At 53.8% G+C, this 57,671-nt stretch carries 51 protein-coding genes and 1 tRNA gene (1 of these 52 only partly in view); 19 read left to right on the top strand and 33 right to left on the bottom strand.

Annotated elements, in window-relative coordinates; genetic code table 11:
- The 4 genes from C8R31_RS11845 to dinB form a co-directional block, all read left to right on the top strand.
- Positions 1-1,202 carry the 3' portion of a calcium-binding protein gene (locus tag C8R31_RS11845; RefSeq protein ID WP_107694278.1) on the top strand. It extends 67 nt beyond the left edge of the window, so only the last 1,202 of its 1,269 coding nucleotides appear in the window; the start codon falls outside the window, past its left edge; it ends in the stop codon at positions 1,200-1,202.
- 836 nt (positions 1,203-2,038) lie between these two features.
- Positions 2,039-2,380: a helix-turn-helix domain-containing protein gene (locus C8R31_RS11835; protein ID WP_258192688.1), complete on the top strand. Its 342-nt coding sequence runs from the start codon at positions 2,039-2,041 to the stop codon at positions 2,378-2,380.
- A gap of 277 nt (positions 2,381-2,657) precedes the next feature.
- Positions 2,658-5,159 carry an ABC transporter permease gene (locus tag C8R31_RS11830; protein WP_107694276.1) on the top strand — a complete coding sequence of 834 codons (2,502 nt, stop codon included), beginning with the start codon at positions 2,658-2,660 and terminating at the stop codon, positions 5,157-5,159.
- Between the two features lie 36 nt (positions 5,160-5,195).
- Positions 5,196-6,365 carry a DNA polymerase IV gene (gene dinB, locus C8R31_RS11825; RefSeq protein WP_107694275.1) on the top strand — a complete coding sequence of 390 codons (1,170 nt, stop codon included), beginning with the start codon at positions 5,196-5,198 and terminating at the stop codon, positions 6,363-6,365.
- Between the two features lie 87 nt (positions 6,366-6,452).
- Here the strand turns inward: dinB and C8R31_RS11820 are convergent, their stop codons facing one another.
- The 8 genes from C8R31_RS11820 to C8R31_RS11780 all read right to left on the bottom strand — a co-directional run bounded on the left by C8R31_RS11820 (position 6,453) and on the right by C8R31_RS11780 (position 16,249).
- Entirely contained in the window at positions 6,453-6,713 is a 261-nt protein-coding gene (locus C8R31_RS11820) for a hypothetical protein (RefSeq protein WP_258192687.1), read from the bottom strand.
- A gap of 195 nt (positions 6,714-6,908) precedes the next feature.
- On the bottom strand, positions 6,909-8,561 hold the full coding sequence (locus C8R31_RS11815) for a hypothetical protein (protein WP_107694274.1): 1,653 nt from the start codon (positions 8,559-8,561) through the stop codon (positions 6,909-6,911).
- 133 nt (positions 8,562-8,694) lie between these two features.
- On the bottom strand, positions 8,695-9,735 hold the full coding sequence (locus C8R31_RS11810; RefSeq protein ID WP_107694273.1) for a phytoene/squalene synthase family protein: 1,041 nt from the start codon (positions 9,733-9,735) through the stop codon (positions 8,695-8,697).
- Between the two features lie 397 nt (positions 9,736-10,132).
- The gene (locus C8R31_RS11805) at positions 10,133-11,389 is read right to left on the bottom strand and encodes a PQQ-dependent sugar dehydrogenase (protein ID WP_107694272.1); all 1,257 of its coding nucleotides are present in this window, start codon (positions 11,387-11,389) and stop codon (positions 10,133-10,135) included.
- A gap of 419 nt (positions 11,390-11,808) precedes the next feature.
- Positions 11,809-14,217, bottom strand: a complete 2,409-nt coding sequence (locus tag C8R31_RS11795) for a penicillin acylase family protein (protein WP_107694270.1) — start codon at positions 14,215-14,217, stop codon at positions 11,809-11,811.
- A 90-nt stretch (positions 14,218-14,307) separates the two neighbouring features.
- Positions 14,308-14,814, bottom strand: coding sequence for a DUF1499 domain-containing protein (locus tag C8R31_RS11790; protein WP_107694269.1), 507 nt, complete (start codon positions 14,812-14,814; stop codon positions 14,308-14,310).
- Positions 14,815-14,985: 171 nt separating this feature from the next.
- Positions 14,986-15,294 (bottom strand): cytochrome c, encoded by a 309-nt coding sequence (locus C8R31_RS11785; protein WP_107694368.1) that lies wholly within the window; start codon positions 15,292-15,294, stop codon positions 14,986-14,988.
- A gap of 145 nt (positions 15,295-15,439) precedes the next feature.
- Entirely contained in the window at positions 15,440-16,249 is an 810-nt protein-coding gene (locus C8R31_RS11780) for a carotenoid biosynthesis protein (RefSeq protein ID WP_107694268.1), read from the bottom strand.
- Positions 16,250-16,533: 284 nt separating this feature from the next.
- On the opposite strand from C8R31_RS11780, the gene C8R31_RS11775 reads away from it, so the two are divergent.
- On the top strand, positions 16,534-19,617 hold the full coding sequence (locus tag C8R31_RS11775; RefSeq protein ID WP_107694267.1) for a transglycosylase domain-containing protein: 3,084 nt from the start codon (positions 16,534-16,536) through the stop codon (positions 19,615-19,617).
- A 524-nt stretch (positions 19,618-20,141) separates the two neighbouring features.
- Here the strand turns inward: C8R31_RS11775 and C8R31_RS11765 are convergent.
- The 10 genes from C8R31_RS11765 to C8R31_RS11715 all read right to left on the bottom strand — a co-directional run bounded on the left by C8R31_RS11765 (position 20,142) and on the right by C8R31_RS11715 (position 29,397).
- On the bottom strand, positions 20,142-20,345 hold the full coding sequence (locus tag C8R31_RS11765; protein ID WP_107694367.1) for a DUF2905 domain-containing protein: 204 nt from the start codon (positions 20,343-20,345) through the stop codon (positions 20,142-20,144).
- 560 nt (positions 20,346-20,905) lie between these two features.
- A complete protein-coding gene (locus C8R31_RS11755; RefSeq protein ID WP_107694265.1) occupies positions 20,906-21,577 on the bottom strand; it encodes an alpha/beta hydrolase in 672 nt (223 codons plus the stop codon).
- Positions 21,578-21,794: 217 nt separating this feature from the next.
- A complete protein-coding gene (locus C8R31_RS11750; protein ID WP_107694264.1) occupies positions 21,795-22,106 on the bottom strand; it encodes a ferredoxin in 312 nt (103 codons plus the stop codon).
- 61 nt (positions 22,107-22,167) lie between these two features.
- Entirely contained in the window at positions 22,168-23,247 is a 1,080-nt protein-coding gene (locus C8R31_RS11745; RefSeq protein WP_107694366.1) for a PotD/PotF family extracellular solute-binding protein, read from the bottom strand.
- A gap of 48 nt (positions 23,248-23,295) precedes the next feature.
- Complete coding sequence (locus tag C8R31_RS11740; protein WP_107694263.1) at positions 23,296-24,087, bottom strand: ABC transporter permease; 792 nt, start codon at positions 24,085-24,087, stop codon at positions 23,296-23,298.
- A 1-nt stretch (position 24,088) separates the two neighbouring features.
- Positions 24,089-25,000 carry an ABC transporter permease gene (locus C8R31_RS11735; protein WP_107694262.1) on the bottom strand — a complete coding sequence of 304 codons (912 nt, stop codon included), beginning with the start codon at positions 24,998-25,000 and terminating at the stop codon, positions 24,089-24,091.
- Positions 24,993-26,078, bottom strand: coding sequence for an ABC transporter ATP-binding protein (locus tag C8R31_RS11730; RefSeq protein ID WP_107694261.1), 1,086 nt, complete (start codon positions 26,076-26,078; stop codon positions 24,993-24,995). Before C8R31_RS11730 ends, C8R31_RS11735 begins: the two co-directional genes overlap by 8 nt.
- Positions 26,079-26,264: 186 nt before the next feature.
- On the bottom strand, positions 26,265-27,782 hold the full coding sequence (gene ubiB / locus C8R31_RS11725) for a ubiquinone biosynthesis regulatory protein kinase UbiB (protein WP_107694260.1): 1,518 nt from the start codon (positions 27,780-27,782) through the stop codon (positions 26,265-26,267).
- 137 nt (positions 27,783-27,919) lie between these two features.
- Positions 27,920-28,501: an SCP2 domain-containing protein gene (locus C8R31_RS11720; protein ID WP_107694259.1), complete on the bottom strand. Its 582-nt coding sequence runs from the start codon at positions 28,499-28,501 to the stop codon at positions 27,920-27,922.
- An 11-nt stretch (positions 28,502-28,512) separates the two neighbouring features.
- Positions 28,513-29,397, bottom strand: coding sequence for a Tim44 domain-containing protein (locus tag C8R31_RS11715; protein WP_107694258.1), 885 nt, complete (start codon positions 29,395-29,397; stop codon positions 28,513-28,515).
- A gap of 735 nt (positions 29,398-30,132) precedes the next feature.
- Here C8R31_RS11715 and C8R31_RS11710 point away from each other — a divergent pair.
- From C8R31_RS11710 to C8R31_RS11695, 4 genes are all read left to right on the top strand, one after another.
- A complete protein-coding gene (locus C8R31_RS11710) occupies positions 30,133-31,065 on the top strand; it encodes a universal stress protein (protein ID WP_107694257.1) in 933 nt (310 codons plus the stop codon).
- Complete coding sequence (locus tag C8R31_RS11705; protein WP_107694256.1) at positions 31,062-32,174, top strand: acetate/propionate family kinase; 1,113 nt, start codon at positions 31,062-31,064, stop codon at positions 32,172-32,174. Before C8R31_RS11710 ends, C8R31_RS11705 begins: the two co-directional genes overlap by 4 nt.
- 12 nt (positions 32,175-32,186) lie before the next feature.
- Complete coding sequence (locus C8R31_RS11700) at positions 32,187-34,604, top strand: phosphoketolase (protein ID WP_107694255.1); 2,418 nt, start codon at positions 32,187-32,189, stop codon at positions 34,602-34,604.
- Positions 34,605-34,760: 156 nt separating this feature from the next.
- Entirely contained in the window at positions 34,761-35,375 is a 615-nt protein-coding gene (locus tag C8R31_RS11695) for a hypothetical protein (RefSeq protein WP_107694254.1), read from the top strand.
- 182 nt (positions 35,376-35,557) lie between these two features.
- Here C8R31_RS11695 and C8R31_RS16585 read toward each other — a convergent pair whose 3' ends face one another.
- Complete coding sequence (locus C8R31_RS16585; RefSeq protein ID WP_258192685.1) at positions 35,558-35,866, bottom strand: kinase/pyrophosphorylase; 309 nt, start codon at positions 35,864-35,866, stop codon at positions 35,558-35,560.
- Positions 35,867-36,398: 532 nt separating this feature from the next.
- Here C8R31_RS16585 and ppsA point away from each other — a divergent pair.
- From ppsA to C8R31_RS16075, 7 genes are all read left to right on the top strand, one after another.
- Positions 36,399-38,810 carry a phosphoenolpyruvate synthase gene (ppsA, locus tag C8R31_RS11680; protein WP_107694252.1) on the top strand — a complete coding sequence of 804 codons (2,412 nt, stop codon included), beginning with the start codon at positions 36,399-36,401 and terminating at the stop codon, positions 38,808-38,810.
- A gap of 28 nt (positions 38,811-38,838) precedes the next feature.
- Complete coding sequence (locus tag C8R31_RS11675) at positions 38,839-39,453, top strand: undecaprenyl diphosphate synthase family protein (RefSeq protein ID WP_107694251.1); 615 nt, start codon at positions 38,839-38,841, stop codon at positions 39,451-39,453.
- A 194-nt stretch (positions 39,454-39,647) separates the two neighbouring features.
- A complete protein-coding gene (locus tag C8R31_RS11670; RefSeq protein WP_107694250.1) occupies positions 39,648-39,989 on the top strand; it encodes a hypothetical protein in 342 nt (113 codons plus the stop codon).
- 733 nt (positions 39,990-40,722) lie between these two features.
- The gene (locus tag C8R31_RS11665; RefSeq protein WP_107694249.1) at positions 40,723-41,121 is read left to right on the top strand and encodes a hypothetical protein; all 399 of its coding nucleotides are present in this window, start codon (positions 40,723-40,725) and stop codon (positions 41,119-41,121) included.
- A gap of 532 nt (positions 41,122-41,653) precedes the next feature.
- Positions 41,654-42,679: a methyltransferase gene (locus C8R31_RS11660; protein ID WP_107694248.1), complete on the top strand. Its 1,026-nt coding sequence runs from the start codon at positions 41,654-41,656 to the stop codon at positions 42,677-42,679.
- A gap of 30 nt (positions 42,680-42,709) precedes the next feature.
- On the top strand, positions 42,710-43,801 hold the full coding sequence (locus tag C8R31_RS11655) for an aminotransferase class V-fold PLP-dependent enzyme (RefSeq protein ID WP_181320574.1): 1,092 nt from the start codon (positions 42,710-42,712) through the stop codon (positions 43,799-43,801).
- The gene (locus C8R31_RS16075; protein ID WP_181320572.1) at positions 43,801-43,947 is read left to right on the top strand and encodes a hypothetical protein; all 147 of its coding nucleotides are present in this window, start codon (positions 43,801-43,803) and stop codon (positions 43,945-43,947) included. The genes C8R31_RS11655 and C8R31_RS16075 overlap by 1 nt, the downstream gene beginning before the upstream one ends.
- 862 nt (positions 43,948-44,809) lie before the next feature.
- On the opposite strand, the gene C8R31_RS15860 is transcribed toward C8R31_RS16075, so the two are convergent.
- From C8R31_RS15860 to petA, 9 genes are all read right to left on the bottom strand, one after another.
- The gene (locus tag C8R31_RS15860) at positions 44,810-45,211 is read right to left on the bottom strand and encodes a hypothetical protein (RefSeq protein ID WP_146164590.1); all 402 of its coding nucleotides are present in this window, start codon (positions 45,209-45,211) and stop codon (positions 44,810-44,812) included.
- A complete protein-coding gene (locus C8R31_RS11640) occupies positions 45,204-45,953 on the bottom strand; it encodes a hypothetical protein (RefSeq protein ID WP_107694244.1) in 750 nt (249 codons plus the stop codon). The genes C8R31_RS15860 and C8R31_RS11640 overlap by 8 nt, the downstream gene beginning before the upstream one ends.
- Before the next feature lie 137 nt (positions 45,954-46,090).
- The gene (locus C8R31_RS11635; RefSeq protein WP_107694243.1) at positions 46,091-46,663 is read right to left on the bottom strand and encodes a hypothetical protein; all 573 of its coding nucleotides are present in this window, start codon (positions 46,661-46,663) and stop codon (positions 46,091-46,093) included.
- Between the two features lie 301 nt (positions 46,664-46,964).
- Positions 46,965-47,040, bottom strand: a tRNA-Thr gene (locus tag C8R31_RS11630).
- A gap of 63 nt (positions 47,041-47,103) precedes the next feature.
- Positions 47,104-47,532 carry a ClpXP protease specificity-enhancing factor gene (locus tag C8R31_RS11625; protein WP_107694242.1) on the bottom strand — a complete coding sequence of 143 codons (429 nt, stop codon included), beginning with the start codon at positions 47,530-47,532 and terminating at the stop codon, positions 47,104-47,106.
- Entirely contained in the window at positions 47,529-48,128 is a 600-nt protein-coding gene (locus C8R31_RS11620; RefSeq protein WP_107694241.1) for a glutathione S-transferase N-terminal domain-containing protein, read from the bottom strand. Before C8R31_RS11620 ends, C8R31_RS11625 begins: the two co-directional genes overlap by 4 nt.
- Positions 48,129-48,182: 54 nt before the next feature.
- Positions 48,183-48,920 (bottom strand): cytochrome c1, encoded by a 738-nt coding sequence (locus tag C8R31_RS11615; RefSeq protein ID WP_107694240.1) that lies wholly within the window; start codon positions 48,918-48,920, stop codon positions 48,183-48,185.
- Positions 48,917-50,164, bottom strand: coding sequence for a cytochrome bc complex cytochrome b subunit (locus C8R31_RS11610; RefSeq protein ID WP_107694239.1), 1,248 nt, complete (start codon positions 50,162-50,164; stop codon positions 48,917-48,919). The genes C8R31_RS11615 and C8R31_RS11610 overlap by 4 nt, the downstream gene beginning before the upstream one ends.
- Positions 50,164-50,769 carry a ubiquinol-cytochrome c reductase iron-sulfur subunit gene (gene petA, locus C8R31_RS11605; RefSeq protein ID WP_107694238.1) on the bottom strand — a complete coding sequence of 202 codons (606 nt, stop codon included), beginning with the start codon at positions 50,767-50,769 and terminating at the stop codon, positions 50,164-50,166. The genes C8R31_RS11610 and petA overlap by 1 nt, the downstream gene beginning before the upstream one ends.
- Before the next feature lie 371 nt (positions 50,770-51,140).
- Here petA and C8R31_RS11595 point away from each other — a divergent pair, with 371 nt between their 5' ends.
- A complete protein-coding gene (locus C8R31_RS11595) occupies positions 51,141-51,329 on the top strand; it encodes a DNA gyrase inhibitor YacG (protein WP_107694236.1) in 189 nt (62 codons plus the stop codon).
- Between the two features lie 77 nt (positions 51,330-51,406).
- Here C8R31_RS11595 and C8R31_RS11590 read toward each other — a convergent pair whose 3' ends face one another.
- Complete coding sequence (locus C8R31_RS11590; RefSeq protein ID WP_107694235.1) at positions 51,407-52,360, bottom strand: Nudix family hydrolase; 954 nt, start codon at positions 52,358-52,360, stop codon at positions 51,407-51,409.
- Between the two features lie 226 nt (positions 52,361-52,586).
- Complete coding sequence (locus tag C8R31_RS11585) at positions 52,587-53,471, bottom strand: ATP-binding protein (protein ID WP_107694234.1); 885 nt, start codon at positions 53,469-53,471, stop codon at positions 52,587-52,589.
- 297 nt (positions 53,472-53,768) lie between these two features.
- Between C8R31_RS11585 and C8R31_RS11575 the strand changes: the two genes are divergently transcribed.
- Positions 53,769-54,290: an EF-hand domain-containing protein gene (locus C8R31_RS11575; protein ID WP_258192684.1), complete on the top strand. Its 522-nt coding sequence runs from the start codon at positions 53,769-53,771 to the stop codon at positions 54,288-54,290.
- 155 nt (positions 54,291-54,445) lie between these two features.
- Here the strand turns inward: C8R31_RS11575 and argJ are convergent, their stop codons facing one another.
- On the bottom strand, positions 54,446-55,678 hold the full coding sequence (gene argJ / locus C8R31_RS11570) for a bifunctional glutamate N-acetyltransferase/amino-acid acetyltransferase ArgJ (RefSeq protein WP_107694232.1): 1,233 nt from the start codon (positions 55,676-55,678) through the stop codon (positions 54,446-54,448).
- A gap of 299 nt (positions 55,679-55,977) precedes the next feature.
- Between argJ and C8R31_RS11565 the strand changes: the two genes are divergently transcribed.
- Positions 55,978-56,205 carry a sulfurtransferase TusA family protein gene (locus C8R31_RS11565; RefSeq protein WP_107694231.1) on the top strand — a complete coding sequence of 76 codons (228 nt, stop codon included), beginning with the start codon at positions 55,978-55,980 and terminating at the stop codon, positions 56,203-56,205.
- A gap of 130 nt (positions 56,206-56,335) precedes the next feature.
- Here the strand turns inward: C8R31_RS11565 and C8R31_RS11560 are convergent, their stop codons facing one another.
- Together C8R31_RS11560 and C8R31_RS11555 are read right to left on the bottom strand one after the other, a co-directional pair.
- A complete protein-coding gene (locus C8R31_RS11560; RefSeq protein ID WP_107694230.1) occupies positions 56,336-57,289 on the bottom strand; it encodes an ADP-ribosylglycohydrolase family protein in 954 nt (317 codons plus the stop codon).
- Positions 57,290-57,344: 55 nt separating this feature from the next.
- Positions 57,345-57,542, bottom strand: coding sequence for a Trm112 family protein (locus C8R31_RS11555; RefSeq protein WP_107694229.1), 198 nt, complete (start codon positions 57,540-57,542; stop codon positions 57,345-57,347).
- Positions 57,543-57,671 lie beyond the last annotated feature (129 nt).

The raw sequence follows: 57,671 nt of genomic DNA, 5'->3' as shown, positions 1-57,671 counted from the left end.
ACTATAAGGACGACAACAAGAATAAGAAGGACGATCACCGGAATGACGATCACCGGAAGGACGACAAGAACGCCAAGAAGGACGATGACGACAAGAAGAAGGATGATCATCGGAAGGACGATGACCACCGGAAGGACGATGACCACCGGAAGGATGACAAGAACGCCAAGAAGGACGATGACGACAAGAAGAAGGATGATCATCGGAAGGACGATGACCACCGGAAGGACGATGACCACCGGAAGGACGACAAGAACGCCAAGAAGGACGATGACGACAAGAAGAAGGATGATCATCGGAAGGACGATGACCACCGGAAGGACGATGACAGGAAGGACGACAAGCATGCCAAGAAGGACGATGACGACAAGAAGAAGGATGATCATCGGAAGGACGACGACGACAAGAAGGACGATGACAGGAAGGACGACAAGCACGCCAAGAAGGACGATGACGACAAGAAGAAGGATGATCATCGGAAGGACGACGACGACAAGAAGGACGATGACAAGAAGGATGACAAGCACGCCAAGAAGGATGACGACGACAAGAAGGACGATGATCGGAAGGATGACAAGAAAAATGATTACAGGGACCAGAACGGGAAGGATTATGGCGAACGGGAAGACCATGACAGCTACGCCGATCACAACTACAGTCACTATGGCAAATACATAGTTGGCACGAGAGGCGACGACAAGCTCGAGGGTGGGAACGGCAACGACTTTATCGATGGCCGCGGGGGTGATGACAAGCTGTTTGGCAAGGGCGGCAACGACACGATCTTTGGCGGCAGAGGCGATGACAAAATCGAGGGCGGCAGAGGCGATGACAAAATCGACGGCGGCAGAGGCGAAGACACCATCGTGTTCAGCGGTGTAACCAAGTGGTCCAACGGCTTCGACAAAATCGATGGCTTCAAGTCAGGAGAAGACACCCTGCAGTTCAGCCTGAAGGACGTCAATGACGCGATTGAAGGCCGCCGCAACGATTTGAAGAAAGGTGAGCTTGACGACGATAATTTCGCCAGCAATAAGTGGGGTAAAGCGGAGGATAAGGACGATTTCTTCGTTTACAACGAAAAAACAGGTGTTCTGTCGTTCGATGCCGACGGTAAGGGCGGACATGGCGCGACTGACCTGGCTAAACTGGTCGGTGCGCCGGAGCTCGACGCGAGCGATATTTTCCTGGCGGCGTATTAAGCTAGGTGCCCATGCGAACCGTACTGATTTTGTTTACGTGAGCATGGATTGGTAAATAGCCACTAATGCCCCGCAGAGTAAAATCTGCGGGCATTTTTTTTGGTCTCGGCGCTAGCCGTCGGGAACGGTACCAACGGCCTGTAAGATATCGGCATTCTCCTGGGACCGCACTATTACCTGATAACTGCGGAATCTACCGGTGCATTACTGCTTGACCCTGGCGGAGCCCAAATCCGCTCAGAGAGCGGCTTGATTCTTTCAACGTAACCCGTTGGCTTGCTCTTCAATACGCCGTGCTACTTGAGCGGAGACTTGATCGGGGGCCGACGCTATTGATCAGAAAACCATAGCATCGCATCTGGCGGGTCAGCTGATCGACCGGAAAATATTCCTTATCCCGAGGGTCGCGGGACAATATCAATACCGCCCATATCCGCGTGGAAAATCTCTTCTGCTCGAGCAACCGATGCCGGGCATAGGCAACCTGCTCTTGCGCACGATAAACAGGAGCGTCGTCCTGATAGCGTATTTAGTTTCCATCGTCCGCCGGAGATTCCTGTTTGAGATTCGGGGTTACCCCCGGGCACGTTCTAATTGGAAAGGTATCAATATGGCCGATTATTTCGGCGAACAGTCGCAATACGTTTGAGCTTTTATGGGCATACGCTCGCGAGAAAAAGCGTAGCCCACTAACGTTACCTTGCAAAATGCAAGTAATTAAACTACATTATAATTCTTTCTACAGAGCGTTCTCCATTACAAGCATGCCTGCGAAGCCCCCAACTTCAGACCCTACAGACTCACCTGGCACTCAACCGACGCAGGAAGAACCGTTCTTGCGGTCTGTTTGTCCCGTTACAAACGCGCTGGATATTTTTGGCGACAAGTGGACGCTGCTGATTATCCGGGACCTGATGCTGGGCAAATGCCGTTACCAGGATTTGATAGCCTCGCCGGAGCGTATTGCCTCAAACATACTTGCCGATCGGTTGAAGAAAATGGAGGGCGTCGGGCTGGTGGTCCGGCGAGCTTACCAACATAGGCCGGTGCGCTACGAATATTTCCTTACGGAGAAGGGCAAGGACCTGGGGCCGGTATTGGAAGTCATCGTTAAATGGGGGAAGAGGCATTATCCTGGCACAATGATTTTTCCCAAATTTGAGCGGGATGAGCCTTGACTCACGGGCGAGCCGGCGTTCCTGTCAGGCAGAACAGGCCCTATTTTCGCTTAATGCCATTTTTGAATTTTTATCTTATATCCGCCGCCAGGATTGCCGGGGCCGGATCAGCCGGCGTTTAGCTTGACGATGATGATTCAAACCACCGATATTCCGGGCCGCGAACGCAAATTTAGTAATACGGACCGATAAAGGTTGCAGCCCTGTTAAGCTGAATCCATTCGCTGCTTGTATCTCATATTCCCAGAGCCACCAACATAACGGCCGTCGCGACTACATGAACCTATTCAAACTTTCATTGCGGATGCTTCGCCGCGATTGGCGCGCAGGCGAATTGAGGGTACTGGCTTTTGCGCTCGTCATTGCAGTGGGGGGAATGACCACAGTTGGATTTTTTGCTGACCGCGTGCAGTTGGCCCTTTCTCGTCAGGGTAACCAGTTGCTGGGGGCCGATCTGATCATTTTCTCCGATCATGCGCTTCCCCCGCATTATGCCGCGGAGGCGAAACGTCGCGGGTTGAACATTTCCACCGCGCTCAAGTTTCCCAGCATGGTCGCGAAAGGGGACAATAGTCTCTTGACAGAAATCAAGGCCGTGACTGAGGGTTATCCATTGCGTGGCGATCTTCGCATCAGTGAGCATTTTGGCGATGCCTCGGCCCAGACTGCCCAGGCTGCCCACTCAATTCCCGCGTCCGGCTCGGCATGGGTAGACGAGAAACTAATGGTACGCCTTGAGTTGAAACGGGGCGAGATGATTGAAGTGGGGGCGGCGACCCTAACGGTTGCCGCCCTCATAACCCAGGAGCCTGACTATTCCATCGGCTTTATCAATCTCCGACCAAGGTTGCTGATCAATGCGGCCGATTTGCCGGCGACCGGCCTGGTGCAGCAAGGCAGCCGGATCAGCTACCGTCTGCTGGTTGCGGGGGAATCCGGCGCAGTGGAGCGTTTCCGCAGTTGGGCCCAATCGCGTTTGATGCTTGGTGAACGAATTGAAGGCATACGCGACGCCCGCCCCGAAATCAAAGCCGCATTGGAGCGGGCGGAAAAATTTCTAAGTCTCGCTGCTCTTGCAAGCGTCGTGCTGGCGGCAGCCGCGGCAGCGCTCGCCGTGCGCCGCTTCACCCAACGCCATCTGGATGGCTGTGCCGTAATGCGGTGTCTGGGTGCGAGTCAGTCAGCGATGTTGCGCCTGTACCTTTATCACTTCCTTACATTGGGGCTGATCGCGAGCGGCATTGGTTGCCTGCTCGGCTTCATCGCACAGCAGATGCTGACTTTCTGGCTTTCAGGCTGGGTGGAAGCGGAGTTGCCCTGGCCGAGCATATGGCCAGCCATACATGGCCTGCTGAGCGGGATGGTGTTATTGCTTGGTTTTGCACTGCCACCCTTGCTCAATTTGCGCAGCGTGCCTGCCTTGCGGGTCCTCCGGAGGGATATTGGCTTGCCGAACAGCTATAGCATAACGGGATATGTGCTGGGACTGGCTGCATTATCTGCGCTTTTTCTCTGGAAAGCGGGCGATATACGCTTGGGTGCATCGGTCATTGGCGGCTTCACTGCCGCCATAGCAGTATTTGGATTAATCGGGTTCGTATTGGTTAACGCCCTGACGCACATGCGTAGCCGGACAGGGGGTCCGTGGCGCTACGGCCTGGCAAGCATCCGGCGCCGAGCCACTGCCAGCGTAGTACAGGCAGTTGCATTGGGGTTGGGGCTAATGGCGCTGCTCGCGCTGACACTGATTCGGGACGACCTGCTGCAAAATTGGCGCACCAGCCTGCCGCCCGACGCGCCTAACCATTTTCTGGTCAATATTCAGAAAGACCAGCTACAGCCGCTGGCGGAATTTTTTATTCGTCATAAATTGGCGCAACCGCCGATTTTCCCGATGGTGCGGGGTCGCCTGACTGCTATCAACGACAAGCCAATTGCATCCGAGGATTTTGTGGATATACGCGCAAAACGCCTGGTGGAGCGGGAATTCAATTTGTCATGGGCCGACAAAATGCAGAGCGATAACCAGATCGTGAAAGGCCGGTGGTGGAAAGAAGGGGACAGCGGGAAAGCGATACTGTCGATGGAGGAGGATATCGCGAAAACGGTTGGGATCAATATAGGCGATGTGCTCACATACGATATCGCGGGCAGTACATTCTCCGCCGAAGTCACCAGCTTGCGTAAAGTGAATTGGGACTCGTTTCGCGTCAATTTTTTTGTAGTGACACCACCGGGCGTGCTGGAAAATTACCCGGCGAGCTACATTACCAGCTTCCACCTGCCGCCGGGGTCCCTGGATCTGACAAACCAACTGATCAAAGCCTTTCCGAATCTTCTCGTTATAGACGTGGCGTCTATTATCACCCAGGTCCAGAAGATGATCGAGCAGGTTACCCAGGCCGTGGAATTCGTGTTTCTGTTCACGTTGCTTGCTGGACTGGCGGTACTGTATGCGGCAATCGTGTCTACACAGGATGAGCGCATTCATGAGGCTGCCATTTTCCGTACCCTAGGGGCAAAGCGGGGACAACTTGCGCGCGCCTGGGCAGCCGAATTTGCTATTCTTGGCGGCTTGGCCGGGCTTTTCGCTGCGGCAGGCGCGACTGCCTTGGGCTATGTCGTCGGTGAATATGCGTTGAATCTGACTTACACCTTCAATCCGTGGATATGGCTGACCGGTTTGGCTGGCGGCGTGGTCGGCGTGACGGTGGCGGGGTTGATGGGGACCCGTTCGGCGCTTTCGACGCCACCGCTGCTGACATTGCGGAACATTTGATGAGCGATTTAGGCTCGCCCCGCTTTTCCTGACGAAATGGAATTAAAAGGGCCCCGTCGCATCGCTCATCTCGATATGGATGCGTTTTATGCGTCGGTCGAGTTGCTTCGCTACCCTGAGTTACGCGGACAGCCTGTGGCGATCGGTGGCCGAAGCGATGAAAGCCCGGTGCTTCTGGAGGACGGCACTCGCCGTTTTGTGCGGCTGCGAAATTACGCCGGCCGTGGCGTTGTGACTACTGCAACCTATGAAGCTCGCGTTTTCGGGGTTTCCTCCGGCATGGGCCTGATGAAAGCTGCGCAATTAGCGCCGGATGCAATTTTGCTTCCCGCCGATTTCCGCGCTTATCGTCATTATTCACATCTGTTTAAAGCTGCGGTTGCCAGTATCGCGCCCCACATCGAAGATCATGGCATTGATGAAATCTACATTGATCTGAGCGGTCTGCCCGAAGAGTCGGGGACGGTTGCCCTGCGTATCAAACAGGTGGTGCGGGAAAGCACGGCGCTTTCCTGCTCCATAGGCATTGCGCCCAACAAACTGCTAGCCAAAATCTGCTCGGACTTGAACAAGCCGGATGGCCTCACCATCCTGGACTTTACAGATATTCCTGAACGGATCTGGCCTTTGCCGGTCGCAAAAATTAACGGAATCGGCCCCAAGGCAAACCAGAAGCTGGCGGCCCTGGGCATTACTACGATTGCCGAACTGGCCGAGGCGGACCCCGGTTTTCTTCAGTCAAACTTTGGCCGCAGCTACGGTCGCTGGCTGCATGAGGTCTCGCACGGGATCGATGATCGCTCGGTAGTTACCAATGGGGAGCCCAGGTCGATCAGTCGTGAGACAACATTCGAGCGCGACCTTCACGCGCGGTATGATCGCCACATCCTGTCGGAAGTCTTTACCTCACTTTGCGGCGGGGTGGCGCACGACCTCCAGCGCAAAGGTTATGTCGGCCGAACCATCAGCATCAAGTTACGCTATGACGATTTTCACACCGTGACCAGGGACGTTACATTGCCTTTTCCAACAGCCGATGCTATCGCCATTCGGCGCGCGGCCGAGGACTGCCTCCGACGCGTGCCGCTCAAGCGAAGATTGCGTCTATTGGGCGTGCGCGCCAGCTCGCTATCGTCGGGCAGCGTTGCAGAAAGCGGGCCCCTTCCGCGGCAGGAACAACTTCCGCTGGCGTTGGGGAACCTCTGAACAAGTCCCCCCGAGGATGGGATGTGGTTTTGGGGGCGTCTGCCTTGTCATGCTCTTGGCGAAGGGATCCACTGTGATGTTGCCGAACTAAGCCTCAGGTGGCGGTTTGTTTTTTCGGAGCCAACGAAAAAAGAAGACATAAATGAACGCGGGGATAAACGGAAGAATCCAGGGTAACATCTGCGAAAGCAAGGCAGCATAGAAACTATTCATGTAGCGCGCGTTGGCCGAAGCGCATGCTTCGGCACCAGGAAGGCGGCAGGCCAACTCGATTTCCAGCGATACCTGAGCATGGGCGCGCCAAAGCCAATACGACATTGAGGCCGCAAAAACGATCAGCAGCAGCATAAACGGTGTTATCCAGCGTTCTTGTCGCGATGTGGGTTGCATTTTGCTATGGTCCGCAATTGTGGATACGCGAATCCCAGCTGGGCTCAGGGGAGGAAATCGCGTACCGAAATGATTATTCACCTTGTTCCAGCGCCTCGTCCGGGCGAATGATGTGCCCCGGCTCAAACGTTGTCAAGCGCACCCGTCCAGTTCTCAGGCGTTGCGGAAGCGCGTATATTTCAGGATCAGGATGACCAGCAGTGGCAGTGCAAACCCGATCGCGGTCACTAAAATCAATAACAGTCCCAGTTCGCTGTAATCTGCAGGAACGACGATCTGACCCGTTTCGGGGTCCTTTACCTCGCGAGTCACGACGAAGATCTGGTTCATGTACTTCGTTGCAAGCTGCGAAGCGGACAGGGCGAGGTTGGTGAACGACGCCATCACCGCAAAAAAAGTCGCTTTTAGATTGTCTGGTGCCGAGTTGGCGATCCAGGCAAGCATCGGAATCATCGCGATCTGCCCGAGAGGTGATTCCAGCGCGGTATCGATCACGGCAATAAACCGCGCATCCACGACGCCGCCGGTCAGGGCAGCGGTCCACTCATGCAGTCCGAAATACATGCCAATGGTCGGCAGCGATAGCAGTGTCCCTGCCACGGTTAAAAAACCTACGATGTACGCAATTGAGCGTTCGGCCATAAAGCGGCGGAAAACAAACATTCCGAAAAGCGTCAGAATCGCGCCTATTAGCGATAGGGTGGCAAGGAATTCCTGGTCGAAACCGAGACTATCGATCATCCACCATGTTGAGCCGGCGCCCGGCCCCGGTATGGCGCGGAACACAAATATGAGAACGGCGGTGCCAACAAGCACGTTCCGCGCTTCGGGTTGCAGTTCCCCCGTCAATCGCCACATCAGGAATAATACGATGGCCATGGAAATGGCGAAGATAATTTCCTCTCCACCCGAAATACGGCTGAGGCCGACGCTCAGCGATACTGCAGTAAAGGCCAGTCCGCCGCCCAAGATCCACCAGTTTACCGGTGGCGGTATGGTGTCTGCGCCGAGCATTGCTTCACTTTCTGCACGGCTGTGCCCTTGCGCCATAAACCGCGCCAAGTCCCGGCGCCTTAACCACGCGGCAAACACAACCCCGCACACTGAAACAAGCGGAATGATCAGGGCGAGTTCGTAGACATATAAATAGGCAGCCGCTTTCTCCGACTCGGGCAGCTCCCCCACGCCTCGCAATACGAAAACGTTAACGACGGAAACCAGTATCCCGCCCGTAATGATGGCGACTCGACCCAGGGTCTGCATGGTGACGTGCATGGACTTCCGAGTTTCCGGCGACAGCGGCTGGCCATGCTCATCCACTCGCGGCACTGCTTCCACCGTCATCGCATCGGCCACTACGTCCTGAAGTACGTAGCCAACGGGCGCTAGCATTGCAGCGGCTATGTACCATGCTTCAACTGTCGCAACTGCCCGCATGGCCTCCGGATGCCCGAGAAGGCCGATCATGATCAGCACGCTCAGTGTGATCAGACCCGCGCCCATGTACACGAGCAAGCTTTTCCAGCGCCACAGCAGGTCAACCAGATGACCTAGCGGCATCTTCAGCGCCCACGGCAGCATCATCCAGAACCCAAGTGCCGCCAGAAACTCGGCGGAAAGTCCCAGCCGCTCCTTGACGTAAAATGTCCCTACAATCGCCGTGAGACCGGAGATGCCGGCCGCGGCGTAAACCATCAGCGGGGGCAGGTACGACAACCGCATCTCCCGCCCGAGCGCGAGGATGTTGGCATCGAGCCAGCGGCCGACCGTCGAAACAAGACCGGTGGTAGGTGTTACGGTTGCCATGAAGTCGGGTTTCGCATTGCCGTGTTACCGATTGGGAGGCGTGTGGGATGAGTTTTTAGCCGCCGCTAGGACTCACCTTTACCTTGCTTCTACGGTGGCGATCCGTCGCTACAATACTGAGCCCGGCTGCGGGTCAGACAAGCTGATCTCTCACGTGATTCCAGTAAGAGGTTGCCACAAACGCGTTCGCGCAGGTTAAGGTCGTGATTGCCATCACCCGATATACAACGCTCCGGGGTACCTTGACATTCACCGCAGGGTTCAACAAATCCTCAGCTGCTGCGACTCGCTTCAAGGTCTCCCCGGCCAATATTATCGGCCAGATGCAGGCCAGCCGCTGGCGGATTTCAGAAACGGGGATGGCCATGGTATAGGTCCAGCCTTCATCCAGGTGTTCCATCGCCAGCGTGATAAGCTTACGCAGAACCGGCCTGAACCGAGGCAGATTAGCTTCGACCAGCAGATCCGCTGGTTTCAACCCTGCTTCCGTGAGCAGCGATTCCGGCACATAACAGCGCCCATTTCGCAGATCCCGGGCGATATCCTTGACGATATTGGTAAGTTGCAACCCTTTGCCGAACCTCACGCCGACGGCCGACATCTCATCGACATTCCACCGCTCCATTCCCGGGCGGTGCGCGCAGACCATCCTGGTCCAGAATTCGCCAACACATCCCGCGACATAGTAAGTGTACCGGTCCAACTCGTCCAGTGTGGAAAAAGCAGCGAGCTGTCCGCTTGATTCGGCGTGAAAGCGGGTCAAATCCATCTCCATGCCCTGCGGCAGCACCGTCATCAACCACTGAATTCGCTGGCGGTCGTCGCTGGGGAATCTTTCATACACTTTGAAACAATCTTCCAGCTGTTGCAGCAGAATGCTTTCCCCGGAATCCTTCTGATGAGGAACGAGAGCTGTTTGAATCTCTCGCACTGCCTCCCAGTCAATCGCGTCCGTTTTAAATTGATCCCGGAACTGATTCAGGTATTTCAGGCGTTGCGCACGGTCGATCAGGTCCGTGTCGGCAATGGTATCGGCTGCGCGCGCGAACAGATAGGACAAACCCATCTGATCACGCACGCCATCCGGCAGCACGTTGAGCGTGAGATAAAACGAACGGGAAACCTGCTTCAGAATCCCGTGCAGGAGTTCATGTGAGGCGGCGTACGTGCTCAAGGATAGGAATTCCGAACTGCTAACGTGCCGAACAATACAGGTTGCCGAAGCTGAAGGTCAAGAGCTGTCCATAGCTGGTAAGCGTCATCGCGGTATGGGGAGTAGCGAAAGAGGCTGCTGGGATGGCGTCCTTTTGACGAGGCGCCGTCACAACGGGCAATGCGCTCTGATTGCCCACGCCTCGATTGGCGCATTGGAATATGTCCTATTCTAACGGCTTACGATCGGGAAATATAGTTTCGGGGGTGAAACGGGAAAAGACGGGGCAAGCCGAGACTCTGCTTGAGGCGGGTGGATGGTCCCCCCACCAGAATTGGGGGGAAACATGAATATTACTGCTGGAGCCGCTTGCGTCGCGCCCGTTCGTGTCGAGCCGCCAGACAGCTATCTCTGAGAATCACAATGGCATCGCTGGCGCCGCGATTTTTTGCCGGCGCCGGACCCATGCGGAAACCAAGGCCATGCCCGCCAGCATCATGGCCCAGCCCTCCGGCTCCGGTATGGCGGAGATCATTCCTATCTTGCCGCCATCAAAGCTCACCAGATAGAGGTTGCCAAATCCATCCTCGCCAAAGGAAGTAATGGATCCGGAAATACCGGTCGGAGAGATGAGTTCGGCAGTGCGGTCGGTAAGTTCAGTAATGCCACCGCCTTCAGTGAAGCGGAAAGAAGTGACTTTGTCGGTTGCAAGGTCCGCAAAAAAATAGGTTCCCGCCAGTCCGTCAATCGTCTCGCCACGGTATACGTAACCGCCGATAACGCCCGCACTGCCTTCGTTGTTATATTCGAAGATAGGTGGCGTATGATTCGGCACCGGAGGGTCATCCGGGAAATTTACTAGAGTACCCTCGAACTTGCGCCAGCCATAGTTGGCTCCGGCTGCGCCGATATTGATCTCCTCGCGCTGATTCTGACCAACATCGGCGATATAGAAAGTACCGGTTTCCCGATCGAAGCTGTCGCGAAATGGGTTGCGTAAACCCGAGGCATAAATTTCAGGGTTGCCGGTCGTGATGTTGCCGCTTGGGATGCCATAGCCGTATTGGGTCGGGTCGGCAGGAAAACGATCAGCCGACACATCGACCCGTAAAATTTTGCCGAGATTCTCATTGAGATTTTGCGCCCGATTCTGAGGATCATTGGCAGACCCGCCATCCCCAGTCGCGATATAGAGGTTCGTAGCTTCTCCCGGGCGAAAACCGATCCATCCAGCCTTGTGATTGGCGAATTCAGGCTGCGCGACGGTCAGGATTGTCTGGGCCGTAGCCGTATCGGCGACGTTGGGTAGTGACGCGCTTGCCTGATAAGTCGCTACCACAGTATCAAGTGTGGTCTTATCTATGTAATCTACATAGAAGCGCCGATTGGTCTCAAAGCCGGGATCAAACGTCATGCCCACAAGGCCGCGCTCGCCAGTAGTGTCGACCTTGGCCGACAAATCAAGGAACGGAGTCGGCAGCACAGCTCCGTTTTGCAAGACTTTGACCAGGCCGCCCTGCTCCACGATGAATAGCCGCGAATCTCCGTTGGGCGCGGTCGCAAACAAGGGCCGATTAAATCCGCTGGCAACGACTTCAGTTTTAAGAGGGGGAATTGCTGCGGATACGAGGTTGGTAAAACCCGCGGCGAACAAGGTAAAAATTATTTTTTTCATGATTGTTCCTTGATTCGAATTTATGAGTACCTGCCTGTTACCTGAGGGTAGCGGCTGTGTCCATAGCGTTGGCGACTGCGGTCGCGTGCCCGCAATCTTCTCACGCTATCTTGGGCCATTTGTTATGGCGGAAGATATGGGGGAATACAGCTCAGGCGCGTCCATCTTCGTTTTATTACAAAACCCGATCGGGTTCTGTGCGGTGGCGAACTTAAAGCGAATGGTTCGGTCGCTCCATGTAGAGCCGGTTTTCCCCGGTAAATCGCCCATGAAAAAGGAGTTAGTGGGGGCGCCTGTGAAGGGCGGCATAACGGGTTTACGCGCTCTCTAGGTGAATTACGCACTCCGTTGGCAGGATAGAGCAGGCAGCAGAATTGACGTCATCCGTAAATCACTGCAGAGCGGCTGTGTAACCCGGGTCATCGCGCCTTTGCGGTCGGGCGGAGGTATAGCGTTTGCTCGGGGGGCCCTGGGAGAAATGGAGTCTGTTCGCCATTAACCCAGCTGGCGTGCCCACTGCCGTAATAGGGGGAGAGAGGATGTCCACTCTGGCCGCCCGGCATTGCAAAATAGCCCTGCTCTTCACGGCCCGGCGACACCGCGAAACGGTTGGAAGCGCCGAAGTCGGGTGATTGCACCCGTGGCATCTTGCTGTCCCCAGGCAATTCGACCCGTGGCATATCGAGCCAGTTAGCGATCGGCTCGGGCAGGGCGCGGCTGATGGGGTGGCGGATGTTTGCCGTATTGTGTTCTCCCCAAGGGCGTGCAGCGATGCCGCCAGGTTGCTGTTGCATCCGCTTCGCTACATTTTTGGCGCAGGCGCGCAGCAAGGCTTCCCAGTCAACATATGGTGACGGTAACAGATGCTGGGGACGGTGCTCGATCAACATCCATACGGGATGTTCGGCCTGATTCAAGATCGGCATAGCAAAGGTCTGATGTTTTTGCCGGACCGCTGCTTCAAAGCCCTCGAGCGCGCGGTGGATCGCCTCCTGACGGAAGGCGCGCACAAGGCGGTATGAAACAGAAGCCGTAGAGGCGTGTCCATCCCAGTCTCGCAGCGCTTGCTGCATCTCGGTGCGCCAAGGCGCTGCTTCAGCGCGGCTCAGGGTCTGGTCCAGAAGTTCTCGCCACCGGTTCAGGAATAGCGCGCGGTCGTCGAGCTGAAGTTCCAGCATAGCAGCCGGGGTGAAGTGCTCACGTTCATACAAACCGTCGCGTATTTGTTTCGCACGCGCGCCAAGATCATATCCGCCATCGCCAAGTCGTTCGAGCATAAGCCCTTCGACAGAGCGGGCATTGGCGCTCCACAGGCGCCGTGTTGAGGGGGCCAGAATGAGTGGATATTGCGCTGGAGTAAGCCAGCCCTGCCATCCTGTGTCCGGATGGCTCCAGTCCGCGGGAATTGTTGGATCGTATCCGCCCGCTCGCGCCGGGATGCGTCCCGCGATGGTCCACGCAATCTTCCCCTGCTTGTCCCCAACGATGAAATTCTGCGCCGGGATGCCCGCGTTGTGTGCAATTGAGACCGCTTCGTCGACAGTTTCGGCCTGCTCCAGATCGGTAAGCGCCATATTCACGGAACCCGGCCGATGGGCGGTCCATGCCTGTGCAAGTGGCGTCCCGTCGTGGTCGGTCGATAGAATGGGACCCCACTCGGTCTCGTAAATATCGAGCGTTTCATCCTGTGCTCCACGCACATGCAAAACTTCGTGGTGAACGGTAATAGCTTTCCATCCAGTTGCGCTTCTGTAGCGCAAGGCGTCGGTTGGATGGCGTGCGACACGAACCCAATCTATAAAATCACCGTAAGTATTGGTAAAGCTCCAGGCAATCTTGCGATTGGAGCCGACGGTGATTGCCGGCGTACCGGGAAGGCTGACACCGATGATGTCGTTCATGAGTCCGGGGTCGCGGGAATTGGGATAAATCAAGCGCGTGCGGAACCATATATTAGGTACACGCAACTTCAGATGCATATCGTTTGCGATGAGCGCAGCACCGCCGGCGAGTGGTCCGGCCACCGCAAAACTATTGCTGCCCGGCAGCTGATCAACGGACTCATCAAGAGGTGGTCCGTTTTTCGGGGATATGAGGGCAGGGTCGAGCTTGCGAAGATCGAGTTCGTCAGGAGACGGGGGTTCGGGCCACTCAAGCGCCGCCCCGATCAGCGGCGCATCCCATGAGCCACCGCTTGCTGTCAGGAAACGGTAGGCGCTTTCAGGCAGTGCCGCGCGCATGGCAGAGAAGGCAATTTCGCGCGAGTCATTGACATCATTCAAGGTAAAGTACATGGACTTCACGACCAGTATACTGTCTTCGCTGCGCCATTCGACCGGACGTGTGCGCGTCAGGAGATACGGAAAGGGACGGATGGCAAGTGCGCCCAGACCTTGATTTACCCCGTCACGATAGATGTCCAGCAGCTGTCGCTGTTCGTCCGGCAACGCGTCCAATATCGCCGCGGCGCGTGAGCGCATGCGATGTCTTCGCGCCTCCCGGTCCGACGGCAGCGCTGCTGGTCCAAATGTCTCGGCCAATTCGCCGGCTGCCCGGCGCCGCATCAGATCCATCTCGAAAAAGCGCTCCTGGGCGTGGACGTAGCCCAATCCCCAGATCATTCCGAACCGATCCTGCGCGCGTATCGTTACAGTGCCAAGGCTGTCGCGTTCCACAGTTACAGGTTCAGTCAGGGCGCTGACATTCACAGTGCCGCTGTATTCCGGCAGGCTGCCGTGCAGTAACAACCAGATGGAGCCGGTCGCCAACAGCGCCAGCATGAATACCGCGAGTACTAGCCTGTATCCGGTGCGAAGCGCAGTAGTCATAGCGGATAAAAGAGATCGAGCCCACGCAGTGCCGCTGGATTATTGCGGACGGATGGTGGCCGAGTCTGTCGGTCTTTGCACCGGCAGGATTTAACGGAGGAGGTGTCTGGAATTTTGCAGCTTTTGCCGGATGAATTCGATACGTTTACGGTTTACGCCGAGATCAGAGCTTCCCAGCCGCGACGCCGATCGTACCTGAATGACCCCCGCAGCCAAATCGAACCAGAACTCCGCGTCGTCCACGTATTTCATTAGACGGGTGGTGAATTGTGCGTACAGGTAGCCGGGTTCCTTCTTGACTATTTTTGCGCCATCCATCGCCTCCACAATGTTGGCGATCCGGTCCAGTGCAGCCTCCTCGGGTTCGCCATTAGCTGGCAGGGGTGCGATATCCGCGTAGCTGCGCTGTGGGTGATCAGGGTAGAGCGAAGCCTGGCTGGAAACACTGTTAGGCGTTTTCGAGGGCGGTTTGAGCCTCCCTTCATGCAAACCGAGATCGGTAGGCGGAGTGCCTTTTAGCAGCCCAAGTTGACCGGCGAGTAAGCCCGCAATAACAACGAGGGCGACGATGATGATCGCCCACTTGACCATCACCATGCTGGAGAAAGCTGCCCAACGATGTGACAGGAAATAAAACCGACTCGCACCTTTGCCGAAGTGGTGATCATGCTGATTATTCCGTCAATCGTTAAAGGAGGCATGCAGACTGGATTCAATCGTCCCGGCCGCCGCGTCAGCTCATCATTGGCAACCGTTATTCATACTGAGCTACTTGGTCTTGCTATTTGCCAATATGAATTCTGCTAGACGTTGTGCGGGTTCACCCTTAATGTTTGGAAAGGCGGGCATTCCCATGCTGCCTTTATGAACTTTCCCGATGATCGCATCCTTATTCGCCATTGCTGTGTTTAAAGTCATGACGTTGCCAGCCGCTTCCGGTTTGTGGCATTTCGTGCAGTTTGCATAAAATATGTCTTCTCCGCTAGCGCTCTCGGCCGGCGTATAGTTATCTGTCTTCGAGCAGCCAATTAAACCCGCAGATGCAACAGCGATTAACAATAAGGTGATTTGCTTCATTTTATGCTCTGCTCCGATTTTTTTTACAATATAAACCAAGTTTCCAGGGCAGCATTATATCGCCCCAAGGACGGTTGAGGTACTTGTATATGATGGGACAATCAGTTGAGGAACTCTCGACTCGAAGGCGGATCAGTCTGCTTGCTTAACTCTTTGCCGGCAGGTATCCAAAAAGCCGAAGTGCAAGCAGAACCGTGACGGGAAGATAGATAAATACGCCAGTTGTTCCCAAGAGAAGTTCTCCGATCCAGAAGGTTACGGCGAGATTGAAGATCAATACGCCGTAATAAAGGCCGCACCCGAGAAGCACCGGCAAAGTTACGTGTGGAGACGCTGCTCCGGCTTGGCCAAGTCTGCGATCCAGTGGAAGGTATGCTCGGAGCGAAAGCAGGCCAACGACAGCCCAGCCGATGTAGTTTGCTATCGGAACCCCGAAGTGCGTACCGGGTTCCGGGTAGTAATAGATGCGGCCTAGAAACCATCGTTCTCCCTGAAGAGCGATTGGATCAATGATAATGTCGATGAATGTAAAAAAAAGTATTGTAAGCACCATCACCGGCCACCCGGTTCTCGTAGTGAGCGGGAACTCCAGTCTGATTATCGGAACGCTCCATCGGGATTTCTGAGTACTCGTGGAAGGCAGGATAAAAGCCAGCGACATGCAATAACTGGCATAGAGAAGGAAAGGAAACGAGAGCGAATCCATGAAGGGCACATCAGCGATGTACAATTCCTGCCCGGCTGTCGAACCCGTATAGTGATACCAGCCGAAGGGGATACCAGTGCGGGTGGAGGAGAACTCACACAAAAATGCCACGACGTAGGTGATTCCCCAGAAGCAGATCGTCCGCCGCCAGCCAATCAGCCGACTGGCCGCGAATAGAAACGCAGCAAGGAAAATGAAAACATAGGGGCGAAGAACTATTGTGTTAAGTATAAGGCTGAGATATTCCATCTAATGTTCCGTCAATTCCGTGGATGGGAAATTCTGAATCACCAATAAACTTGCAGTGCACGGCAGATCGCTTGTGTTGTACGTATTTTGGACGCGCTGCTCTTCATGCATCGGGTTGAAAAACGTTCCTAAATTGCCGTAAATCATGGACGAGAGGCACTTTTCCAGCACGCGCATTAAGCCATAAAAGCAGCCAATTCAGAAAGCTGTTAAATGCTCTTCTTGCGCTGTGTTTGTTTACAACAGTAAGTACCTGACTACATGCTATTTATAATTATTTTATCGTGAGGCGTGTACTCAAGCTTTTCGCTTTCACGGTTCTAATCCTGCTTCTGGTTGCGCTTTCTATCGCAGCTTTCCTGCTCTACCGGGAAGCGGAAACGTCTGCGTATCAGGCGCGTCATCTGACGACGTTGCTTCAGGACGTGCGCTGGGAAATGCAACCCGGGCGAAGCGATTTGCATCTCTCCCAGGCCGGGCCGTACGATATCCGCCTGGGCTATAGCCGACTGCCGGAGTTGCTCCAGAGTTTGACAAAGCATGGCTTCGAAGTACAGGCTCAAGCGCGAGTATCGCCGCGAATGCAGGAACTGGTCGAACAAGGCTTGTTCATCCCTTACCCGGAGAAATCCCAGGCAGGACTGGAAATTACCGCAGGAAACGGGAAGCAATTGTATCGCGCCAATTTTCCGGGCCGCGTCTACGATCATTTTGAATCGGTTCCGTCAGTGGTGACCGACAGCCTGCTTTTTATCGAAAACCGTGACTTGCTTGATACAGCCCATCCAAAAAAGAACCCGGCTGTCGACTGGACTCGGTTGGGGAAAGCAGTGATGGATAAGTCGATCCAATTTTTCCGAGAGGAACATGATGTGCCCGGTGGAAGCACGCTTGCCACACAAATCGAAAAATATCGCCATTCCCCCAATGGCATGACGATGAGCGCAGAGGATAAGCTTCAGCAGATGGCATCCGCTTCAGTGCGGGCTTACCTGTATGGAGAAAATACATTACCGGTTCGGAAGCAGATCGTAGTCGATTACCTCAATACGGTCCCGCTTGCGGCCGCTCCCGGATTCGGAGAAACGAACGGACTGGGAGATGCATTGTGGGCGTGGTATGGCATGGATTTTGATGAAACCAACCACATCCTTCATTCACGCTTCGTTCAAGGAGACGCGCTTGTCGAGACTGCGCTACGTTATAAGCATGTGCTGAGTCTCATGATCGCCCAGCGGAGACCTTCCTATTATCTGCTTGCTGGCCGTAAGGAACTCGCTGAGCTTACCGATAGCTACCTTCGAGTATTGGCTCAGGCTGGTGTGATAGAGCCCGGCCTCACTAATGTCGCGCTCAAACTACCGTTGCGTTTTCGTGATACCGCGGCGCTGGACGAAGCGAGGAGTTTCTCGGCGCAGAAGGCGGTGAATGCTGTTCGCGTGCGTATTGCCACCCAGCTCGGGTTGCGGCGATTATATGACCTGGATCGGCTGGACCTTTCAGTGCAGAGCACGCTCGATGCAGACCTTCAAAAAAAGACTACCGATCTGCTGCGCAATCTCAAGGACAGCGAGTATGCGCGGACGGCGGGTCTCTACGGACACCGCATGCTGGAGACAGAAGACCCTGGAAAAATCATATACAGCTTCACGCTGTCGGAATTAACCCCCCAAGGCGCCAAGTTCCGCATCATGGCGGACAATTTTGAGCAACCGTTGGATATTAACCAGGGCACCAAGCTGGATCTGGGTTCAACGGCAAAGTTACGTACGCTGGTGACATACCTTGAAATTATCGAAACACTGCATGGAAAATATGCAGGATTGGCACCAAACGCGTTACGAAAACAAGATATTGATCCGAGCGACGTTCTCAGCCGCTGGGCAGTCGGCTACCTGTTGCAGGCCAAGGACAAGAGCCTGGCCGCAATGCTGAACGCGGGCCTGGACCGCAGGTATTCCGCCAGTCCCGAGGAACGCTTCTTCACTGGAGGCGGACTGCATGTTTTTCATAATTTCAAGCGGCAGGATGACCGCCAGATTTTAAGCGTGCGGGAGGCGACACTCAATTCGGTCAATCTGGTATACATCCGCTTGATGCGCGATATCGTGCGTCATTACATGTTTCAGGTCACGGGTTCGTCCGCAAAAATCCTGAAGGACGTCAGGGATACCGGCCGCGGGGAATACCTCAGGCGCTTCGCGGATAGGGAGGGGAGGGAATTCATCCACCGGTTTTATCAAAAATATAAGGGAAAAACAGCGAACCCAGGCCCGGCAAGCGAGATATTCTTTGCCAGCTTTCGGCACACACCCCGGAGGTTGGCAGCCGCGTACCGCTATGTTTACCCGGCGTCTACGTTCTCACAGTTTCAGGCATTCCTGACCCAATACCTGCCCGGTTCCAAAGGCCTGACATTCGCGAAGCTGCAAGACCTGTACGACGAATATGCTCCGGGTAAGTATTCACTTGCGGATCAGGGCTACATCGTGACAGTCCACCCACTGGAATTGTGGCTGGTTCGCTACCTGATTTCGAACCCTCATGCTCAGTACAAGGATGTGATCGAGGCCAGTGGAGGCGAACGGGTAGCTGTCTACCAGTGGCTGTTCAAGACGATACACAAGAACTCCCAGGATGTCCGAATTCGCGGCCTGTTAGAGCTTGAGGCCTTCCTGGAAATTCATCGAAGCTGGAAACGCCTGGGCTACCCGTTTGATTCGCTCGTGCCCTCGCTTGCGACAGCGATCGGCAGTTCAGCTGATCATCCCGCTGCGCTGGCGGAACTGATGGGTATCATCCTCAATAATGGGCTTCGCGTACCTAACGTGCTGATTGAACGCATGCGCTTTGCAGCGGATACTCCGTTTGAAACCCTTGTCGAGCGAGCTCCCGTTCGGGGTGAACAAATGTTTTCGCCTGAGCTGGCCGCGGCGTTGCGGAGCGTTCTGGCGGACGTTGTGGAGACGGGTACAGCTTCCAGGCTTGCGCGGGCGATCGTAGAAGAGGATGGGGCTGAAATGCTGATCGGTGGAAAAACAGGAACCGGGGATCACCGCCATATTACCTTTTCGTCGCCGGGTGTCATAAAGGAATCCCGTGCTGTCAATCGCTCCGCAACGTTTGTATTCTTCATCGGGGATCGCTTCTTCGGGACGATGACTGCGTTTGTGCCGGGTGCAGAAGCGGCGAACTATACATTTACCTCGGCGCTGTCCACCCAGGTAATGAAACACCTTCTACCTACCCTGAAACCACTGATAGATAATGCTCAGCCCCTGCCCGAACAAGGCTCAATGGTGCGGGCATCGTCTAAAAACCGCGTGCCAAAAGAAACCAAGGAAAAAAGAGAAATGAGCTCGAGCTGAGAGGGTGATGCGGATGAATACAAGTTGTATCGAGGCCACGTCGCGCCAAGCGATCAAAGATTGCAAAACTGATAGCGATTCGGCATTTCCAGGGGCGGGTCCGGTGGTTCACAGTGCGTGTGGGGATGTGTGGCCTGGATATTCGTGCAGATACCATCCTCAGTCATCGCTATTGATCCATTGGAAAAAAATGATAATGCCTAGAATCAACCCGAGGGCGAGAATCGCTTTAACGAACTCTTTGGCGAACCAGAACACCATCGATTCATATAAATCCACGTTTATCCTCTCTATCTGAACAAGTTCTTTCAGGCGATACCATACCAGCCGAGGTAGAGTCAGGCTAGGGGCCGGGGGGGTACTCCCCGCCGTATCCAAAGTCCTTTGGCGACGCTCTGAGCCTACCGCAATCGCCGTTCGCCGACAGGCAGCCGGACTAGCGATCTCCGCGAGAGCCAATTTTACCAGCTCATTTACTACCTGAGCGATCCGCGCACGTCTTGTTCAGATTCTCCCGGATCTGTTTACTTTCGGAACCACCACCAGAGCAGCAACGATAGAATCAGAGATACCAGCAGACTGGTAGTCAGCGGAAAATAGAAGCTGAAATTCTCCCGCTCTATGCTGATATCTCCAGGGAGCCGGCCAAACGGCAATTTAGATAACCAGGGCCATGCCAAGCCGGCAACCAATAGCAATATGCCGAGCAGGATAAGTATACGTTGCATAGAAATGTGCTGATTCCCGGTTGGCGAGAGAACCATGAATCCTGCCGATAAGCGTAGGCGGTTTATTACCAAAGATCAATTTTGCATCACATTCCGTATTGGTGATCCCGAATAAAGCCGCACTGCTTTCCCGTATTTTTCTCTGTCGCGGCTTCTCCCCGTTCGGGTTCGACTGGGAAAATAAAGTTCCCAGCCTCGAGGTCGGTCCAGAGGCCAACCTCACCCTTTATGATAATTGCGACTTTCAAGACCAGGTTAAATCCATAGACGCGAAAACGAACGCGCCCGAAATGTCAAAACAGATGGGATTTTTTTGACAACTTCAGATCAATGATGCTGAGATGTATCTGAGTCCTGGAGCGTTGCCCGAGGGACCGCAAGGCGGGAGGGATCGGGCAGTGCAGGAGCTCGCGGCCGCGGGGTTCGCCAGATGAGCGCTGAAGTATCGAATTCCTTAAACATTTGAATCTTCGCTTTCGTGGCCATTCGCGCAGCGTCATTCGGGGAGCGTGGCTCGCTATTGCGTCATTGCTCCAAACTGTTTCGACGGAACGTATTCGTCACGGCCGGCACCAATCCAGAACGATGTGTTTGAGAATATGCAATCGCCGGTGAAAGAAATGTTCGGCTCCTGGAACGACAACGACAGGTAATTCCTGAGGAGCTGCCCACTCCAGCACAGACGCGAGGGAGACTACGTCATCCTGATCGCCATGAATGATTAGAACGCGTGCGGGCGTCCCTTCGAACTGTTTGACGTCGCGGTGGGCGACGGGTGGAGCGTTCAGGCGCTGAACCGCCGGCGCCACCATAACCACCGTTTGCGGCTTGAGGTGCTCCGCGGCGTATGCCTGAACCGCGCCGCCGAAAGAAAACCCGGCCAGCAGTAACGGCGGCGGGGCGCTAAAACGATCAGCAAATCTGTTTTTCGCCGTTTCGACCACCGCAAGCACGTCTTCCACTTCACCCGAACTGGTGTCACCCGCGTTAATGTCACCTTCGCTTTGTTCCACGCCGCGAAAATTGAATTTGACTGTAATAAATCCTAAATCGAGAAATGATTTGAACAGGGTATGTACTACCTTGTTATTCATGGTTCCGCCATACAGCGGGTGAGGGTGTGCAATCACGGCGATACCGCGCGGCAAAGGCGAACTGGGCTCAGCCAGAATCGTTTCAAGCTTGCCCGCGGGCCCATCAGAGAATATTTTCTGAGTACTATGCTCGTTCAACGGTACGCTCAGCCAGTTAAATAGGGTCGTGTTGTCGTTCCGCCCCGATATGCGGTCGACTTGAAAAGAGGGATTGACTCGAGATGGGGTTAGGTGGCCGGGTGCTGGGTTACTTCAATGCGCGTGATCGCGTGAATCTTCAAGCCAGGCGATACCGTGCTCTCAGAGAAATATGTAGAGTTACCGAGTGAAAGGTATCCGTCGTGAAAAGACTCGATCAGATTCGCAACCGTTCCACGACACGGCCGTTTTTCAGGTGCTCCTCAATAATCTCGTCAATATCCTCCTTATCCACGTACGTGTACCAAACGCCTTCGGGATAAACCACAATCACGGGCCCTTCATTGCAGCGGTCGAGGCAGCCAGAATTGTTGATGCGTATTCTTTTGCTTTTGCTATCTAGCCTCAACGCCTTGACGCGTTCCTTGGCGTAGTCGCGCAAAGCCTGGGCGCCAAAATTGTTGCAACATAATGCGCCTGCCTCGCGCTGGTTCACGCAGAAAAATACATGCCGCTGGTAATAACTCATAGGAATAATTGTGCGTAACATTCGATATGAACGATAAAACGATTATACGGATCGTCAATGGCTATCTCAACTTGATTTCAGTCCACAAGCGGCTCAGCAGGCGCCGCTCCTTTCGGTCAAGGTCTCGCAACATTTCCAGGCGGGGGAGCAATTCGGGACCGGGAAATATCGCGGTGTTGGTTGCAAGTTCCGGTTGAACGTACTGCATCGCGTCAGCGTTTGGGTTGCCCGAACCCAGGTGGTTGGTGAGTTCGGCGGAATTTTTTCCTTCCAGCATGAAATTGATGAATTGATGGGCCAGGTCGGGGCGGTTTCCACTTCTATGCAACACCATGCTGTCGAGTGCAAGAACCGCGCCCTCATTTGGAGTCGAGTATCCAATGGTGAATGCTCTTCCGGTTTTTTTTGCATCAAGCGCCGCCTGAAACATGTCATTGGAATACCCATGCGCTACCCATAGGTTTCCCGTGGCGAGTTCCTTGATATAGCTGGTATTGCTGAAAGCCGCCCAGTAGGGCTTGGCGCGAACGATTAAATCTACTGCTTCCTTCCAATGCTTTTCATCGGTGTCATTTATCGAATAGCCAAGGTATTTAAGCGCCGCGGCCATCAATTCACGCTGGCTGTCGAGCACGGTCACGCGCCCCTTGATCTTTTCGAGATATCTTGGTTCGAAAATTATTGCCCAGGTGTCGATAGGCAGGCCCAGTTGTTTTATTTTTTCCTGGTTGAAGCCAAGCAGGCTGATTGTATAGGCGTAAGGGACGGAATACCTGTTGCCGGGATCGAACGGCGTATCGAGGTATGAAGGGTCGATGTTTTTCAGATTCGGCAATAACGACTTATCCAACGGCTTGAGGGCGCCTTGCCGAATCAGGGTGTCCATCGCATTGCTGGTGGGGACGATGAGATCGTAACCAGTCGCGCCGGCTGCGAGCTTTGCCAGCATTTCCTCGTTGTCGGAGTAATAATCCTGAGACAATTTGCAATCGCAGAACTTCTCGAAGCGCCTGACCGTTTCGGGTGCGATATAGTTATTCCAATTGAATAGATACAGCACATTCCCGTCTTTTTGGGGAAAAGCGACGTTCTCATTCTGACCGTTACACCCGGAAGTGAACGCGATTAGCCACGCGAGCATGAAAATGAGCGGCGCCAGAGGCCGGTAGAAACGTGCGGTGCACATAACTTAGCGCGACGTTTTCATTTCGCTCGATGAAGCCCGTAAGTCGAGCCTTGCCGCGATAATGATCATGACCAGGGTAAGCAGCATCAGTAACGTGGAAATTGCATTCACTTCAGGCGTCACCGCGACCTTTATCATGGTATAGATCTGGATGGGCAGGATGGGTTCGCCAACACCCTTGGTAAAGAAAGTAATGACGAAGTCATCTATCGAGAGTGTAAACGACATCAGGGCTCCCGCCACCACCGCCGGGGTGATAAGCGGAAGCGTAACCAGGCGGAACGTTTGCCAGGAGGATGCCCCAAGATCTCTTGCCGCCTCAAAAAGACTCTCGTCCATGTCCTGAAGCCGTGCCCGCACGATAATGGCGACAAAGCCGATGCAGAATGTGGTGTGGGCGATAATGATTGAAACCATGCCCAGCGTTAAATTAAGGACTTGCAAAAAGAATAACAGCAGCGCCACGCCGAGAAGGATTTCAGGCATTGCAACCGGAGTGAAGACCAGCACCGGCAAAACTTTAAAGTTGTATCGATGGATTGCCAGGCCCGCCATCGTGCCCAGTACGGTGGCGCTGAAACTCGCGCTTAGCGCGATGATCAGCGAATTCCCGGCCGCTGTTAGCATCTCGGAGTTATTGAACAACGCCTTGTACCAGGACAAAGTAAAGCCGACCCATTCAGCATTCAGTCGGGAGTCATTGAATGAATACACGACCACAATAACGAGAGGAATATAGAGGAAGGCGAAGACCAGCGCTGCTGCCAGCCCCAGCCAGATATCGCCGCGCTTCATGCTATGCCCGCTGCCCGGTAGCGGGTCGCGCGAGCCATGTGGCCAGTGCAGCGACAGATAGCACTGCCAGCGTTAGCATGATTGAAAGCGCCGAGCCGAATGGCCAATCGCGGGTGCCGAGGAATTGATCCTTGATCAGGTTGCCGATAAGAATATCACCCGTGCCCCCGAGTATGTCGGGAACGGCGAACATGCCTAACACGGGGATAAATACGAGTGCGGAGCCTGAAAACACACCCGGCAGGGATAGGGGCCAGGTGATCCGCCAAAACCGCTGCCAACTGTTCGCGCCCAGATCCTGGGCTGCGTTCAGAAGCGACGGGTCGTGCTTCTCCAGGTTGGTGTAAAGCGGCAGCACCATAAATGGCAGATGCACGTACACCATGCCCACCAATACCGCAAATGGCGAAAACAGCAGTGTCACTGGTCCAACGCCGAATACGCCGAGAATCCCATTAACAAAATGGCTGAGGGCGGATTCAGGCCCGAGAATGATCATCCAGGCATAAATACGGATAAGAAAATTGCTTGCGAACGGCAGGACCACCAGCAGGACCAGCAGGTTACGGAAACGTTGTTCGCTGCGCGCGATCAGCACCGCCAACGGATAGGCCATGACGAGACATATCGACGTGGTGGCCGCCGCCACGCCGAAGGATTTAAGGAAAATTTCCGCGTAAAGCAGGTCGCTGAAGAAGAACTGGTAGGCTTCCGGCGTGAAACCATGCTCGCTATCCAGGTTTCCCGCAGGCGCCGCGAGGGGGGCCAGGCCGCCAAACTCGCCCGGGAAGCGGAACGAAGTCAGAATCATGATGAGACTGGGGCCGACAAAAAATACTAACAGGAATAATAGCGGGGGACCGCCGATCAATAATCTGGCGGCGCGGCTTTCCCTGGTTTCTCCCTTACTCATGCAAAAAAATTCCTGCGTCATGACGCCACGAGACCGCCACGGCATCGCCAACCTCGTAAAACTTGGCTCTTCCCGGCGAGGAATTGGGCAGTAACGCTTCGATATACGCCCCGTTGGAGAGCTCGACGATATAAGTCGTGACATCACCGACATACAGAAAATCGTGCACTTTGCCCGGAAAATGATTTTTCAGATGAGGTTGTTCCGAAGGATGCGATATTCGAACCTGTTCAGGCCGAATTGCAATCAAGCCGTTGTCGCCTGCTTTCACCCCATCTTTACCTGCAGTGATAACTTCCCCTAATGCAGGGATCTCAAGTTTCAGATAAGACGGCGCGGCTTCCAGCACCCGTGCGCTCATCATGCTGATCTTGCCAATGAAATCCGCTACGAACCGGTTTCCTGGAAAACCGTAAATTTTTGAAGGCTCGTCAACCTGCTCGACGGTGCCACGGTTCATCACTGCTATACGATGCGACAGCGCCAATGCCTCATTCTGCGCATGAGTTACAAAAATGAAAGTAATCCCCACTTCTTTCTGAAGATTGATAAGCTCGATCTGCATTTCCTCGCGCAGCTTTGCGTCGAGCGCGCCCAGCGGCTCATCCAGCAACAACAGCCGTGGCCGATTAACCAGACTTCTTGCCAATGCGACACGCTGTTTTTGTCCTCCCGACAATTCATGCGGAAAACGGTGGCCGAAATTCGACAAGCGGACTCCGTTCAACGCCTCGCCGACTCGGACTTTTATTTCCGGTAAAGCCTTGCCCGCCATCTTGAGCGGAAACGCAATATTGTCTGCAACCGTCATGTGAGGAAAAAGGGCATAGGTCTGGAATACAGTATGAACAGGCCTTTTTTCCGGCGGCGTACCAACCAGATCCCGGCCGTCAAGCAGGATTTGTCCCGAGTCGGGAAGATCGAAGCCAGCTATCATCCGTAACAGCGTTGTTTTTCCGCAACCCGACGGACCAAGAAGAGTGAAGAATTCGCCCGTCTCAACGGTGATCGTCACATTATCGACGGCGATATAGCTGCCAAAGCGCCGAGTAACATTACGGATTTCCAGTAGCGCCATCGTCGTGCCAACAAAAAAACGGGGATTTTACCAAAATTCACCCTGTCTCAATGTTTGAGATATTCTGGGGACGGGTCAAGTGGGGAACGTTCTACGATCGGTGCAGCTATCAAAGAACGATGGGGCGGTGGCTGAAGTTTTACGCCGCCGTAATAAAGGCTTGGAGAAACGGACCAAGTTGTTCTGTCACCATAACCATAACTGCCACAGCAGCAGCACTGCCAGCAAGACTGCGAGCATCGCCAGCAAACGACTCTGGCGCCGCTGTTCAATGAGCATCTCGCTGATTTTTTCATCCATCGCCTGCGCGCGATCGTCGCTTAAGGCGTGGTGCAGCAGACGTGGAAACTGGGGGAATATGACTGCCCAGCTTGATGCCTCCTTGTTCATGCGGCGGCTGAATCCACGCCAGCCGAGCTGATCAGACATCCAGTTTTCCAGATACGGTTTTGCGGTAGTCCACAGATCGAGATTGGGGTCGAGATCGCGCCCAAGTCCTTCGATATTCAACAGTGTTTTCTGCAGCATGACCAGCTGAGGCTGAATCTCCACATTGAATTGGCGTGAGGTCTGAAACAGTCGCAGCAATACGCGGCCGAAAGAAATTTCGCTTAGCGGCTTATCGAAAATCGGTTCGCATACAGCGCGGATCGCGGTTTCAAAATCATTAACGCGAGTGTCTTTCGGCGCCCATCCCGCTTCAACATGGGCTTCCGCCACCCTTTTATAGTCGCGCCGGAAGAATGCCAGAAAATTTTGCGCGAGGTAATTCTTGTCCTCGTCGGTGAGGGTACCCATGATGCCGAAATCCACCGCTATGTAACGGCCATCGCTACCCACGAAAATATTGCCGGGATGCATATCGGCGTGAAAGTAGCCATCCCGGAATACCTGGGTAAAAAAGATTTCCACGCCAACCCTGGCAAGTCTCGGAATATCGATACCCTGTTCGCGCAGCTTCGCCACCTGGCTGATTGGCGTTCCTTTGACGCGCTGCATCACCATGACAGTCGAATAGCAGTAATCCCAATAAACCTCTGGTACCAATAATAGCGGCGAGTCGAGAAAATTTCGTCGCAACTGGCTGCAGTTGGATGCCTCGCGCATCAAATCCAGCTCATCGTCCAAGTGTCGCGCGAACTCGGTCACCACCTCCCTCGGTTTCAACCGCTTGCCGTCGGGCCACAGGGATTCAACCAGCAACGCACCGGTTTCCATTAATGCAATGTCGTGTGCAATCACGGGAGCAATGCCGGGACGAAGCACCTTAACCGCCACCTCTGTGCCATCGTGAAGTACCGCGAGATGAACCTGCGCGATCGAAGCGCTCGCTACCGGCTCGGCATCGAAGACCAGAAAGACTTCATTGACGGATTTCCCATAAACCTGCTCCAGGGTAGCCAGCGCGATGTTGGAAGGAAACGGAGGAACCTGATCTTGCAGTTTAGCCAGCTCGTCCGCAATATCCTGTGGCAGCAAATCGCGCCGGGTGGAAAGCATCTGGCCAAATTTGACAAAAATGGGACCCAGGGCCTCCAGCGCCAGACGAAGGCGTTCACCGCGAGCTTTGTCCAGCCGGCGCCAGAACGTGGCGAGTTTGACGACTGGCCGTACAAAGCGTAGCCGCTCATGGGCAAGAAAAAATTCATCCAGGCCGAAACGGAACGCTACAGTCAGAATTGTGAGAAGACGAAGAAAACGCATTTATTCTAATGACGGCAGTTCGTCTGTAGTTAAGCACCACTGAACAAATATAGCGACCGGCGATTAACCTTAATTTGCCAGCGCCTGTCCCAATGTAACCCAGCGGTGCGGCAGGGTCTTCTCAGTTGTGCCAGTTGTTATCGGGGTCTTTTCATGAGCGCATTCACACGTTTGTCCAGATTTAAGGCGGCCTCTTGCAACGCGCTTACTTCATGGACGAACTCATACATGTAAAAGGGCTTCGCGAGCAAAGGCCGTTCTTCGGTTAAATATTCCAGCGACATCTGCAACAAATTCCGGATGGTTTCGGTGTGCCAATGCGCTAGACTTTGACCCGCCAGAACAGCGCGATGCGCGAGGATATCGCCCATAATGCCGCTCAAATCCTCTTCAAGGTTCCAGCTTAGATTTTTACCAATATGTAGGATCTCGTCAGCGAACGCGCCATCGCCAGAAACCCGGACGCTGCGAAACGCGTCTTCGTCACGGGCAAGCAAACGCGGCAACAACACCGGGTCAACTGTGAGAATCGCGTCATCGCGAGTATTGCTCGGGGCAGTGGACACCTCGCCGCTGGCTTTTATGGTCAGGGCGAGGTCAATGAAGGGAGGAAGACGAAAGCGCGCTGTCTTCCCGGCATAGGCCTGCAGCCTCTTGCGCGCCCAGCTTTCCCCATGCAGCAAGTGGTTGAGCGGGGCTATCGCGAGGGAGGCCAGCATCGCGGCTCAGATCAGGAGACTTGTTGAATGCCCGCCAGCAGCCAAACCGCGTCCGGATCCTTAAGATCCTTCTGCACGTGCCAGATCTCATCAAATGGTTCCGGCGAGGAGTTGGGCGCTTCTCGAAGCTGTCCGTTAAACCTGACACTGGCAATGGCCGTGTCATTTTCCGTTACTACTTCGAGCACGTCCGCATTGATGGCCATGACCTCGGTCCTCTGTGGTTCGCCGCCGCGCTCATTGATCTGCATGCTGATTTCCGCGAACATTTGCGGAGTGGTGTATTCGCGAATATCGCTCAGGTCGCGCGCGTCGTTGGCTGCCTGAAGCCGAATAAATGAGGTTTTGGCATTGCGCAAGAACGGCTCGACCTGAAAGTCTGCCGGAATATTAGCTGCGCTTCTGGTAACAGGAACCGCTTGAGCTGGCGTTGTTGCTCCGGCTGCTGATGTGTCTTCTGCGGGCGCCCCAGTTCCCGGGGCTGGGCCGGTGCTGCCGGTTGTTCCCATACCTGAATATTGCATCGGACGCGCCGTATTTTCCTGCCGGGGTCTGCGCAACATGCGGACCACGAAGAAAATGGCGGCCATCAGCGCTGCGAGCATCAGCACATCCATCATTTTAATGCCCTCGAATGCGCCCCCCATGAATAGCGCCGCCAGTAATCCTCCAGCGGCCAAACCAGCGAGAGGGCCCATCCATTTGCTTCCACCCGCGGCTGCAGGCGCCGCCGCAGCGGCTGGGGCTTGCCCAGGCTTGGGAGCTGCTTGCGGGCTGATGGCTTCCCGTTGCTTGCCAATACTCTTACCGCCCCCGAAGCGTTTTGCTTCGGCATCGAAGGCAGCCAATCCGAAGCTAAAAACAGCCAAGGTCAGCAGGGTGAATAATTTCTTCATGATGGTCTCCTTGCAAACGTTGAAGAAAGCAGTATAACACTATCGAATCTACTGATATCTCATAAATTGAATCGGAAAACCTATTTGCGCGCAAGTTCCCAACTGCAGTTTGTAATCACGTACCGAGTTTGATAAGTAATTGAATAAATGGACATCTATGGCCGGAGATTTCCCGTCTTAATATCGACGACCGTTTGAAGAAACTTACGTCAGCAGCGCTTGCCATCTGTCCGCCGGATATTCATGAAGTTAAGCTTGTTCCACCTTTCTTGTTTCTTCCGCTAGTCTACCTGGAGGGTTGAACTTGCTATCGAACGCATCGGCTCACAGTGGCGTTGGGCACTGCGGCCATTATGTTGGTCGGTCCTGCCATCCAATTTCCTTTTTTTTTCGGCGCAGGTCTTGCCAATTTTCCGTTCGTGCCGCTGCGTATTCATTAAACTGCCCTGTTGCACGCAGGGCGCCCGTACCCTCGCCATGCAGGAATGCGAAGTGCTTATCATATGATAAGCGCCGCACAGATGACCGTATGCAGCCTGTGCTTATACTTCTTCCTTCTCCCGTTCAGCTCGTTCAAGCTCCCTCCAAGGCAAAGCAGCGCAGTGAGTACTGAATGACGAATGACGCGAGGTCGATAAAGGAAAGCGGTTTTCCCAAAAAAGATACTTCAGCGCAACACCTGCAGAAACGTTTCAGATAAATTCAGAGGGCACGCTTTGCCCGAATCGGTGTTACGTGAAGAAAATTGAACACATTCTCGTCGCTACAGATTTTTCGCCGCGGTCGGACAGAGCGGTTCGCCGCGGCGCGCAGCTGGCCAAGGAGTACGGCGCAAAACTTGATTTGCTGCACGTCCTTCCCATCCTTACATTCGAAGCGCTCCGGCGATTGAAGATCGATATCCCGTTGGAGACGGAACAGCAGCTCTATAATCACGCCAAGGCAACGCTGCAAGAGGTGGCAACTTCGTTGTCCAGCGGGGGCATAAGCGTGATGCATCACGTTGCGATCGGTCAAGCGCACGTGAAAATCAATCAGTATGCGAACGCGAATCATGCCGATCTAATAGTCATCGGTGATCAAGGGGAAACCTTCGCTCGGGAATTCTTCCTTGGGACAACCGCGTCAAAAACCCTCAGCAAAGGATTTCGTCCGCTGCTCGTCGTAAAACAGGAACCGAAAGGGGAGTACAAGCATGTATTGGTACCGATGGATTTTTCGCAACCATCGCTCGATGCGCTTGAGGTGGCATTAAAAACGGGTACGCGAGCGTCGATTTACGTGTTGCATGTAGCCGAGGTGCCGTTCGCACACCGAATGAAGCAGATCGGTCTCAGCGAGGAACGTGCTGATCTCCATCGAGACAATTTATTAAGCCATGCCCGTGCGGAGATTGAAAAGATAGCCGAAGGCTGTGCCCGAGGTAATGCCCAGGTTACTTTCATTGTCGAGCAAGGCCGCCCACGTGCTGTCATATTGCAGCAAGTCCGGGCTCTCCATATCGATTTGGTTGTCATAGGGAAGCGCGGCGAGACGGAATTGGATGAAGCACTATTCGGTTCGGTTACCAAGCATGTTCTCTACGAGACTTCGTGCGACGTCCTGGTGGTTAGCTCCGGGCTGCTGAAACAGTCGGAAAAGGATGACCTGGGCGGCAAGCATTCGTGATTATCCTGACTGTTAACACTGGCAGTTCATCGGTCCGCCTGGCGGCATTCTCCAGTGATAGCGGCGCGCTGAGCGGATTGGCAAATTCCCGTTACGATCTGTCGGGCAGCGAACCCGAGGTCATGCTGAAAGCATTCCTCGAAACGCATGGGCTGGCAGAAACAAAACTGGCGGTGCATCGCGTGGTGCATGGGGGGATGAACCTCACTGCGCCGTGCCTGATCGATGAGGAAGTGGAGCAGGAGATCGGCCGCGTTGCGTCGCTCGCGCCGCTGCACAACCGCAATACGCTACGATGGATACGTGCAGCTGGCGGTGTGCTGGGGAGGGACGTTGCCCAGGTAGCGGTGTTCGATACCGCGTTTTTCAGAGCTCTGCCCGAAGCCGCACGCATGTACGCGCTTCCGCACACGCTTGTCGAAAAGCATGGGCTGCGCCGCTACGGTTTTCATGGGCTGGCGCATCAGGCCATGTGGCGGAGCTGGCAGGGGTTGCAGCCCGGCGCCGGTCGGGGAGGGCGCATCATTTCACTGCAGCTCGGGGCCGGTTGCTCAATCACGGCGATAGAGAACGGGTCGCCGCGTGACACTTCCATGGGGTTTTCCCCCCTGGAGGGGCTAGTAATGGCCACGCGCTCGGGGGATGTCGATCCCGGCCTGATTACGTTTTTGCTCCGCCAGGAAAATTTAACCGCGGAGCAGCTGGATGAACTCCTGAATCAGCATTCCGGCCTTTTGGGATTGTCCGGGATCAGCGCCGACATACGGGAATTACTGGGGTCGCCCGACAAGCTGGCACAGCTGGCATTGGATGTGTACTGTTACCGGGTGCGTAAATACATCGGTGCCTACCTGGCGGTGCTGTCTGGCGCCGAGGCAATTGTTTTCGGCGGAGGAGTCGGAGAAAACGTACCGGAAGTGCGGGAAAAAATACTCGCCGGCATGGAATGGTGCGGCATCGAAATCGATTTAAACGCAAATCGGGATGCCCACGGATTATCGCGTATCAGTGGCGAGAAAAGCCGGGTGGCGGCGTGGGTTATTCCTGTAGACGAGGCGGCGGTTCTAGCGCGCGAAGGGACCGCGTTGATGGCGGCAAAAGGAGCCTGAAGGAGAATCGTTATGAATCAAGCTGAACCCAAGACTCAATCAGTGGACAAACCGCTTTCCGAAGATGAATTGCGCAGGATCAATGCCTATTGGCGGGCTGCAAATTATCTTTCCGTCGGACAGATATATCTTCTCGACAACCCGCTACTCAGGGAGCCGCTTACGGTCGCGCATGTGAAGCCCCGGTTGCTCGGGCACTGGGGTACCACGCCGGGGCTCAATTTTATTTACGCGCATCTGAATCGCATCATAAACAAATACGATCTCGATATGATCTATATAGCGGGGCCGGGTCATGGTGGCCCGGCGATGGTGGCCAACACGTGGCTCGAAGGCAGCTATAGTGAGTTTTATCCCCATATTTCGCGCGACGCGATCGGCATGAAGAGGCTGTTTAAGCAGTTTTCGTTCCCCGGCGGGATTCCCAGCCATGTCGCGCCGGAAACGCCTGGTTCGATTCACGAAGGCGGGGAGCTGGGCTATTCCGTATCTCATGCCTTTGGCGCCGCTTTTGACAATCCGGATCTGGTCGTGGCGTGCGTGGTCGGTGATGGCGAAGCTGAAACCGGCCCGCTCGCCTGCGCCTGGCACTCCAATAAATTTCTCAACCCGGCTCGTGATGGAGCGGTGCTGCCGATCCTGCATCTGAACGGGTACAAGATAGCCAATCCCGCAGTGCTGGCTCGCATCAGCCACGACGAGCTGCAGGATCTTTTCTTCGGTTATGGTTATCAACCCTATTTCGTCGAGGGGTCGGATCCGGCGCTCATGCATCAGCAGATGGCCGCCGCGTTCGATCTCGCTGTTGATCAGATTCGAGCGATTCAGCGCGAAGCTCGAACCAGCGGTCAAACAATGAAGGAAATCACATATCCGCGTTGGCCCATGATCGTTCTGCGCAGTCCGAAGGGATGGACGGGACCGAAAGAGGTCGACGGCAAGACGACTGAGGGTCTCTGGCGCTCGCACCAGGTGCCGCTTGCAGAGATCGGCTCAAATCCGCAACATCTGAAGCTGTTGGAAAGCTGGATGAAGAGCTACAACCCGGAGGAATTATTCGATGAGAAAGGCGCTCTCCTGCCGGAATTGGCGGCGCTCGCGCCCCGTGGCGAGCGCCGTATGGGCGCAAATCCCCATGCTAACGGCGGCCGGTTGCTGAACGCATTGGAAATGCCCGATTTTCGCGATTATGCCGTCGCTGTACCAGGGCCAGGCGTAGTGGTCGCCGAAGCAACGCGCGAGATGGGAAAATTATTGCGTGACGTAATGAAGCTCAATCTCGGCAGCCGTAATTTCCGGGTGATGGGACCGGATGAGACCAGTTCGAACCGCCTCGATGCGCTGTATGAGGTGACGCCCCGCACGTGGGTGGGGCAGAACTTGCCGAGTGATGAAAACCTTTCCCCGGATGGAAGGGTGATGGAAATTCTCTCGGAGCATACCTGCCAGGGCTGGCTTGAGGGGTACCTGCTTACCGGACGGCACGGTCTTTTCTCATGCTATGAGGCATTTATCCATATCGTTGACTCAATGTTCAATCAACATGCCAAATGGCTAAAGGTAACGAAGGAAATCTCTTGGCGCGCCCCGATTGCCTCGCTGAATTATTTGCTGACGTCACATGTCTGGCGTCAGGATCACAATGGATTCTCGCACCAGGACCCGGGCTTCATCGATCACGCGGTAAACAAAAAAGCCGATATCATCCGGGTTTATTTGCCGCCGGATGCAAACACGCTGCTGTATGTTGCCGATAAATGCCTGCGCTCGCGTAACTTTGTCAACGTTATCGTCGCCGGTAAGCAACCGGCATTGCAATGGCTGGATATGGACTCGGCCATCAAGCACGCCACTACCGGTATTGGGGTCTGGGGTTGGGCGAGCAATGACCAGGACAGTGACCCGGACGTAATAATGGGGTGCGCGGGCGATGTGCCGACACTTGAAACCTTGGCGGCAGTCGATCTGTTGCGGCGTCATATCCCCGAACTGAAGATAAGGGTGGTAAACGTAGTAGACCTGATGACCCTCCAGCCCCGAACGGAACATCCGCATGGGTTATCCGATGATGACTTCGATTCGCTCTTCACGGCTTCCCGGCCAATCATTTTTGCCTACCATGGCTATCCCTGGCTTATCCATCGTCTGACCTATCGCCGCAACAATCATGAAAACCTGCACGTGCGTGGATACAAGGAAGAAGGAACGACCACCACTCCGTTTGACATGACGGTTCTGAATGATCTTGACCGCTTCCATCTGGTAATGGACGTGGTCGACCGCGTGCCCACGCTGGGCTCAAAGGGGGTGTACCTCAAGCAGCTGATGCGCGAGAAGTTGACCGAACATAAGCAGTACATCGTCGAATACGGCGATGACATGCCCGAGATACGCGACTGGCACTGGCCTTCCAGTTCCGGGGGCCAATGATCGGTCTATGTGATAAGGCGGAAACGCGGCAAAAGTGACGGATGGGATGGATGCTTATCTTGGAACCACGGTTCCCGCCTCTATATTGCGAGCAAAATATCCTTTTCATCAACACCCAGGCGCAAGCACGTTTGCTGAGTTGGCGGAGAGGTACGGATGATATTTATCCTCAATCTCATTGCGCTCTATTTCGCGTTTACATCGAATCACACGGACGGCGTGTACTGGGGCGCCGTCCTGCCTGCGCTATACGCTATCATTGTGGCGCCCCACGCGTTGATCGGCAGAACCGACATACCACTGCCAAGGATAGCGAAAATACTCGCTGACAAATGGGAAAATGCGGAGGATCTGACGGAATATATCGCCAAATACTGGATGGCGCTGGCCTATCCCACCACTTCATGGAAAAAGCAGAGGAACAGCGTTATTCTCTACCTGACTTCGTTTCTGCTGGGTGTCGTCTATTTTGCCAAGGAAATGTTTGCGGGCGGTATCTTCATGTTTGTAGTGGGATATATTCTCTATCAAATGAGTCTTCGAGTGGACTGGCCGAGGTCCGTCTATACGAGCCCGGAATTCAGGGACGGGAGCGACAATGAATTCGCCAGAAAAGAATGGGAGCTTGCCGCCATGTCGATTGTGGCATTTGCCGATCTATACCCGGATGACAAGGCACTTAACAATTCAGCAAAAGAAATCTCGGAAGATGCGGACGTAAAGCCGTTGCTCACAAGATACCGACACGAAGCGTTTGGGGGAGCGGGGTAGAACGGCCCCGCAATTCGTTTTTGGCGCTTTTGGCGCCTCCGCCGATCGTACAGCGAACATTCAAAGCTTTCCGGTCACCTTCCAATCGGCTGGCAGGCAATGCCCCAGGCTGGTTAGGTATCCCCGCTTGCCTACCGACCGCTTGCTGCAAAAGTGCCACAGCGAGGCATCGGCGTTGCCCGCTAATAAATCTGTCGTTTGAGTTTGCCTGATGCAGCACGGCCGTAGCAAGCTCGTCGATCGATTTGGCTGCTAGAGGCATCGAGATAGGGAATTCCTTCGCGCCGCTCAGCTTTTTCCGCTGCGCGGACTTCGTGTTCGCAATTCCTGAGCGAGGCATATTCACTGTCGGGCTTGCGCTCGCGTCGCATCTGATGCAGGCATAGCTGTTCAACCGTAAAGCCGAACAGCTTGCTGCGGTTGTTCCTGATCTGGGACGGGTCCGACAGAAAGAAGCCTGCTGGCGGTGGCTGTGCCACTTTAATTGACATTTGTTTTAACTCACCGATAATGTAAAGAGGCCCTGAATGGCTCTCAAGCCCGCAATAACAACGTTGAAGCCATAGCTGAGTGTCTGAAGTGCACACGGGGCGCCCCCGGGATTTCTTCTCAGGAGTCGGCCCCCCCGGGTATTCTCCCCAGCGGGCATGGGTCCGCGTCCGGCTTTGCCCGACCCGAGCCTCATTAGTTCCTTCCCCCGCTTTTGGGCATCTTTGGGAGTCATGGCCGTCCAAGTTTTCCAAGCTGTTCCTTGCAGGCTGATGTCAGCCTGGTGCTTTTTCGGGAGTACGGCAAAAAAATCCTCGCGGAAATTAGGCTCTGAGGAACGTTGCGCCTGAGGTCCGCCGCAAGGGGGAGAACGCAACATTGCTTCGACCACCTCGTATCTCCGGCTTATCGATATATCGATTTGGGCCTCGTTTGCCAACGGAACGTTTGCAACGATTTTATTTAAAAGTTTCTATAATGAAAATAACGTATCGTGGCAACTAACACAACCGTACTCGCGAACAGGAGCAGAAATTGACTGATTCACAATACGTCGTCTGGTTCGATGAGTTGCGCATGACGGACGTAGGCCGCGTGGGCGGAAAGAATGCGTCGCTGGGCGAAATGATCAGCCAGTTGACAAAGGCCGGGGTGCGGGTTCCTCACGGCTTTGCAACGACCGCCGATGCCTATCGTGAGTTTCTTGCCCAGGGAGGTCTGGCACAGCGCATCGAACGGATACTCGCCACGCTTGATACGCGAGACGTTAAAGCACTGGCTACTACTGGCGCGCAAATCCGGGCCTGGATCGTGGAAACTCCGCTGCAGCCGCGGTTGAAGCAGGAAATCACCACTGCTTACCAGAAAATGCTGCAGGAAGCGGAGTCCAGCGAAATCTCCGTGGCGGTGCGTTCTTCCGCTACCGCAGAAGACTTGGCGACCGCCTCCTTCGCAGGCCAGCAGGAAACTTACCTGAATATTCATGGACTGGACAATTTGTTAAAGGCGGTCCAGGACGTGTTTGCCTCGCTCTACAATGACCGGGCAATTTCGTACCGCGTCGACAAGGGTTTCATCCATTCAGAGGTGGCTTTATCGGCGGGCGTGCAGCAGATGGTTCGCAGTGATATGGGTGCTTCAGGCGTGATCTTCACTCTGGATACCGAAACAGGATTTGATCAGGTGGTCTTCATCACGGCTTCATATGGCTTGGGGGAAACCGTAGTGAAGGGTGCGGTCAACCCGGACGAGTTCTATGTTTACAAACCCGCACTAGCGCAGGGAAGGCCGGCGATTCTTCGACGAAACCTGGGTTCCAAGCTCATCAAAATGCAATATGCGGCAAGCGGCGACATCGGCCGTACGGTGGAAACCCTGGAGGTGGATCAGGCTGCGCGTAGCCGCTTCTCCGTGACCGACCGGGATGTAGAGGAATTGGCCCGCCATGCGGTCGTCATCGAGCGGCACTATGGCAGGCCCATGGATATCGAATGGGGCAAGGACGGCCAGGATGGCAAACTCTACATCCTGCAAGCGCGGCCCGAGACAGTGCAATCCGCGGCAAAGGTGAATACGCTGCGGCGCTACCGGTTGAAAAGCAAATCGGAAATACTGGTATCCGGGCGCGCCATCGGCCAGAAAATCGGTAGCGGTCCGGTCCGGCTGGTTCTGGACGCGAGCGAGATGTCACGCGTGCGAGAGGGAGATGTGCTGGTGACCGACATGACCGATCCCGATTGGGAGCCCGTCATGAAACGTGCATCGGCCATTGTGACCAATCGCGGCGGCCGCACCTGCCACGCGGCAATTGTTGCGCGCGAACTAGGGATCCCGGCGGTAGTCGGTTGCGGAAACGCTACCGGTACACTGGCTGAGGACGAAATGGTGACGGTGTCCTGTACAGAAGGGGATACCGGCAATATCTATCGGGGGTCGCTGGAAATCGAAGTGATCGACCTGGCGCTCGAGAGTATGCCGAAGCCGCCAGTCAAGATCACCATGAACGTGGGCAACCCGGACCTGGCGTTTGGTTTTCAGCGCATACCCAACGATGGCGTTGGTCTGGCGCGGCTGGAGTTCATCATCGCACGCATGATCGGAATACACCCCAACGCTGTGTTGCACTATCCGGATCTACCCCCCGACCTGAAGCAGCAGGTGGAAAATCAGAGTGCGGGTTATCCCGATCCTGTCAGTTTTTATGTTGAGAAACTCGCCGAGGGTATCGCCACGCTAGGTGCGGCATTCTTCCCAAAGCCGGTTATCGTGCGCCTCTCGGACTTTAAATCCAACGAATACTCGAGCCTCATTGGCGGGCTGCAATACGAGCCCAAGGAAGAAAATCCGATGCTGGGATTTCGCGGCGCTTCGCGCTACGTGGCGAAGGAGTTCCGCGAGTGTTTCGAACTTGAATGCCGGGCAATGAAGAAAGTCCGAACCGAGATGGGCCTTACCAATCTGGAGATCATGATACCGTTTGTGCGGACGGTGACCGAAGCACGCCGCGTAGTAACCCTGCTGGAAGAAAACGGCTTGAAACGGGGTGAGAACGGCTTGCGGCTGATCATGATGTGTGAAATCCCATCCAATGCGTTGCTTGCGGATCAGTTCCTCGAGTACTTCGACGGTTTTTCCATCGGGTCCAACGACCTGACGCAGCTCACTCTCGGGTTGGATCGGGATTCCAGCCTTGTTGCGGAATCCTTCGATGAGCGCGACCCCGCGGTCAAGGCCCTGTTGCGGCTCGCAATTCAGGCATGCCGTGGAGCGGGAAAATACATCGGTATTTGTGGACAGGGGCCGTCCGACCATCCCGACCTGGCACGGTGGCTTATGGAAGAAGGCATCGGTAGTCTCTCATTGAATCCTGATACGGTGGTGGATACTTGGCTTTATCTTGTTGAGGAAGCTAAAAAAAAAGGCAGCATTTCAGAACGAGGCGCTTAACTTGAACTGCTTTGTATAAGGATCGCAAATGGCAAAGAACAGGATTCCGCAGCATATCGGCTTCATTCCTGACGGCAATCGCCGCTGGGCATTGAATCGGGGCCTCCCAAAAGAGGATGGATACACTTATGGTATTGGGCCCGGAATAGCCTTGTACGAAATATGCAAGGAGCGGGGTATTCCGGAAGCGTCTATTTATTGTTTTACGCAAGACAACACAAAGCGGCCGACCCTGCAAAAGCTGGCATTTACTGATGCCTCAGTGGAATTCGCTTTTGAGATCGAACGCCGTGGCGCGGCGCTGCTTGTGGTTGGCGATGAGCGCTCTGCGCAATTTCCCAAGGTGCTTGAAAAATTCAGGACGCGCCAGGGAAGCGGCATGAAGGTCAATCTACTCGTCAACTATGGCTGGGAATGGGACTTAGGGGGGCTCAAGAGCGGGAACCTGCATTCAAACGATGTGTCACGCCTGGACCTGATCGTGCGTTGGGGAGGGGGCCGCCGCTTGAGCGGTTTTCTTCCGGTACAGTCGGTTTACGCGGACTTTTATGTGAGGGACGAGTATTGGCCGGACTTCGAGCCTCAGCATTTCGAGCATGCGTTATCCTGGTTCCGGCGGCAGGACCGGACATTTGGCGGTTAATAGTTCGCATAAAACGGGATCGCTCCCTGAAGCGGAAATAAAGACGGACGGAGTCCGGGCAGGCTCCGTACCACCCTCATCCAGGTTTCTCGCCCCCCAAACACCCTTTTTGTGCGTTGTCGTACAGTATAGTTTCAAATCCATGGGTAGCATTTCCAGACAGCAATTCGCTGATAGACAATAAGGAGCTATCCATGAAATACCTGTCCATCATGAATAGTAAAACAGTGCAGCCACTGCTCGCCGCGGTCCTTTTAACCGTCGCAGGATCGGTTTATGCACAGATCAATGTGCCCGGCCAAGGCGACGCCATGCAACGGCCTTCCGATTCCATGCAACCGCCGGTAACGCCAGGGAAGCCATTTGAGAAAGGCACGACCAGAGGGGAAGAAGCGGAAAGGAAAAACCGTTTCGAAAGAAATCAGAGAGAATCATTAAGCGAAGGAGAATATCGAGAGCATCGCAAGGAAGGTGTCTACGATTATGGCACCGAAAAAGAGCGCGGGTCTGCACCAGCGTCGGGGACAGGTTATTGACAAGCTCGCATCAAGTCTTCTTCCAGCCCTTATATCCCTACCATATCACTTCCGGCGTCTCCGTTCATTAATCCATCGAGACGCCGGCAGCTCATTCCCTAATCTTTTTTATCCGTTTTAACGCCCTGACCCGACCGCACCTTTGCGCTTATGGTTCGGTTTGCGTTCTCGATTCCACAGTTTTGGCACACCCCGGCTTTTACAGCCAATCCCAACCAAATGTATCGTGGAAGTTTAGAGAATCTATATTCAAGCCATTGTCTAATGAAGAATCGCGCTGACATCAGAAGGGCTTGCTTGTTCACTGCTCATAGGCCTTCCTGTTCTTTAGCGGTCGCATTTCCTGTGAATCCCCGTTACTAACCGCCTTCGGTTCGAGTATCCCTTCGAAACCGGTCGGTCAGAGTGCGATTCGTAGCTGATCGCGGACCACCATTTCCCCGCCGTATTTTCCATGGTTCCGGGTTCACAAATCCCTCACATCGATATGACGTCTTCCTCACATTTTTCACACAATCATCACATTGTTGCAACAAGTTCTTCACATGGACTATGGCAGTCTCCATACCATGAGATCCAAAAAAGCGCAAGCGGCGTATTGGCGGTCTTGAATAGAAAAAGCTCCGCAGAATCATGGTATTACAATAATAAAATCATTCGGGGTTGGGTGGCCATCGCAAAGCTTTAAGCAATTCATGGCCTTATTCGTTGGGGACATAAAGGAGGTGGTGCTATGAAGCAAGTGTTTTTTCATAGTCTGATTGTGTGCTTTTTTCTCCCATTATTGGGCGTTATTGTATTTTCGCTTAATAGTTTCGGCCTCCCCTTGATGGAGCAATATCAGGACAGGTCGATCAAGTTCTTCATAGCATTTCCCTACTTCCTTCTTCTAATCGCCGCCCTTTATGGATCTGCCTTAATCGCCGAGCGCCTGTCCAGTCGCCTGGCTGCCAAATTTGGAGAACCGGTCGACGATAAAGCCCAGACCGATAGTTGGGAGAAATTCCTTGATCCGAAACGCATAGAGCACAACCGCTCAGTTGTCATGAAGACGGCGGACGGTTGGCTTAAAGATAATATGCTGGCGAGAATCATTATCGGCCTTATTATTGGCGCGGTGATCGTCATTTAGTGAATGGGCGGGGTCGACTGATCAGCATACCGGCCAGTGATTTTCTCAGAAATGAGAAGGGGGATGTAAGTTGAGTGCAAGCTGAGCATAAGTCCCTTATATTCAGTATTTCGTTTTGCGTTTTTGGAAAAAGGCCCGGAATTTCATTCCGGGCCTTTTTCATAACCGGGGCAGTTACGTATACAATTGTTCTTGTAGCCGCATGTTTAGGCTACTCATCCGTATGTTCCCTTCATTAGCCGTAGTACCTTCTTCGGTCGCATCGTCCAATCTCGCGCTGGCGTTTCCGGTTCTTGAAATAATCTCACCCATATCGCTCCGTCGGTTAATTGCAAGTGCCCGGGCGGTTCCCCGCATAGACAGTACGATTATCAGGTAACAACAGCAGTCGCTATAGCTGAACTTCGATTTTTCTTGTGGCGGCGATAAAATGGACGAGTCGATCACAAGGAGAATAACGCGGTTTGGCGCCTAATAGCAGTGGGCCGCGGCGGAACCTTAGATTTCCAAGAATCCATGAATGAGGGAAACGATGTCTGATGCAGAAGATCCATCTCGTATTCTTGAGGTAGGCTTTGGTTTTTGGGGTTCGAAGGTTCTCCTCACGGCGGTTGAATTAGAGCTTTTTACGATACTGGGCGATGAGGCCATGACCGGCATAGCCTTGGGCAAGGCGCTAAACCTCCATCCACGCGGCATCTGGGATTTTTTCGATGCGCTCGTGGCACTTGGTTTCCTGAACCGGGCGGGGGCTGGCGCAGCAGCGGTTTACTCTAATACCGGGCAAACAAGCCGATTCCTGGACAAGAATAAAGGCGAGTACATTGGCGGCATACTGGAAATGGCCGGCCAGCGCCTGTTCAGATTCTGGAGTGATCTCGGACCCGCGCTCAAGACCGGCAAGCCTCAGAACGAAATCAAGCACAGCCAGAAACCCATGTTTGAAGTGCTTTATGAAGACTTGTCCCGGCTTGAACAATTCATGGGGGCAATGCGCGGTATTTCGCGAGTTAACTTCCAGGCGCTTGCGCAAAAGTTTGATTTTTCCCGTTATTCCACGTTGTGCGATGTGGGGGGCGCGACGGGATTGCTTTCAAGCCTGGTCGCGATACAGCATCCCCAAATTAAATGCACGAGCTTTGATTTACCAGCTGTCGAGCCTATCGCCAGGAAATGGATCGAGCAGGCGGGGTTAACTGACCGGGTAGAGGTTGTATCGGGAGATTTTCTGAAGAACCCTTTGCCGAAGGCGGATGTCATCACCATGGGGATGATTTTGCATGACTGGAATCTGGAGAAGAAGAAACACCTTATCAGATTGGCATACGAGTCAGTGCCGGAGGGAGGCGTCTTCGTCGCCATTGAAAACCTGATCGACGATGAGCGGCGCACAAACGCGTTTGGGCTCCTGATGTCGCTAAACATGCTGATCGAATTTGGTGATGCGTTTGATTTCACCGGGGCGGATTTTTGGGAATGGTGCCGGGAGGCGGGGTTCAAGCGCTACGAGATAATGCATTTGGAAGGCCCGTGCAGCGCCGCAATTGCATATAAATAAATACGCGATCTCGAGCGGATGACAAAATCTATGACAAGACTCCTTCTGATCTTCCTAAGCGTCGTCTCCTTTTCGAACCCGGCCTCGGCAATTACCGAGTCGCAGCGTGAAAGGCTGGATCAATTCGCGCAAAAGATCCTCGAAAAGAAGAAGACCGCCGCGGGATACCCGGTCAACCAGGACACCTCTTTAGGCGATTTTTACGCGTGGTACATGAAGCACGAAATGTATCGCGTGGCAATGAACAACGTTGGAGATCCATACAAACAAAGTCCTTATACTTTGAATACCCATGAGTTCGAGCAGGAAGTGGTGAATTACTTTGCCAAGCTGTATGGGTTCAAGGAGGGAGACTACTGGGGTTTCGTAACCGCCAGCGGAACCGATGGAAACAACCACGGAATTTATTTCGGGCGTAAATACCTGGAATCGAAGTCATCCGTGAAGCCGATCATTTATGTATCCGCGGAAGCCCATTACTCGATAAAAAAATTGGCCGATGTCCAAAATACCGATCTTCGCCTGATCAAGGCGACGGATATGGGCCACATGAATACAGCCGATTTCGAGAAACAATTGGACCCGGCACGTCCGGCTCTTGTGGTTATCGCCATGGGCACGACTTTCAAGGGTGCGATGGATGACCAGTCGGCCATCCGCAAAATACTGCGGGGAAAGCACCGCGGGCCCGCATACATTCACTCCGATGCCGCGCTTTTCGGTGGATTTCTCCCCTATGTAAATGAAGAGGCTGCGCAACTCGTGCATCAGCAGGCACAAAAATTCGACTCAATCGTGGTCTCAGGGCACAAATTCTTTGGGTTTGACGAACCCATCGGCGTGTTTATTTGCACGCGTGACGCATTTAAAAACCTGAATCCCTTTGATGTGCCTTACCTGGCTGGGGCGGTTCCGACCATTACCACTTCGCGCAGCGCCCTCGGCCCTCTCAAATTCTGGTGGAAGATCAATTCAATCTCCCTCGAAGATTTCCGGACGGCCGCCCGGAATAGTATGAGCAATGCCGAGTATCTTTTAAAGAGCCTCGGAGAAGCGGTATTCGGGTATGGAAAAACCCTTACTCAAATACGCTTTTTTTTGAGCGACCGCCCGAACATTTGATGAAAAAATACGATCTGGCACCGGACGAAGGCGCGCAATTCGGAAAAATCGCTCATTTTGTCGTCATGCCCCACGTCGATCGAAAACTCATGGACAGCTTTGTTACGGATATGAAGGGGTGGAAAAGCACTATTTTACAAAAATAGGTGCACCAAACGCCCGACTGTTGCCGAGCAACTCGGCACATGGCGTTCGAGTTCCGTCGATAACGTACGGGCCGATGAGCCAGGTGCGCTACAGCAGGGCCCGAGCGTTTACATCACCATAAACCACCGATTAAATATTCCAAATAGCGAAATCAGTCCAAGAATCAACACGATAAGGGCTACCAGCGTCATGTCCGTTTTCATCACTATTCCTCCTCTTAAATTGAAATTTCGCAGGGTACGGTCGCGTTAGCAATACAACCATAGTCTGGACATGGTTTTAAGTCTAGTCCATATTGTGAGAAGGGGTATTTTTATTTTAAAAGTTATTTGGAGCGTGAACGTGAAGCAAACGTAGCGGAGTTCGATGGGAGGATTAAATGGAGATATGGCCCAAGAACTACGATGCAGCAAGAGTGTTAATTCTGGATAAGGAGGTACGTACGGAAGGAACCATGCTTATCTCGATAGAGTATGACGGTGGCAATGTATCAGAGCCCGTTTTCAAAAAACGGAGAAATTGCCTCACGGCGGACCAGCGTTGGTGGTTACGTTATCGTGGTTGATGGGCAGCCATTTGTCGCGGTGGAGTCTGAGCTGGACGCGGCTTGATTTAGCGGGCGGGGTTGGCCCGCCTTTTTTCGCTTGGAGGTACAAAAACCGTGAGAATAATAACAACTGCGACTTTCGCCTTGGCGGCCGTACTAACCACTAATGCCTTAGCGTACGACCTTCAACGGAGCATGGGGACGAGTGGGAGCAACGGCGCCAGCTTTCAGAGATGCAGCGGATCGATCAAGGCAATCGGCAGAGACAAATGGAAGCGGACAATTATCGGCCTGGGTGGCGATGAGGGGCTCGTTTATGCCGAGCTTAAGTTAGCGGAATTTTCAAGTACCTTCGCTGCATTCGCAAGTGTCTGTGCTGCTGCATTCGACGGCTGCGGTTCATTTAGTTTGTAATCAGCCCATACCCGGAATTGTTTTGTTCTTGCCGCCATATATCCGATGCTCCGCAGAACCAATGGATCCGTTGGTGGCCCGACACTGGCGTCGATAAGCCTATTGAACAGTTTCTGATGGCTACCACCCCCGTTATTTCTGGGTTCAGGGAGGGGAAATTTCTCCGCTATTTCTTTGGCCAAATGGTAAATCGCGTAATAGCCTCTGTTGACAACGGCTCGTTGTCTTATTTCTTCTTGATTGCCCTCATCTTCGTTTATGCTCTTAGCGTGTTCTAGAAGATCTAATGCAGTGTTAGACATTCACAACCTTTGGCACGGAAGAAAACCCGACGTGTACAATAGTGGCCGGAGCATCCGGCATCATGCTGAACAATCGCTCGGCATACTCCCAGTCGAGATCGGCAACTTCGCTTGGCGTTGCTACGATAGGAAGATTAACTGTAATGGTACCATCGCTTAAATATGGATGAATCTCAGATGTGCTAGCGGCGATAAGCTTCCGTTCACGCAATAGGTCCCCGGCGAGATCGATCATCCCAAGTAATTGCTGTTCTTGAACTTCGTTACGGGCAAGAATGTTCTGAATTGCCTCACTTAAACGAACTGCGGGTGACAACATAATCTCAGCCTTTTCGTGAGCAAGTCTATTGAATCGCTGAAAATCTAGTGCTTGAAATAAACAATAGCACTCATAAGGATCAGACTCAAGGAAATGATAGTCCGGTACCTCGTCCATAAGCTCCCGCGCTAAAGAAAATTTTCCAAGTTTGAGCAAGGTCTTAACGTGGTGAAGATGCCAGTGGGGCTCGGTAGTGAGTTTGAGGCCTGTAGCACCAGCATAGATCGTGTTTTCTACATCTCCTGTTAAACAGTAAAGTGATGAGAGGTAGAGCCAATACTCAACTATATCAATGTTTTTATACGCGTCTATCCGCTTCCTAAGCCGCGCCACGAGCAAATTCTCCATCAGAAGATGCCCCTTTTTGCGGATCGCATTTAGATCGTTAATGAGATCATCTGTTGCTAGAGCGGGAATGGGCATAATTTAACAAGTAAGCAGCTCAGCTATATAGCTAAGCATGTTTCGTGCCTAGTATTTAATTCTTGCAGACGCAGTAGGTTACTTTTTATTGCTTAACACGTTGTAAAAAAATCCGGCAGTTCTACGCAAACGCGATCTCAAGCCAAAAGCGCAGTATCCCAAATTCTCCCGTAATGCTCCCGCTTGAGCTTAGCAATGTCTCCGTCAAGGCGGATAAGATATGTGGGAGAGCTTCTTGCCGCATCCTTAATCGACTGGCCAATTACCCATACGGTACTCGTGTCAAGTATCACCGCCCGGTCGTGTAATTCCTTGCTGAGACGAAGCTCAATCGACCCGCCGTACGTGTTAATGAAATCGTTCACCGCGCCTTTTAAGGCGTGTATATATTGTGTCGGCTTTCCGTCCCGCTTTGCCTTCACGAGTAAATAAACCCCGACAGAAGGCAACACTTCATAAAAGTATTTATGGAACGAGTCCGCGTCCATATAGGGATCCACTATCAGCAACGAGGTTTTTGCGGATAATATCTGTTCCCTCACAGCCCTGAAGAAGTCATAAACGGCGCCAGGAGCGAAAACTTCACCCGAACTAGCGGGCACCTGCAACTCAAGATCGGCAACGGCTGCATACAAGCGGGTATAAATACCGACAAGGCTCCCCGCGGCAAGAAATAAAGGATTGAGGGAATTTATTTGACCTTGCAGCAAGATTCCTTCCGAGCGGTTCCATCGGCTAACCAATGTAACAGCTTTGCCTAGCCATTCAAGCTGAACAGGGGAATCGATCCTAGAAGAGTAAAAATCTGGCTTAGCTTCCAGATGTGCACGTAAGGCCGAAAGCAAAGCTTGTGGTCCCAATTTTACCTAAGATTTACCTAAAAGAAGAGATGGTGCCGCATGTCCGGATCGAACAAACGACCTGCCGCTTACAAGGCGGCCTACTTGTTGCCTAGGATGTTGCCTATTTCATCCTCGTGTAGCCTACGATTACTATAAGTCTTTGATTTTTTGGTGCCGACACCAAGAATCGAACTCGGGACCTTCTGATTACAAATCAGCTGCTCTACCAACTGAGCTATGCCGGCGTGGTGCAATTATAGAGACTGCGAAGGAGGGGGGCAAACTGTAGTGCGGGGAAACGGCTGGAGTTACTTGACGACCTGGAAGCGCCGTTTTTTACCTGCCGCAGATGAACCTTCCTGCGGGGAGGGCTGCTGTTTTTCCGGCTCTTCAATATTGGATTCATTTTGGGCCGTGGGAGTCTCTTCCTCCGGCGGAAAAAGAATACCTTTTGACGTTTCCTTGGCAAATATTCCCTGAACCGCGCTGACCGGTATTGAAACTTCGCGCGAGACACCGCTAAACCGGGCGGAAAACTGGATCACATCATCGCCCAGGGTCAGGTGGTGCGCCGCATCATGACTCACGTTGAGTATGATTTCCCCGTTTTTTACAAACTCTTCGGGCACGCGGGTCTGCGCATCCACCTTAACTGATAGGTAAGGGGTAAAGCCGCTATCGGAGCACCATTCATAGATGGCCCGGATCAAATATGGCTTGGTGGACAGTTCTCTCATTTGCGCATCGCCTTCTCGGAAGCTGTCAGGGCATCGATAAACGCGGGCCTGCTAAACAGTCGTTCGGCAAATTTCAGCAGGGGCGCGGCCTGCTTGGGTAGTTGAACGCCATAGTGATCCAGCCTCCAGAGCAATGGCGCGATGGCGACATCGAGCATGGAAAATTCATCCCCAAGCATGTATTTCTGTTTGGCGAATACGGGCGCAATGACTGTCAGGTTATCGCGGATAGTCGTGCGCGCCTTTTCCACCGCTTTTGGATTGCCCTCCTCGACCGCATCAATATGGCAGAACAATTCCTGTTCAAAACGGTGCAGAAAGAGCCGTGCGCGGGCGCGCATGACAGGATCGGCCGGCATCAACTGCGGATGAGGAAAGCGGTCGTCAATATATTCATTGATGATATTGGACTCGTACAAAATAAGGTCGCGTTCCACCAGCACCGGCACCCGGCCATAGGGGCTCATCACGGCCAAGTCTTCCGGCCTGTTGTGCAGGTCAACATCAATAATCTGAAAATCCATTCCCTTCTCGTACAGCACAATACGGCAGCGATGGCTGAACGGGCAGGTTGTTGCTGAGTACAACGTCATCATAGATTGTTACTTTCCGGGCGTGATTGGGAGAACGTTTTTACAGATGAGAACAGTTTAATGAATATCCTTCCAATATTCACGTTTAAGCGCATAGGTCAACCCCAACATGGCGAAAAGGAAGAGCATCACAATGATTCCTACTTGCACCCGCTTTGTCGCCGCTGGTTCACCCAGGTAAACCAGGAAATTCACCAGGTCCGCCACATATTTATCGTATTCGATTTTCGAAAGCGCCCCTGGTTTGTCCAGTTTCAGTTCTTTTAGTTCATGCTTGCCGCCATGGCCATCGTCAACCATGTTTACCGCAACCGTTTGCTCTCCCTGCAATTCGTACAGCACATGCGGCATGGCAACCTTGTCAAACAGGAGATTATTCCACCCGGTAGCTGTGGAGTCATCGCGATAGAAATTGCGAAGATAGGTGTACAGCCAATCGGGTCCCCGGGACCGGGCTATGACCGACAGATCGGGCGGGGCCACGCCAAACCATTGCTTGGCTTCTTTCTTTTTCATCGCGACGGTCATAAGCTCGCCCACCTTCTGACCGGTAAAGATCAGATTATCCTTGATCTGACCCTCGGTGAGGCCAAGATCACGGAGACGGTTGTATCGCATGTATTCGGCGCTGTGGCATGTCATGCAATAGTTGACGAAGACCTGCGCGCCGCGTTGGAGGGAGATCTTATCGTTCGGCGCAAGCGGCGCGCGATCCAGTTTCAATTCCGAACTGCTGGCGAATGCGCTCAGCGGCACCAGCCACAACATACAAAAAACAACGGCAATTTTTCTCATTCTGTCACTCGCGTCGGTTCAGGCTTGGTTTTATCTATCTTGCTGTACCACGGCATAAGAATGAAGAAGGCAAAGTAAATTACCGTGAATATCTGCGCGAGCACTGTGTAAAGAGGCGTTGGCGATTTCGTGCCGAGCCAGCCAAGCACCAGGACGCTGATAACGAAAAGCGTGAGGGCGATCTTGAAATAAGGTCCCTTGTAGCGAATCGACTTAACCGGGCTGCGGTCCAGCCAGGGCAACAGGGCAAAGATGGCCACAGAACCGCCCATCAGCACGATGCCCCAGAGTTTCGCGTCTATCCAGAGGAAGTTGACCGTGACTGCCCTCAGCATCGAGTAGTACGGAGTGAAATACCATACCGGTGCGATATGGTCTGGGGTCTGCAACGTATTTGCCGGGATAAAATTGTTGTACTCGAGGAAGTAGCCGCCCATTTCGGGCATGAAAAAGATGATGCCGCAGAATACGATCAGAAATCCCACAACCCCGACAATATCCTTCACCGTGTAGTAGGGGTGAAACGGGATGCCGTCCACGGGAACATGCGTTACAGGGTCCTTGTTTTTCTTGATTTCAATACCGTCCGGGTTGTTCGAGCCGACCTCGTGCAAAGCCACGATATGGACGAACACCAGTGTCACCAGCAGGACCGGCAGCGTGACGACGTGATAGGCGAAAAAGCGATTGAGCGCCGCGTCAGACAACATGAAATCCCCCAGAATCCAGTTCGACAGGGTGTGACCGATGACCGGAATCGCGCCTATCATGCTCACGATCACCTGCGCGCCCCAGTACGACATTTGCCCCCAGGGAAGGATGTAGCCCGTAAATGCCAGCATCATCAGGATGAAGAAGATACCCATGCCGATCAGCCACAGGAGTTCGCGCGGCTTACGGTAGGAGCCGTACATCATTCCGCGGAACATGTGCAGATAGACGACGACGAAGAACATGGACGCGCCGGTGGAATGCATGTAGCGGATCAGCCAGCCGAAGTCCACATCCCGCATGATGTATTCCACCGATGCGAATGCCATGCTGGCGTCCGGCTTGTAGTTCATGGTGAGGAAAATGCCGGTGAGAAGCTGATTGACCAGCACGAGCATTGCGAGCGAGCCGAAGTAATACCAGAAATTAAAGTTCTTCGGCGCGTAGTATTCGGCAAGATGATACTTCCAGGTGGAAGTCAAAGGAAAACGCGCGTCTACCCACTCCAACATGGATTCCAGTCGCTTGCTCATTATGCGGACTCCTTGCTATCAGATCCGATCAACAGACGGTTGTCGCTTAAATACGTGTGGGGAGGAACGACAAGATTGGTGGGCGCGGGGACGTGCTTGTAGACACGGCCTGCAAGGTCGAACTTGGAGCCGTGGCAGGGGCAGAAGAAACCGCCCAGCCAGTCGGCGCCCAGGTCCGCAGGGGCGATATCCTTGCGGTATACCGGCGAACATCCCAAGTGGGTGCAGACGCCTTCGACGACCAGATATTCCGGTTTGATCGAACGCGCATCATTCTTCGCGTAGGGCGGTTGCTGAGGTTTTTCCGATTTGGGATCGGCCACCTGGCTATCAAGCTTTTTCAGAGTAGCCAGCATTTCTGGGGTACGGTTCAGCACCCATACCACCTTGCCGCGCCATTCGACCAAAAGCAGCATGCCGGGCTCAAGCTTCGTGATGTCTACCTCGACCGGCGCGCCTGCCGCCTTCGCCCTTTCACTGGGCATCATGCTCATCACGAAGGGAGTCGCCACGCCAATGCTGGCAATTCCGCCCGCAATCGAAGTGGCGGCTATGAGAAAACGCCGTCTGCTATTTATCTCTTGTTTTTTCTCAGTATCTGCCATATTTTGCAGTCCCCGTTTGTTGGTCTGGAACTGTTCTAAAAAATTTTGAAAAACTTAACCATTTTAACATAGTATGTATTGGAAAATAAAATATTCCTGCGAAAAACTTACACATAGAGCAGGATGAGGGTACAGCAGATTCAACTTTCAGATCAATGAACTGGGCACGTCTTCCCTGTTTTTCGCTCCCGTTTTCAGCAGCACAATCCGGAGTAACCTCCTCTGCGGTGGAACACGCCAAATCACCCGGAATAGCATCGCTAAATTCGGAAAAAAACAGTACTGGGACGAATAATGGCCGTTTGAACCAAAAAGGGGGTGGCAGGCGCCCGGCGCAGGTCGCGGCCATTCTGTTTTTCGAGTGAATAATTATGAAACGACCGATTGTTAATTGTCCGCAATGCGGCAAGATTATGGAGTGGGATCCCGCAAACCGTTACCGTCCATTTTGTTCCGAGCGTTGCAAGTTGATCGATCTCGGGCAGTGGGCATCGGAAGCGTATCGCATCCCGGAGGTGGAAAAAATGGAAGAAGATGAGACCGGCGAAGACGAGAAATAGCCGCCGGGACGATACGGGTCAGCGGTGAATGCCGCGCCATCGGTTCATACTGTGGCGCGTGAACAGGTCGTAACAGTTTAGCGGCCCATCGCCCTCATGATGGCTATACCGTGGGCGCCATGTTCCCATGCGGTGGTTAAATCCTCCTGGCGTAATCCGCCGAGGGCATATACCGGGATGGAGCAATCGCGGATGAGCGCGGCGAACTTTCGCCAGCCCAGCGTGGGGATGCCGGGGTGGCTCAGCGTGGGCAGTACCGGAGCAAGCACAGCAAAATCCAGTCCCAACTGCTCGGCTCGGGCAAGTTCCTCAGCGTTATGACAGGACGCGCCGCACCATTCGGAGTTGGGGCGTGTCTCAAGATTCATCAGTTGTGCCGACGAAAAGTGAACCCCATCTGCGCGGGCGTCCGGATAGAGGTTTTCATCGCTCCCACTTACGTTCACGAGCACTGTGGCATTGTAACGATGGGCAAGCGCAACTATTTCGCCGGTAAAAGCATGCAACGCTTTCTTCGTCATTGTTTTCTCTCGAACCTGCAGCAGCCGTACCCCGTCTTGCAACGCGCGCTCGACCCGGTCCAGCGTCGTTTCCGTTCCCCACTCGGCGGCATTGGTAATCGCATAAACCGCCGGTAGACGAAGTGCCTGCAGTATCGGGGCGTTGGCTGGAAGCATAGGTTCCACATTGACATTGCCCGCGGATTGCCACGACAGCTCCTGCTTCTCGCATGGCCGCGGCTCGCCATGCCACGCGACGACACGGTAAAAGCAGAGGCGTACCGTGGCATGGCTGTAGGTGAAGATACGGGTTATCCATGGATACGCCCGTTGAACATGGATCGCCAGTTCCTCCAGCAACTCCCGGTCGAGGGCATGCCTGAGCGGTTCCCCGGCATTCACCTTTCCGCCGGGAAATTCCCAGTAGCCTGCATAGGGCTTGGCCTCCGGCCGGCGGGCGAGAAGAAAACTTCCGTCTGGGCGGGTGATGACCGCGACCGCTACGTCAACAATTTTATGAGAATGAGGCATGGTGGAGTAGGGAAACAGTCATCAGATAGCGGAGATCAGCTTTCTGAGTTCGCTAAGGGAGCGTTGCTAACGCCACGCTCTTGCGCCGGTTCAACCACATTCCCCGCCGGAACGAAGTGCGAGAATGAGAAAAAACGCTTCCCTGGCGTTGAAGGCCGCGCGGAGGCAAAGGAAAAGGCAGCCCGAAAAGAAGCTCAAGCCCGCGGGCGTTTTTTTCCTCACGTCATCAACTATCCTGCCTCTCGCTGACGCTGGATTTTTGTTTTCCTGCCCAGTCGCGAGCGAACTGCCATGCGACGCGTCCACTACGCGAGCCGCGACCCAGTGCCCATTGCAGCGCGGCTGTTCTTGCCCGGAGATCCAGTTCCGGGATACCGAAATGAACAAACCACTGCTCGACAATGTTCAGGTATTGATCCTGATCGAAGGAATGAAAAGATACCCATATCCCGAAACGTTCTGATAGAGAACTTTTTTCCTCCACCGTTTCGCTGGGATGGATCTCCGCGCCGTCATGCCGGGTATCCAGATTGTCCCGCATGAATTCGGGCATCAGATGACGGCGGTTGGAAGTCGCATAGACAAGGACATTTTCGGACGCGGTAGCAATCGATCCGTCCAGCACTACCTTTAACGCTTTGTAGCCGGGCTCATCCGATTCGAATGAAAGATCATCGCAATACAGGATAAAGCGTTCAGGGCGATGGCATATCTGCGCCACGATATCGTGCAAATCAGTGAGATGATGCTTTTCCACTTCGATCAAACGCAACCCCATGGGCGCGTATTTGTTCAGCATTGCTTTCACCAGGGATGACTTTCCGGTTCCGCGTGCCCCCGTAAGCAAGACGTTATTGGCGGGATGGCCTCGCACGAACTGACGTGTGTTCTGATCCACCAGGTTTTTCTGCCTCTCGATGCCCCGCAACGCATCGAAGGTGATGTGATGAGGCTGGGTGATGGGTTCGATGAACGCCTTATCGCCGTGTTTACGCCAGCGGAATGCCAGGGCGGCCTCCCAGTTCACGTCTGGCTGAGCCAGCGTGAGGAGTCCTTCCATACGGGAAAGCAGGGTTTCAGCCCGGTGGTAGAGGTTATTCCAATTATTCATGGGCAGGGGGAGTTATTCCATATGGCATGCACTCGCCGAAGGACGCCAAACGCCCGAATTATGGCGCGTTCCGGTCCTTTTGCTATGTGTGCTATCGTACTGAACCGCTCAGCTAAACGGGCCATGATTCGCTTGTTGCGAGGCATGGACACGGAGCGATCTGGCTCCATCGTAACAAAAATTGCCAAGAAGAAGCAAAGAAATGGCCCTTGCTGGTCTCTGATGGGTTTGCGCAATCGGAGAGTATCCGCTTTCCAGTACTTCATTCAAGTTTCAACAAATTTTGGAGAAAACATCATGAAAAATATACCCACGAACAAATCAATTATTTCTCTCGCAATAGGCTCGGCTTTTGTCGCAACGCTGGGATCCGCTCCGATCGCTTCTGCGAATGAAAGCCCTTTCACCGTGCAATCGCTGGGTAAAGGCTACATGGTTGCGGAGTCTCACCAGTATGGCGAGAAGAAGGACGGGTACGGAGAGAAAAAAGATGGCTACGGCGGAAAGAAAGATCGGGAGGGCCGCTGTGGGATGTCCATGGCCGACACCGACGGTGATGGCAAGGTGAGCAGGGAAGAACATGCGCGCCATGCAGACAAGATGTTCGATATGATGGACAAAAACAAGGATGGTTATATCGACAAGGATGAAGCCAGCGCGATGAGGAAGAAGCACGGTCATGGCCATGGTCAGTCCCGCGGAAATGCGTCCGGAGATCGGTCCGGCTACGGCGAAGGGCAAGGGCCCGGATACGGCGAAGGGTATGGAACGCGGTCGGGCGATCGCCAGCTGCAACACATGAAGCCGATGGACGAATAAGCATGGTCTTCGGCTGCTACTGTGGACAGGCCTGTGGAAACAGCCTGGTTCCAGATTGAGGTTAAGGGTTTAAATGTAGGGGCCGCGCATAAATTGCGCGGCCTCAGCCTTACACTTGAGAATCGCGTTGTGTCGCCGGTGGTATGGCGCCGGCGCTAGCTTCGATAGCTGGCATTGATCTTTACATAATCATAGGATAAGTCGCACGTCCAGACGGTAGCGGAAGCATCGCCTCTGTTGAGTACAACGCGCACTGTGATTTCCGATTGCTTCATCACACGCTGTCCATCCTGTTCCCGGTAGGTCGAAGCCCTGCCGCCGTTCTCCGCAACCAGCACATCGTCGAGAAAAAGCTGCAACTCATTCACATCGAGGTTTTCAATGCCCGCATAGCCGATGGCGGCGAGGATGCGGCCGAGATTTGGATCGGATGCGAAAAAAGCCGTCTTTACGAGGGGTGAATGCGCAATGGCGTACGCGGCTTTGGAACATTCATCCGCTGAGCCTCCCCCTTCCACCTGGATGGTGATGAACTTGCTAGCGCCTTCTCCGTCCCGCACGATGGCTTGTGCAAGCTGTGCCGCAACTTCGGTTATGGCGTCTCGCAATTGTGCAAATTCAGCGCTTTCCCTATCTCTAACAGGGGAATTGCCTGCAAGGCCGGTTCCCATCAGAATAAATGCATCGTTGGTTGAAGTGTCGCCATCTACCGTGATGCGATTGAATGAGTTTTGCGTGGCATGACGGGCGATTTCCAGCAACATCGGCTGACTTAGTGCGGCGTCGGTTGCGATGTAACTCAACATTGTCGCCATGTTGGGGTGAATCATGCCTGAACCCTTGGCAATGCCAGTGATGGTGACAGGTGTATCCTTGAAAAAAATTTGCTTCGACACTGCTTTTGGTACGATATCTGTCGTCATGATTGCTTCCGCGGCAGCGAGCCAGTTGTCCTCCCTGAGGTCCGCTACGGCTGCGGGCAACCCCGCAATAATTTTCCCCAGCGGCAAGGGTTCCATGATCACGCCGGTGGAAAATGGCAGCACTTGGCGGGTATCGCAACCGAGCAACCGGGCCACCTCAGCGCAGGTGGCGCGGGCGTCCCCAATTCCCGTTTGACCGGTACCCGCGTTGGCATTGCCCGTATTTACTATTAGCGCTCTTATCGCGAATTCCGGTATGGAAAGATGTTCCCTGGCGATTACAACCGGTGCGGCGCAAAAACGGTTTTGGGTAAACATCCCCGCAACATGAGTCCCGGCTTCGAGGGCGATAACCAGCAGGTCTTTTCGGCCGGGCTTTCTGATCTCCGCCTCGGCAATGCCCAAGGTGACGCCCTTGATTGGAAACAGTTGTGCGGGTAGTGGGGGTTTAAGGTTAACTGGCATAACGATGTGCTATCGGTTCTCGACCAAAATTAGGTAATATTGTTTTTCGCGCTTGTCCTCAAGCACGAAAGAGCGCGTTATCTTAACTCATCTCCCTCGCGTTTTTTAATTTTTACCCTGAATGAATATCGATGTTCCTGTATAACGCAGCTTTTCACTCTGTCATAACATTAATAGCTCGTCAGTTTTTTCCGAATTTTTCGTAGCACAGGAATCAACCCTGTGAACTTGTGACGGCCGCTTCCTGCCCTGATAAAAGAAGGGGCGGCAAAAAATTGTAGACGGTATGGGAGAAACGCATGAATTGCGACAAAGAACTGGATGTGCGGGGCCTCAATTGTCCCTTGCCCATCCTGCGGACCAAGAAATCACTGGTGGACATGAACACCGGCCAGGTATTAAAAATAATGGCGACGGATCCCGGCGCCGTAATCGATTTCCAGGTATTTGCCGATCAGACGGGTAACGAACTGATCTCGTTGTTCGAGTTGGCTGGAGAATTTACGTTTTACATGAGGAAGAGATAGGAATATTCAACTCGCAAATCGCATGAAACCCTCCTGATAGCCCAGCGTAAAACCGCCCCGATCATTCCGTCGTCGTCCATGCTCACGAACAGCCCGGATTCGGCGGCTTATAACTTCTAAATAAAAGCGCTCAAAGCGCGGCGCATGCATCTGCCGCAGCCACAAATTTTCGGTACCGTGCCAGCCACGGCAGCGGGATCGGGCATTCGGAAGGATTCCGACTTACCGCGTCCGCCGCAACCAGCGCGCCAAGCATGATCGAACGGCCGCAATTGTCTCCCCCTGCCCGAATGTTTGACTCCACTGCGGTCCTGTAGTCAGGCGCACGCTGCGCGATATGGAAAATAAGCGGCAAACCCTCCGCGACGTGACATGCAGAGCCGAAGCGCTCTGCGGCCGCAATGCTGTCGAGCTGTGGCATGGCAAGCGCTTCTGCAAGCAGTGGCTCCAGGGGGCTTCCTGCGAATGATGACGCTTCGTTTAATGCCTGCGCCAGCGGGGTGCCGTGCAACAGCTTGAACAATGCCGCCGACGCACAGCGTGCTGCCGACACCGCCAGTGCATTATTGTTTGTCACCCGCACCGCTTCTTCGACACGAGCCATCAGCTCCTCCAGCGTTCCATCGTGCGCCGCGACGAGTGACGGGAGTGCTGCCAGGGCAGGGTGCTGATCATCGTCGGCGCCCGACGCGGCCGGAAATTCGGCCGGTTCCAATGCTGACAACGTACGCAAGGTGAGGCGGGTGGGTGAATCAATGTAACCGACGTACTCGCCGCCGGGGCCGAAGTGCGCCCGATACTCGGACTGATACGCGATGCGAGCGAAGGTGCCGTGCTTCGCCAGATGCTTCAGCATCAACAAACAGGTCTCACCATAGCTGGTACCGTCCCCAGTTGTCTTAAGACGATGGGCGAAGTAGCCCTTTACCCCGGAATAGTTATTCGCATCAGGCTGAAGGAACACCAGTCCTTTGACCGACTCAATCTCTGCAATGCGGGCGGGATCGTAGATCCAATGCAGACCGAGCGAAGCGGAATCGGCTACCAATGCACCCAGGACGGTGGCGCTATTCTGATTCTTCATTTTTCCGACTCCTTTCCATACCGGAACGACCTGATGTAATCTATCGTTTACCTAGTCAATACTTTCCATCCGCCCGGATCTCTTCCTCTGGCGGCAGCCTGCGAGCCTCGTCTTCCAACATCACCGGAATGCCATCCCTGATAGGGAAAGCCAGACGGTCCCCCTTGCAGATCAGTTCGTTTTCGGCTTTTCTATACAGCAGGGGTGCCTTGCACAACGGGCACACCAAAATATCGAGCAATTTCATATCCATAGTACGGTCCCCAGTGTAAAGGATGGGTTTAAATACGTGTCATTGGCACAGGCGTTACGTGAAACGCAAGTAACGGTTATGCACATTTTCATCGATAAAAGCTATGTTGCACCCGATATCCGGCGGATC

The sequence above is a fragment of the Nitrosospira sp. Nsp2 genome, from assembly GCF_003050965.1.
Taxonomy (GTDB): domain Bacteria; phylum Pseudomonadota; class Gammaproteobacteria; order Burkholderiales; family Nitrosomonadaceae; genus Nitrosospira.
This window is presented reverse-complemented; position numbering and strand designations above follow the sequence as displayed.

Bases quoted from the DNA above. Each gene is read 5' to 3' on its own strand.
- C8R31_RS11830 (WP_107694276.1), top strand. From the start codon at position 2,658: ATGAACCTATTCAAACTTTCATTGCGGATGCTTCGCCGCGATTGGCGC.
- dinB (WP_107694275.1), top strand. From the start codon at position 5,196: ATGGAATTAAAAGGGCCCCGTCGCATCGCTCATCTCGATATGGATGCG.
- C8R31_RS11820 (WP_258192687.1), bottom strand. From the start codon at position 6,713: ATGCTGCTGCTGATCGTTTTTGCGGCCTCAATGTCGTATTGGCTTTGG.
- C8R31_RS11815 (WP_107694274.1), bottom strand. From the start codon at position 8,561: ATGGCAACCGTAACACCTACCACCGGTCTTGTTTCGACGGTCGGCCGC.
- C8R31_RS11805 (WP_107694272.1), bottom strand. From the start codon at position 11,389: ATGAAAAAAATAATTTTTACCTTGTTCGCCGCGGGTTTTACCAACCTC.
- C8R31_RS11795 (WP_107694270.1), bottom strand. From the start codon at position 14,217: ATGACTACTGCGCTTCGCACCGGATACAGGCTAGTACTCGCGGTATTC.
- C8R31_RS11790 (WP_107694269.1), bottom strand. From the start codon at position 14,814: ATGGTGATGGTCAAGTGGGCGATCATCATCGTCGCCCTCGTTGTTATT.
- C8R31_RS11785 (WP_107694368.1), bottom strand. From the start codon at position 15,294: ATGAAGCAAATCACCTTATTGTTAATCGCTGTTGCATCTGCGGGTTTA.
- C8R31_RS11780 (WP_107694268.1), bottom strand. From the start codon at position 16,249: ATGGAATATCTCAGCCTTATACTTAACACAATAGTTCTTCGCCCCTAT.
- C8R31_RS11765 (WP_107694367.1), bottom strand. From the start codon at position 20,345: ATGCAACGTATACTTATCCTGCTCGGCATATTGCTATTGGTTGCCGGC.
- C8R31_RS11750 (WP_107694264.1), bottom strand. From the start codon at position 22,106: ATGAGTTATTACCAGCGGCATGTATTTTTCTGCGTGAACCAGCGCGAG.
- C8R31_RS11745 (WP_107694366.1), bottom strand. From the start codon at position 23,247: ATGCTCGCGTGGCTAATCGCGTTCACTTCCGGGTGTAACGGTCAGAAT.
- C8R31_RS11740 (WP_107694263.1), bottom strand. From the start codon at position 24,087: ATGAAGCGCGGCGATATCTGGCTGGGGCTGGCAGCAGCGCTGGTCTTC.
- C8R31_RS11735 (WP_107694262.1), bottom strand. From the start codon at position 25,000: ATGAGTAAGGGAGAAACCAGGGAAAGCCGCGCCGCCAGATTATTGATC.
- C8R31_RS11730 (WP_107694261.1), bottom strand. From the start codon at position 26,078: ATGGCGCTACTGGAAATCCGTAATGTTACTCGGCGCTTTGGCAGCTAT.
- ubiB (WP_107694260.1), bottom strand. From the start codon at position 27,782: ATGCGTTTTCTTCGTCTTCTCACAATTCTGACTGTAGCGTTCCGTTTC.
- C8R31_RS11720 (WP_107694259.1), bottom strand. From the start codon at position 28,501: ATGCTGGCCTCCCTCGCGATAGCCCCGCTCAACCACTTGCTGCATGGG.
- C8R31_RS11715 (WP_107694258.1), bottom strand. From the start codon at position 29,397: ATGAAGAAATTATTCACCCTGCTGACCTTGGCTGTTTTTAGCTTCGGA.
- C8R31_RS11700 (WP_107694255.1), top strand. From the start codon at position 32,187: ATGAATCAAGCTGAACCCAAGACTCAATCAGTGGACAAACCGCTTTCC.
- C8R31_RS11695 (WP_107694254.1), top strand. From the start codon at position 34,761: ATGATATTTATCCTCAATCTCATTGCGCTCTATTTCGCGTTTACATCG.
- C8R31_RS16585 (WP_258192685.1), bottom strand. From the start codon at position 35,866: ATGTCAATTAAAGTGGCACAGCCACCGCCAGCAGGCTTCTTTCTGTCG.
- C8R31_RS11675 (WP_107694251.1), top strand. From the start codon at position 38,839: ATGGCAAAGAACAGGATTCCGCAGCATATCGGCTTCATTCCTGACGGC.
- C8R31_RS11670 (WP_107694250.1), top strand. From the start codon at position 39,648: ATGAAATACCTGTCCATCATGAATAGTAAAACAGTGCAGCCACTGCTC.
- C8R31_RS11665 (WP_107694249.1), top strand. From the start codon at position 40,723: ATGAAGCAAGTGTTTTTTCATAGTCTGATTGTGTGCTTTTTTCTCCCA.
- C8R31_RS11660 (WP_107694248.1), top strand. From the start codon at position 41,654: ATGTCTGATGCAGAAGATCCATCTCGTATTCTTGAGGTAGGCTTTGGT.
- C8R31_RS11655 (WP_181320574.1), top strand. From the start codon at position 42,710: ATGACAAGACTCCTTCTGATCTTCCTAAGCGTCGTCTCCTTTTCGAAC.
- C8R31_RS16075 (WP_181320572.1), top strand. From the start codon at position 43,801: ATGAAAAAATACGATCTGGCACCGGACGAAGGCGCGCAATTCGGAAAA.
- C8R31_RS15860 (WP_146164590.1), bottom strand. From the start codon at position 45,211: ATGTCTAACACTGCATTAGATCTTCTAGAACACGCTAAGAGCATAAAC.
- C8R31_RS11640 (WP_107694244.1), bottom strand. From the start codon at position 45,953: ATGCCCATTCCCGCTCTAGCAACAGATGATCTCATTAACGATCTAAAT.
- C8R31_RS11625 (WP_107694242.1), bottom strand. From the start codon at position 47,532: ATGAGAGAACTGTCCACCAAGCCATATTTGATCCGGGCCATCTATGAA.
- C8R31_RS11620 (WP_107694241.1), bottom strand. From the start codon at position 48,128: ATGATGACGTTGTACTCAGCAACAACCTGCCCGTTCAGCCATCGCTGC.
- C8R31_RS11615 (WP_107694240.1), bottom strand. From the start codon at position 48,920: ATGAGAAAAATTGCCGTTGTTTTTTGTATGTTGTGGCTGGTGCCGCTG.
- C8R31_RS11610 (WP_107694239.1), bottom strand. From the start codon at position 50,164: ATGAGCAAGCGACTGGAATCCATGTTGGAGTGGGTAGACGCGCGTTTT.
- petA (WP_107694238.1), bottom strand. From the start codon at position 50,769: ATGGCAGATACTGAGAAAAAACAAGAGATAAATAGCAGACGGCGTTTT.
- C8R31_RS11595 (WP_107694236.1), top strand. From the start codon at position 51,141: ATGAAACGACCGATTGTTAATTGTCCGCAATGCGGCAAGATTATGGAG.
- C8R31_RS11590 (WP_107694235.1), bottom strand. From the start codon at position 52,360: ATGCCTCATTCTCATAAAATTGTTGACGTAGCGGTCGCGGTCATCACC.
- C8R31_RS11585 (WP_107694234.1), bottom strand. From the start codon at position 53,471: ATGAATAATTGGAATAACCTCTACCACCGGGCTGAAACCCTGCTTTCC.
- C8R31_RS11575 (WP_258192684.1), top strand. From the start codon at position 53,769: ATGAAAAATATACCCACGAACAAATCAATTATTTCTCTCGCAATAGGC.
- argJ (WP_107694232.1), bottom strand. From the start codon at position 55,678: ATGCCAGTTAACCTTAAACCCCCACTACCCGCACAACTGTTTCCAATC.
- C8R31_RS11565 (WP_107694231.1), top strand. From the start codon at position 55,978: ATGAATTGCGACAAAGAACTGGATGTGCGGGGCCTCAATTGTCCCTTG.
- C8R31_RS11560 (WP_107694230.1), bottom strand. From the start codon at position 57,289: ATGAAGAATCAGAATAGCGCCACCGTCCTGGGTGCATTGGTAGCCGAT.
- C8R31_RS11555 (WP_107694229.1), bottom strand. From the start codon at position 57,542: ATGGATATGAAATTGCTCGATATTTTGGTGTGCCCGTTGTGCAAGGCA.